This window comes from Burkholderia sp. Bp8994 (assembly GCF_003853805.1).
Taxonomy (GTDB): Bacteria; Pseudomonadota; Gammaproteobacteria; order Burkholderiales; family Burkholderiaceae; genus Burkholderia.
Genome location: NZ_QTQH01000023.1, coordinates 1 through 57,057 on the forward strand (window position 1 = coordinate 1; position 57,057 = coordinate 57,057).

At 66.5% G+C, this 57,057-nt stretch carries 52 protein-coding genes, 3 tRNA genes and 1 pseudogene (1 of these 56 only partly in view); 16 read left to right on the forward strand and 40 right to left on the reverse strand.

The annotated features are described in order from the left end of the window. Position 1: 1 nt before the first annotated feature. The 3 genes from DIE04_RS23850 to gltX form a co-directional block, all read right to left on the reverse strand. Positions 2-77: transfer RNA gene (locus DIE04_RS23850), tRNA-Glu, on the reverse strand. A gap of 141 nt (positions 78-218) precedes the next feature. Next, positions 219-294, reverse strand: a tRNA-Ala gene (locus tag DIE04_RS23855). Positions 295-422: 128 nt separating this feature from the next. Continuing rightward, complete coding sequence (gene gltX / locus DIE04_RS23860; protein ID WP_124488272.1) at positions 423-1,832, reverse strand: glutamate--tRNA ligase; 1,410 nt, start codon at positions 1,830-1,832, stop codon at positions 423-425. Positions 1,833-2,112: 280 nt separating this feature from the next. Here gltX and DIE04_RS23865 point away from each other — a divergent pair, with 280 nt between their 5' ends. Continuing rightward, complete coding sequence (locus tag DIE04_RS23865) at positions 2,113-3,039, forward strand: patatin-like phospholipase family protein (protein ID WP_044847962.1); 927 nt, start codon at positions 2,113-2,115, stop codon at positions 3,037-3,039. A 151-nt stretch (positions 3,040-3,190) separates the two neighbouring features. On the opposite strand, the gene DIE04_RS23870 is transcribed toward DIE04_RS23865, so the two are convergent. The 14 genes from DIE04_RS23870 to DIE04_RS23945 all read right to left on the reverse strand — a co-directional run bounded on the left by DIE04_RS23870 (position 3,191) and on the right by DIE04_RS23945 (position 19,824). After that, the gene (locus DIE04_RS23870) at positions 3,191-3,865 is read right to left on the reverse strand and encodes a C40 family peptidase (protein ID WP_124522107.1); all 675 of its coding nucleotides are present in this window, start codon (positions 3,863-3,865) and stop codon (positions 3,191-3,193) included. A gap of 128 nt (positions 3,866-3,993) precedes the next feature. Next, positions 3,994-5,616: an ABC transporter ATP-binding protein gene (locus DIE04_RS23875; protein WP_124488273.1), complete on the reverse strand. Its 1,623-nt coding sequence runs from the start codon at positions 5,614-5,616 to the stop codon at positions 3,994-3,996. Next, on the reverse strand, positions 5,613-6,710 hold the full coding sequence (locus DIE04_RS23880; RefSeq protein WP_124488274.1) for an ABC transporter permease: 1,098 nt from the start codon (positions 6,708-6,710) through the stop codon (positions 5,613-5,615). The genes DIE04_RS23875 and DIE04_RS23880 overlap by 4 nt, the downstream gene beginning before the upstream one ends. A 75-nt stretch (positions 6,711-6,785) precedes the next feature. Next, on the reverse strand, positions 6,786-7,829 hold the full coding sequence (locus DIE04_RS23885) for a microcin C ABC transporter permease YejB (RefSeq protein WP_124488275.1): 1,044 nt from the start codon (positions 7,827-7,829) through the stop codon (positions 6,786-6,788). 52 nt (positions 7,830-7,881) lie between these two features. Further along, complete coding sequence (locus tag DIE04_RS23890) at positions 7,882-9,765, reverse strand: extracellular solute-binding protein (protein WP_124522834.1); 1,884 nt, start codon at positions 9,763-9,765, stop codon at positions 7,882-7,884. Between the two features lie 215 nt (positions 9,766-9,980). Beyond that, positions 9,981-10,337, reverse strand: coding sequence for a hypothetical protein (locus DIE04_RS23895; protein WP_044848002.1), 357 nt, complete (start codon positions 10,335-10,337; stop codon positions 9,981-9,983). Positions 10,338-10,658: 321 nt separating this feature from the next. Next, the gene (cyoD, locus tag DIE04_RS23900; protein WP_011352504.1) at positions 10,659-10,991 is read right to left on the reverse strand and encodes a cytochrome o ubiquinol oxidase subunit IV; all 333 of its coding nucleotides are present in this window, start codon (positions 10,989-10,991) and stop codon (positions 10,659-10,661) included. Then, positions 10,992-11,600, reverse strand: a complete 609-nt coding sequence (cyoC, locus tag DIE04_RS23905; protein ID WP_124488277.1) for a cytochrome o ubiquinol oxidase subunit III — start codon at positions 11,598-11,600, stop codon at positions 10,992-10,994. Then, on the reverse strand, positions 11,600-13,606 hold the full coding sequence (cyoB, locus tag DIE04_RS23910; protein ID WP_044847969.1) for a cytochrome o ubiquinol oxidase subunit I: 2,007 nt from the start codon (positions 13,604-13,606) through the stop codon (positions 11,600-11,602). The genes cyoC and cyoB overlap by 1 nt, the downstream gene beginning before the upstream one ends. Before the next feature lie 3 nt (positions 13,607-13,609). Next, on the reverse strand, positions 13,610-14,497 hold the full coding sequence (gene cyoA / locus DIE04_RS23915) for a ubiquinol oxidase subunit II (protein ID WP_044847970.1): 888 nt from the start codon (positions 14,495-14,497) through the stop codon (positions 13,610-13,612). A gap of 329 nt (positions 14,498-14,826) precedes the next feature. Then, positions 14,827-16,356: a NuoM family protein gene (locus tag DIE04_RS23925; RefSeq protein ID WP_124488279.1), complete on the reverse strand. Its 1,530-nt coding sequence runs from the start codon at positions 16,354-16,356 to the stop codon at positions 14,827-14,829. Between the two features lie 450 nt (positions 16,357-16,806). Then, positions 16,807-18,180 (reverse strand): hypothetical protein, encoded by a 1,374-nt coding sequence (locus tag DIE04_RS23935; RefSeq protein ID WP_124522111.1) that lies wholly within the window; start codon positions 18,178-18,180, stop codon positions 16,807-16,809. Positions 18,181-18,365: 185 nt separating this feature from the next. After that, a tRNA-Ser gene (locus DIE04_RS23940) sits at positions 18,366-18,459 on the reverse strand. 111 nt (positions 18,460-18,570) lie between these two features. Continuing rightward, on the reverse strand, positions 18,571-19,824 hold the full coding sequence (locus DIE04_RS23945) for an aspartate kinase (protein ID WP_040144529.1): 1,254 nt from the start codon (positions 19,822-19,824) through the stop codon (positions 18,571-18,573). Between DIE04_RS23945 and DIE04_RS30410 the strand changes: the two are divergent. Further along, a pseudogene (locus tag DIE04_RS30410) lies at positions 19,807-20,044 on the forward strand (hypothetical protein); the annotation flags it as partial. The gene DIE04_RS23945 and the pseudogene DIE04_RS30410 overlap by 18 nt on opposite strands. 122 nt (positions 20,045-20,166) lie before the next feature. Here the strand turns inward: DIE04_RS30410 and tilS are convergent. The 4 genes from tilS to cysS all read right to left on the reverse strand — a co-directional run bounded on the left by tilS (position 20,167) and on the right by cysS (position 24,998). Then, on the reverse strand, positions 20,167-21,573 hold the full coding sequence (gene tilS / locus DIE04_RS23950) for a tRNA lysidine(34) synthetase TilS (RefSeq protein ID WP_124522113.1): 1,407 nt from the start codon (positions 21,571-21,573) through the stop codon (positions 20,167-20,169). Between the two features lie 43 nt (positions 21,574-21,616). Then, positions 21,617-22,588, reverse strand: coding sequence for an acetyl-CoA carboxylase carboxyltransferase subunit alpha (locus tag DIE04_RS23955; protein ID WP_006478433.1), 972 nt, complete (start codon positions 22,586-22,588; stop codon positions 21,617-21,619). A gap of 99 nt (positions 22,589-22,687) precedes the next feature. Further along, positions 22,688-23,557: a DNA-3-methyladenine glycosylase gene (locus DIE04_RS23960; protein WP_124488283.1), complete on the reverse strand. Its 870-nt coding sequence runs from the start codon at positions 23,555-23,557 to the stop codon at positions 22,688-22,690. A gap of 43 nt (positions 23,558-23,600) precedes the next feature. Beyond that, positions 23,601-24,998: a cysteine--tRNA ligase gene (gene cysS / locus DIE04_RS23965; protein WP_044847975.1), complete on the reverse strand. Its 1,398-nt coding sequence runs from the start codon at positions 24,996-24,998 to the stop codon at positions 23,601-23,603. Between the two features lie 234 nt (positions 24,999-25,232). On the opposite strand from cysS, the gene DIE04_RS23975 reads away from it, so the two are divergent. From DIE04_RS23975 to DIE04_RS23990, 4 genes are all read left to right on the forward strand, one after another. Beyond that, on the forward strand, positions 25,233-25,955 hold the full coding sequence (locus DIE04_RS23975) for a tetratricopeptide repeat protein (RefSeq protein WP_185500418.1): 723 nt from the start codon (positions 25,233-25,235) through the stop codon (positions 25,953-25,955). Between the two features lie 39 nt (positions 25,956-25,994). Further along, positions 25,995-26,570 carry a peptidylprolyl isomerase gene (locus DIE04_RS23980; RefSeq protein WP_012364186.1) on the forward strand — a complete coding sequence of 192 codons (576 nt, stop codon included), beginning with the start codon at positions 25,995-25,997 and terminating at the stop codon, positions 26,568-26,570. A gap of 88 nt (positions 26,571-26,658) precedes the next feature. Then, on the forward strand, positions 26,659-27,150 hold the full coding sequence (locus DIE04_RS23985) for a peptidylprolyl isomerase (RefSeq protein WP_006483987.1): 492 nt from the start codon (positions 26,659-26,661) through the stop codon (positions 27,148-27,150). Positions 27,151-27,176: 26 nt separating this feature from the next. Then, positions 27,177-27,977, forward strand: coding sequence for a UDP-2,3-diacylglucosamine diphosphatase (locus tag DIE04_RS23990; protein ID WP_044847977.1), 801 nt, complete (start codon positions 27,177-27,179; stop codon positions 27,975-27,977). A 48-nt stretch (positions 27,978-28,025) separates the two neighbouring features. Here the strand turns inward: DIE04_RS23990 and cysE are convergent, their stop codons facing one another. Together cysE and DIE04_RS24000 are read right to left on the reverse strand one after the other, a co-directional pair. After that, complete coding sequence (cysE, locus tag DIE04_RS23995) at positions 28,026-28,799, reverse strand: serine O-acetyltransferase (RefSeq protein ID WP_044847978.1); 774 nt, start codon at positions 28,797-28,799, stop codon at positions 28,026-28,028. Between the two features lie 328 nt (positions 28,800-29,127). Then, positions 29,128-29,952, reverse strand: coding sequence for an RNA methyltransferase (locus tag DIE04_RS24000; RefSeq protein ID WP_124522115.1), 825 nt, complete (start codon positions 29,950-29,952; stop codon positions 29,128-29,130). A gap of 280 nt (positions 29,953-30,232) precedes the next feature. Between DIE04_RS24000 and DIE04_RS24010 the strand changes: the two genes are divergently transcribed. The 5 genes from DIE04_RS24010 to DIE04_RS24030 all read left to right on the forward strand — a co-directional run bounded on the left by DIE04_RS24010 (position 30,233) and on the right by DIE04_RS24030 (position 38,089). Continuing rightward, the gene (locus DIE04_RS24010) at positions 30,233-31,036 is read left to right on the forward strand and encodes an inositol monophosphatase family protein (protein ID WP_044847980.1); all 804 of its coding nucleotides are present in this window, start codon (positions 30,233-30,235) and stop codon (positions 31,034-31,036) included. A 66-nt stretch (positions 31,037-31,102) separates the two neighbouring features. Further along, on the forward strand, positions 31,103-32,725 hold the full coding sequence (locus DIE04_RS24015) for an NAD(P)/FAD-dependent oxidoreductase (protein WP_124522119.1): 1,623 nt from the start codon (positions 31,103-31,105) through the stop codon (positions 32,723-32,725). Between the two features lie 211 nt (positions 32,726-32,936). Further along, the gene (locus tag DIE04_RS24020; protein WP_124522121.1) at positions 32,937-33,842 is read left to right on the forward strand and encodes an AraC family transcriptional regulator; all 906 of its coding nucleotides are present in this window, start codon (positions 32,937-32,939) and stop codon (positions 33,840-33,842) included. Positions 33,843-34,176: 334 nt separating this feature from the next. Continuing rightward, a complete protein-coding gene (gene mutS, locus DIE04_RS24025) occupies positions 34,177-36,834 on the forward strand; it encodes a DNA mismatch repair protein MutS (RefSeq protein WP_124522123.1) in 2,658 nt (885 codons plus the stop codon). Beyond that, positions 36,815-38,089 (forward strand): hypothetical protein, encoded by a 1,275-nt coding sequence (locus DIE04_RS24030; RefSeq protein ID WP_124522125.1) that lies wholly within the window; start codon positions 36,815-36,817, stop codon positions 38,087-38,089. The genes mutS and DIE04_RS24030 overlap by 20 nt, the downstream gene beginning before the upstream one ends. On the opposite strand, the gene DIE04_RS24035 is transcribed toward DIE04_RS24030, so the two are convergent. After that, complete coding sequence (locus DIE04_RS24035) at positions 38,069-38,611, reverse strand: peptidylprolyl isomerase (RefSeq protein WP_044847987.1); 543 nt, start codon at positions 38,609-38,611, stop codon at positions 38,069-38,071. The genes DIE04_RS24030 and DIE04_RS24035 overlap by 21 nt on opposite strands. Positions 38,612-38,643: 32 nt before the next feature. Between DIE04_RS24035 and DIE04_RS24040 the strand changes: the two genes are divergently transcribed. Then, positions 38,644-39,864: a cupin domain-containing protein gene (locus DIE04_RS24040; protein ID WP_124488292.1), complete on the forward strand. Its 1,221-nt coding sequence runs from the start codon at positions 38,644-38,646 to the stop codon at positions 39,862-39,864. Positions 39,865-39,918: 54 nt separating this feature from the next. After that, positions 39,919-40,164 (forward strand): hypothetical protein, encoded by a 246-nt coding sequence (locus DIE04_RS30415; protein WP_011657350.1) that lies wholly within the window; start codon positions 39,919-39,921, stop codon positions 40,162-40,164. A 20-nt stretch (positions 40,165-40,184) separates the two neighbouring features. Here DIE04_RS30415 and DIE04_RS29885 read toward each other — a convergent pair whose 3' ends face one another. The 11 genes from DIE04_RS29885 to DIE04_RS24100 all read right to left on the reverse strand — a co-directional run bounded on the left by DIE04_RS29885 (position 40,185) and on the right by DIE04_RS24100 (position 49,594). Further along, the gene (locus DIE04_RS29885; protein WP_185500420.1) at positions 40,185-40,367 is read right to left on the reverse strand and encodes a hypothetical protein; all 183 of its coding nucleotides are present in this window, start codon (positions 40,365-40,367) and stop codon (positions 40,185-40,187) included. 122 nt (positions 40,368-40,489) lie between these two features. Next, positions 40,490-41,266: an MBL fold metallo-hydrolase gene (locus DIE04_RS24055; RefSeq protein WP_124488293.1), complete on the reverse strand. Its 777-nt coding sequence runs from the start codon at positions 41,264-41,266 to the stop codon at positions 40,490-40,492. 4 nt (positions 41,267-41,270) lie between these two features. Next, complete coding sequence (gene bamC, locus DIE04_RS24060; RefSeq protein WP_044847990.1) at positions 41,271-42,416, reverse strand: outer membrane protein assembly factor BamC; 1,146 nt, start codon at positions 42,414-42,416, stop codon at positions 41,271-41,273. Between the two features lie 111 nt (positions 42,417-42,527). After that, on the reverse strand, positions 42,528-43,433 hold the full coding sequence (dapA, locus tag DIE04_RS24065; protein WP_044847991.1) for a 4-hydroxy-tetrahydrodipicolinate synthase: 906 nt from the start codon (positions 43,431-43,433) through the stop codon (positions 42,528-42,530). A gap of 47 nt (positions 43,434-43,480) precedes the next feature. After that, entirely contained in the window at positions 43,481-44,083 is a 603-nt protein-coding gene (locus tag DIE04_RS24070; RefSeq protein WP_124522129.1) for a bifunctional 2-polyprenyl-6-hydroxyphenol methylase/3-demethylubiquinol 3-O-methyltransferase UbiG, read from the reverse strand. Positions 44,084-44,092: 9 nt separating this feature from the next. Next, on the reverse strand, positions 44,093-45,295 hold the full coding sequence (locus DIE04_RS24075; RefSeq protein ID WP_044847993.1) for a tryptophan--tRNA ligase: 1,203 nt from the start codon (positions 45,293-45,295) through the stop codon (positions 44,093-44,095). Positions 45,296-45,303: 8 nt separating this feature from the next. Then, positions 45,304-45,966, reverse strand: a complete 663-nt coding sequence (locus DIE04_RS24080; RefSeq protein ID WP_044847994.1) for a site-2 protease family protein — start codon at positions 45,964-45,966, stop codon at positions 45,304-45,306. A gap of 45 nt (positions 45,967-46,011) precedes the next feature. Further along, positions 46,012-46,644: an L-threonylcarbamoyladenylate synthase gene (locus DIE04_RS24085; protein ID WP_124522131.1), complete on the reverse strand. Its 633-nt coding sequence runs from the start codon at positions 46,642-46,644 to the stop codon at positions 46,012-46,014. Positions 46,645-46,723: 79 nt separating this feature from the next. Continuing rightward, complete coding sequence (locus DIE04_RS24090) at positions 46,724-47,554, reverse strand: 3',5'-nucleoside bisphosphate phosphatase (protein WP_124488296.1); 831 nt, start codon at positions 47,552-47,554, stop codon at positions 46,724-46,726. An 82-nt stretch (positions 47,555-47,636) separates the two neighbouring features. After that, positions 47,637-48,527: an alpha/beta fold hydrolase gene (locus DIE04_RS24095; RefSeq protein WP_124522133.1), complete on the reverse strand. Its 891-nt coding sequence runs from the start codon at positions 48,525-48,527 to the stop codon at positions 47,637-47,639. A gap of 209 nt (positions 48,528-48,736) precedes the next feature. After that, positions 48,737-49,594: a ferritin-like domain-containing protein gene (locus DIE04_RS24100; RefSeq protein WP_124488298.1), complete on the reverse strand. Its 858-nt coding sequence runs from the start codon at positions 49,592-49,594 to the stop codon at positions 48,737-48,739. A gap of 144 nt (positions 49,595-49,738) precedes the next feature. Here DIE04_RS24100 and DIE04_RS24105 point away from each other — a divergent pair, with 144 nt between their 5' ends. The 3 genes from DIE04_RS24105 to DIE04_RS24115 all read left to right on the forward strand — a co-directional run bounded on the left by DIE04_RS24105 (position 49,739) and on the right by DIE04_RS24115 (position 51,736). Continuing rightward, positions 49,739-50,263 (forward strand): gamma carbonic anhydrase family protein, encoded by a 525-nt coding sequence (locus tag DIE04_RS24105; protein WP_057925213.1) that lies wholly within the window; start codon positions 49,739-49,741, stop codon positions 50,261-50,263. Between the two features lie 25 nt (positions 50,264-50,288). After that, positions 50,289-51,239: an Hsp33 family molecular chaperone HslO gene (gene hslO / locus DIE04_RS24110; RefSeq protein WP_124488299.1), complete on the forward strand. Its 951-nt coding sequence runs from the start codon at positions 50,289-50,291 to the stop codon at positions 51,237-51,239. Between the two features lie 137 nt (positions 51,240-51,376). After that, positions 51,377-51,736 carry a hypothetical protein gene (locus DIE04_RS24115; RefSeq protein ID WP_124522135.1) on the forward strand — a complete coding sequence of 120 codons (360 nt, stop codon included), beginning with the start codon at positions 51,377-51,379 and terminating at the stop codon, positions 51,734-51,736. Between the two features lie 94 nt (positions 51,737-51,830). Here DIE04_RS24115 and ftsB read toward each other — a convergent pair whose 3' ends face one another. From ftsB to DIE04_RS24140, 5 genes are all read right to left on the reverse strand, one after another. Then, positions 51,831-52,256, reverse strand: coding sequence for a cell division protein FtsB (ftsB, locus tag DIE04_RS24120; protein ID WP_044848176.1), 426 nt, complete (start codon positions 52,254-52,256; stop codon positions 51,831-51,833). 82 nt (positions 52,257-52,338) lie between these two features. Beyond that, a complete protein-coding gene (eno, locus tag DIE04_RS24125) occupies positions 52,339-53,622 on the reverse strand; it encodes a phosphopyruvate hydratase (protein ID WP_011885396.1) in 1,284 nt (427 codons plus the stop codon). 106 nt (positions 53,623-53,728) lie between these two features. Continuing rightward, positions 53,729-54,583 (reverse strand): 3-deoxy-8-phosphooctulonate synthase, encoded by an 855-nt coding sequence (gene kdsA / locus DIE04_RS24130; protein ID WP_124522137.1) that lies wholly within the window; start codon positions 54,581-54,583, stop codon positions 53,729-53,731. A gap of 3 nt (positions 54,584-54,586) precedes the next feature. Next, entirely contained in the window at positions 54,587-56,239 is a 1,653-nt protein-coding gene (locus DIE04_RS24135) for a CTP synthase (RefSeq protein ID WP_124488302.1), read from the reverse strand. Positions 56,240-56,414: 175 nt separating this feature from the next. Next, positions 56,415-57,057: the 3' portion of an alpha/beta fold hydrolase gene (locus DIE04_RS24140; RefSeq protein WP_124522139.1), read on the reverse strand. 203 nt of this gene lie beyond the right edge of the window; the window shows 643 of its 846 coding nt (coding positions 204-846); its start codon lies beyond the right edge, outside the window — the gene reads right to left on this strand; its stop codon occupies positions 56,415-56,417.

Genomic DNA, 57,057 nt, shown 5'->3' on the forward strand with positions numbered 1-57,057 from the left:
CTGGCGTCCCCTAGGGGATTCGAACCCCTGTACTCACCGTGAAAGGGTGATGTCCTAGGCCTCTAGACGAAGGGGACATGATCTTTTCAGATCTGTCTGACTTTCGCTATTCACTCATCATCAACAGCGAAGGCCGAAATTCTAACTGCTTTAAATCATTTTGTGAAGCATTTATTACTTACTACCGCTGCTTCGCAAATCAATTCGTTCTGCTCTGATGGTGGAGGTAAGCGGGATCGAACCGCTGACCTCTTGCATGCCATGCAAGCGCTCTCCCAGCTGAGCTATACCCCCTTGCAGAACAGAAATGAGATTATATGGACCGAATTTGAACTTGTAAATACCCTTTTTGCGATTCGAGCGAAATTTTTTGCGAAGCCGCCGTGACACCCTGCGCGAGCGGCTTCGCATCCGCTCAAACCTCAGGCCAGCGCGGCCTCGATACGCGACACCACGACGTCACGACCGAACAGCACGAGCACCGCGTCGATCGACGGCGTATGCGTCGTGCCCGCCACCAGCAGGCGCACCGGCATCGCGAGCTGCGGCATCTTCAGCTTGTGCGCGCCGAGCGTCGCCTTCAGCGCGGCGGACACCGCTTCCTTCGTCCAGTCGGCCGCCTTCAGCGCGGCGACGAGATCGGCCAGTGCCGGGCGCACCGCATCGGTCACGTGCTGCGCGAGCGCATCGGCATCCGGCGCCGGCACGCGGTAGAACATCGCGGCGCCTTCGGCGATCTCCTTGACCGTCGTCGCGCGGTCCTTCATCAGGCCGACCACCGCATCGAGCGCGGGGCCCGTCGCGATCGCCGCGTCGTCGATCCCGAGCGCGTCGAGGAACGGCTTCGCCAGCGCGGCGAGGCGCGCGTTGTCCGCTTCCTTGATGTAATGGGCGTTCAGCCAGCTCAGCTTGCTGTGGTCGTACTGCGCGGGCGACTTGCCGAGATGCTCGAGGTCGAACCATTCGACGAACTGCTCGCGCGAGAAGATCTCCGCGTCGCCGTGCGACCAGCCGAGGCGCGCCAGGTAGTTGACGACGGCCTCCGGCAGGAAGCCGGCGTCGCGGTACGCCATCACGCTCATCGCACCATGCCGCTTGCTCATCTTCTCGCCCTGCTCGTTCAGCACGGTCGGCAGGTGCGCGTAGACGGGCGGCTCGCCGCCGAGCGCGCGCAGGATGTTGATCTGGCGCGGCGTGTTGTTCACGTGGTCGTCGCCACGGATCACGTGCGTGATGTTCATGTCCATGTCGTCCACGACCACGCAGAAGTTGTAGATCGGCGTGCCGTCCGGACGCGCGATCACGAGGTCGTCGAGCTCCTCGTTCGAGATCTCGACCCGGCCCTTCACCGCGTCGTCCCACACGACCGTGCCGGTCAGCGGGTTGCGGAACCGCAGCACCGGCTTCACGCCGGCCGGCGGCTCGGGCAGCACCTTGCCCGGCTCCGGACGCCACGTGCCGTCGTAGCGCGGCTTGAGGCCGGCCTCGCGCTGGCGTTCGCGCAGCGCGTCGAGCTCCTCGGCCGACATGTAGCACGGGTACGCGAGGCCCTGCTCGAGCATCTGCGCGAGCACCGCGCGGTAGCGGTCCATCCGCTGCATCTGGTAGATCGGGCCTTCGTCGAAATCCAGGCCGAGCCACTGCATCCCCTCGAGGATCGCGTCGACGGCTTCCTGCGACGAACGCTCGACGTCGGTATCCTCGATACGCAGCACGAACGTGCCTTTCATCTTGCGCGCGAACGCCCACGGATAGAGCGCGGAGCGGATGTTGCCGAGGTGGATGAAGCCGGTGGGACTCGGCGCGAAGCGGGTACGGACAGGACGGGTCATAAACGGTAACTCGAACGCCTGGGGCGCATGAATGATTCGACGCGGGATCGACGGCGACAGCCCGGACAGCACTGGGGCCGGCCGCGCCCGGAACGGGAAAGAAGCCGGAATTATACTCGCGCCGCCCTTCGCGCCAAGCGCGCCGCTTGCTTTATGATGTGCGCGCCGCGGCCGCCAGCCGGCGCCGCGCCGGCCGCGCGGTTTGTGCCGCGCGGCCGCTCGGAACCTATCGCCGCCGCGGGCCGCACGGCCCGCCGCCAAGCCGCCGGAGAACCATTCGATGTCGTCCCCTCGCCTGTCGCGCCGTCACTTCACGATCGCTTGCGCATCCGCCAGCCTCGCCGCCTGCACGTCGTTCGGCGACAAGTCCCGCCCCGACAACGCCGCGAATCCCGCGCAGTCGCGCGAGAAACCCGTGAAGATCGGCATCGCGCTCGGCGGCGGCGCCGCCCGCGGCTTTTCGCACATCGGCGTGCTGAAGGCGCTCGAGGCGCGCGGCATCCCGGTCGAGATCGTCGCGGGCACGAGCGCGGGCTCGGTGGTCGGGGCGCTCTATGCCGCCGGGATGAGCGGGCTGCAGATCAACAAGATCGCACTCGACATGGATCAGGCGGCGATCAGCGACTGGGCGCTGCCGTTCCGCTCGCGCGGGCTGCTGCAGGGCGTGGCGCTGCAGAACTTCCTGAACAAGACGCTCAACAACCGGCCGATCGAAAAGATGGCGAAGCCGCTCGGCATCGTCGCGACGGACCTGCAGAACGGCCAGCCGATCCTGTTCCAGCAGGGCAATACGGGGCTCGCGGTGCGCGCGTCGTGCAGCGTGCCGTCGGTGTTCGAGCCCGTGAAGATCGGCAACCGCGAATATGTCGACGGCGGCCTCGTGAGCCCGGTGCCCGCGTCGTTCGCGCGCAAGATGGGCGCGAGCTTCGTGATCGCGGTCGACATCTCGTCGCGGCCGGACGGCGCGGCGACCAACAACCCGATCGAGATGCTGCTGCAGACCTTCACGATCATGGGCCAGACGATCAAGACCTACGAGCTCGACAAATACGCGGATGTCGTGATCCGCCCGAACCTCGCAGCGATGGGCGGCAGCGACTTCAACCAGCGCAACGCGGCGATCCTCGCGGGCGAGGAAGCCGTCGCGCGCGTCATGCCCGAGCTGCAGCGCAAGCTCGCGGCGGCCCGCGGCGTCGCGGCGGCATAAGCGGCGCATCGCGGCGCGCGGCGCACGACAGCGAGCGCGCCACCGACGATGGCACCGCCACCAGCCGCTTGCGCACGCCCCAAAACAAAAAACCCTGCCGCCTTCCAGTGACAGGGTTTTTTGGATCCGGCGGTTCGCCGGCGAGCGTCGGTCAGTTGCTGCCGTTCGCCGCGTCGTCGCCGATCGTGGCACGCACGCGCTGGCGCAGGTCGTCGGCCTTCATCGGGAACTCCGACTCGAGCCGGCGCGCACCGGTGAAACGCTTTTCCCAGTAGCCGCTATCGAGATCGTCGACGCGAATCGTGCTGCCCGTCGACGGCGAATGCACGAACTTGTTGTCGCCGATATAGATGCCGACGTGCGAGAACGTACGGCGCATCGTGTTGAAGAACACGAGGTCGCCCGGCTTCAGGTTGCTCATGCTGACCTTCTCGCCGACGCGGCTCATCTCTTCGGCGCGACGCGGCAGCGACATGCCGAGCGTGTCCTGGAACACGTAGCGCACGAACCCGCTGCAGTCGAGGCCGGAATCCGGCGAGTTGCCGCCCCAGCGGTAACGCACGCCGATCATGTTCAGCGCACCGACGACGACGTCGCCTGCCTTGCCCGCCATGCCGGCAAGAAACGACTTCGCGCCGCCGCTCGACGACTGGGCACTGGTCTGCTGGAGGGAGGAGCTCGACCCGATTTGAGTCGAATTCGTGACATTCTGGTTAAAACTGCTGACTTCGTCGGCGAACGCGCCGGGAGCTGCTGCGAACAGGGCGCCGATGAACAGCCCGGCGAGGGTACGCGCGCATGCCTGGGTCAGGGATCGATGCTGCATTGGTCGATGGAATGTGCTTAAAAATCAGCTGATTGGCGGAAAATTTCGGTCGATACTAGCCAGCGCGTAATCGTTTGTCAAAACAAATTAAAAAATACAATCGAGATAGTCAGACCATTGGACGCCTATCACGCTTTCCAGACCGCTTTCAACAGCTTTTGTGTGTAAGGATGTGACGGTTTCGTGAAGATATCGGCCACGTCGCCGGACTCGACGATCGCCCCGTCCTGCATCACCGCGACCCGGTGCGCCATCGCGCCGATCACCTCCAGGTCGTGGCTGATGAATACATAGCCGAGGTTGTATTTCTGTTGCAAATTCGCGAGCAGCTTCAGCACCTGCTGCTGGATCGACACGTCGAGCGCGGACGTCGGTTCGTCGAGGATCAGGATGCGCGGCTCCAGCACGAGCGCACGCGCGATCGCGATCCGCTGGCGCTGCCCGCCCGAGAATTCGTGCGGATAGCGATGCAGCACCGTGCGGTCGAGGCCGACTTCGCGCAGCACGGCCAGCGACTTCGCGCGCCGCGCGTCCGGTGTGAGTTCCGGGCGATGCAGTTCGAGCCCCTCGCCGACGATCCGCTCGATCGTGTGACGCGGCGACAGTGAACTGAAGGGATCCTGAAAGACGACCTGCATGTTCGAGCGCAGCGCGGTCTGTTCGCGGCCGCGATAGGTCGAGAGCGCACGCCCCTGGAATTCGATCTCGCCGTGGGCCGTCCTTTGCAGCCCGAGCAGCGCCATCGCGAGGGTCGACTTCCCGGAGCCGGATTCGCCGACGATCCCGAGCGTCTCGCCCTGCCGCACCGACACGGACACGTCCGCGACCGCCGTCACGGGCGTCGTGCCGAACCAGCCTGCGAAGCCCGGCCGCTTGCGCGCGAACTGCACGCTGACGTGGCGCGCATCGAGCACGACGGGCGCGATCGGCATCACCGGCGCGACCGCGCGCTGCGGCCGGCTGTTCAGCAGCCGCTGCGTATACGGATGCTCCGGCTCCGCGAAGATCCGCTCGACCGGCCCGCTTTCGACCAGCTTGCCGCGCTCCATCACCGCGACCCGCTCGGCGAAGTGCCGTACGAGGTTCAGGTCGTGCGTGATCAGCAGGATCGCCATCCCGCGCTTTTCCGCCTCCTCGCGCTGCAGCTCGAGCAGCAGGTCGACGATCTGCGCGCGGATCGTCACGTCGAGCGCCGTGGTCGGTTCGTCCGCGAGCAGGAGGCGCGGCCGGCAGGCGAGCGCCATCGCGATCATCGCGCGCTGCCGCTGGCCGCCCGACAACTGGTGCGGGTAACTGTCGACGCGCCGCTCCGGCTCCGCGATGCCGGTACGCGCAAGCAGCGCGATCGCGCGCTTGCGCGCCTCCACCGCCGTCACGCCGTCGTGCAGCACGATCGTCTCGCCGATCTGCGTGCCGATCGTGTACAGCGGGTTGAGCGCCGTCATCGGCTCCTGGAAGATCATCGCGATGTCCGAGCCGCGCAGCCCGCGCATCTCGCGTTCGCTCTTGCCGGCGAGGTCATGCCCGGCGAAGCGGATCGTGCCGCTCACGTCGGCGTCGCGCAGCAGCCGCAGGATCGACAGCGCGGTCACGCTCTTGCCCGATCCCGACTCCCCGACGAGCGCGACGCGCTCGCCGCGGCCGATCGCGAGCGTCACGTCGTCGACGGCCACCGTGTCGCCGAAGCGCACCTGCAGATGTTCGAGCGACAGCAGCGGCTCGCCCGCGTTCGATACGACCGTGCTGCTCATCGCTGGCCTCCTGCCGCGCGCACCGAGTCGGCGATCCGCGTGTCGAGCGCGTTGCGCAGCGCGTCGCCCATGAAGGTCAGCAGCAGCAGCGTCGCGACCAGCACGCCGAACGTCGACAGCGAGATCCACCATGCGTCGAGGTTGCCCTTGCCCTGCGCGAGCAGCTCGCCGAGGCTCGGCGTCGGCGGCGGCACGCCGAGCCCGAGGAAGTCGAGGCTCGTGAGCGCGAGGATCGCGCCGCTCATCCGGAACGGCAGGAACGTGATCACGGGCGTCATGCTGTTCGGCAGCACGTGGCGCCAGATGATCTGCCAGTTCGTGAGCCCCATCGCGCGGGCCGCGCGCACGTAGTCCTGCGTGCGGTTGCGCAGGAATTCGGCACGCACGTAGTCGGCCAGGCCGATCCAGCCGAACAGCGACAGCAGCACGATCAGCAGCAGGAAGCTCGGCTCGAAGATCGACGCGAAGATGATCAGCAGGTACAGCTCGGGCAGCGAACTCCAGATCTCGATCAGCCGCTGCCCGACGATGTCGATGCGCCCGCCGAAGAAGCCCTGCACGGCGCCCGCGGCGATCCCGAGCAGCGTGCCGATCGCGGTCAGGACCAGCCCGAACTCGACCGACACGCGGAACCCGTACACGAGCCGCGCGAGCAGGTCGCGCCCCTGCGCGTCGGTGCCGAGCCAGTTCGCACGCGACGGCGGCGCCGGGTTCGGCACGCTCGAGAAATAGTTCAGCGTGTCGTAGTAATAGCGGTTCGGCGGATACACGACGAAGTTGCCCGGCGCCTCGAGCCGCTTGCGGACGTACGGATCGAGATAGTCGGCCGGCGTCGGGAAGTCGCCGCCGAAGGTCGTCTCCGGATACGCATGGAACATCGGGAAATAGGTCTGGCCGTCGTAGCGCACGACGAGCGGCTTGTCGTTCGACCACAGCGGCGCCGCGAGGCTCGCGGCGAACGCGACGACGAAGATCACGAAGCTCCAGTAGCCGAGGCGCTGCTGGCGAAAGCGCTGCCAGACGCGGCGCGCGGGCGACGGCGACACGCGCGCACGGGCCGCGTCGATGCGGGACGACACGACGGCCCGGTTCATCGCGCACCTCGCCCGGCGAGCGCGGGCAGGCGGACAGGCGCGCCGGCGAGCGGCGTGCTGGCGGACGGTTTCATGTCAGCGCTCCAGGTTGTCGAATTGAATGCGCGGGTCGACCCACACATAGCAGAGGTCCGAGATCAGCTTGGTCGCGAGCCCGATCAGCGTGAACAGGTACAGCGTGCCGAGCACGACCGGATAGTCGCGCCGCACGACCGACTCGTACGACAAGAGCCCGAGGCCGTCGAGCGAGAACAGCGTCTCGATCAGCAGGCTGCCCGTGAAGAACGCGCCGATGAACGCGGCCGGAAACCCGACGATCAGCGGCAGCATCGCGTTGCGGAACACGTGCTTCCACAGCACGGTGCGCTCGGCGAGCCCTTTCGCGCGCGCGGTCAGCACGTATTGCTTGCGGATTTCGTCGAGGAACGCGTTCTTCGTGAGCATCGTGATGACCGCGAAGCTGCCGACGACCGACGCCGTGATCGGCAGCGCGATGTGCCACAGATAATCGAGCACCTTGCCGGCGAGCGACAGCTGGGAAAAGTTGTCCGACGTGAGCCCGCGCAGCGGGAACAGCTGCCAGAACGAGCCGCCGCCGAACAGCACGAGCAGCAGCACGCCGAGCACGAAGCCCGGAATCGCATAGCCGACCAGCACGACGAGGCTCGTCGCGACATCGAACGGCGAGCCGTTGCGCACGGCCTTCGCGATGCCGAGCGGCACGGAGATCAGGTAGGTGACGAAGAACGTCCACAGCCCGATGCTGATCGACACCGGCAGCTTCTGCACGACCAGCGACCACACGCTCTGGTGGCGGAAGTAGCTGTCGCCGAGATCGAAGCGCGCGAAACGCTTCAGCATCAGCCAGTAACGCTCGAGCGGCGGCTTGTCGAAGCCGTACAGCGCCTTGAGCTGTGCGAGCTGCTGTGCGTCGACGCCGGTGTGCGCGCGCATTCCGAACGGCGCCGCGCCCTGCTCCGTCGCGCCCTTGCGCAGTTCCTGCACGGCCTGTTCGACCGGGCCGCCCGGCACGAACTGGATCACCGCGAACGTGAGCGTGAGCACGCCGACGAGCGTCGGGATCATCAGCAGCAGGCGTTTGAGGATGTAGCTCCACATAGGGCGTCGACTCGCGATCGATAGGCTGGGTTGAACGAAGGGCCGGCAGGCTTCAGTGATCGGGCTTGGCCCACCAGGTCGATACGACCCAGCCCTCGGCCGAATAGTACAGCGGCAGCGTTTGCGGATAGCCGAGCGTGCGCTTGTATGCGATCCGGTGCGTGGTGCTGTACCACTGCGGAACGGCGTAATAGCCGTGCATCAGCACGCGGTCGAGCGCATGCGTCGCGTCGAGCAGGTCCTCGCGCGTCTGCGCGGTGCCGAGCGCATGCAGCAGCGCGTCGACGGCCGGCGACTTCAGGCCGATGATGTTGTCGGAGCCCGGCTCGTCCGCGAACTTGCTGCCGTAACGCGAGAACTGCTCGGCGCCCGGTACCTGCACACCCGGCAGGCGAACCGTCGTCATGTCGTAGTCGAACGCGTCGAGGCGCTTCTGCAGCAGCGCGTAATCGGCCGTGCGAAAACGCGCGTCGATGCCGAGCTTCGCGAGATTGCGCTGGTAGGCTGTCACGACGCCTTCCATCGCCGCGCCCGAATCGTCGAGGATCTCGAACGTGAACGGCTCGCCCTGCGCGTTGCGCAACGCGCCGTCGCGGTAGGTCCAGCCGGCCTGCGCGAGCAGCGCGCGCGCCTTCAGCAGGTTCGCGCGCAGCGAGCCCGGCGGGTTCGTGTTCGGCTGCGTGACCATCGGGCCGAACACGGCCGGGTCGAGTTGCGTGCGCAACGGCTCCAGCAGCTTCAGTTCGCCCGGGCCCGGCGTACCGGTCGCCTGCAGGTCGGTATCGGCGAAATAGCTGTCGAGGCGCGTGTACGCGCTATAGAACAACTGGCGGTTCAGCCATTCGAAGTCGAACGCGAGATCGAGCGCCTGGCGCACGCGCACGTCGCGAAATAGCGGCCGGCGCAGGTTCATGAAGAAGCCCTGCATGCCCGCGCCGTTGTGCTGGCGGAACTCGCGCTTGACGAGCTCGCCGCTGTCGAAGCGCTTGCCGACGTCGCGCCGCGTCCAGTTGCGCGCGATGTATTCGACCAGCACGTCGTACTCGCCGGCCTTGAACGCCTCGAGCCGCGCGACGCCGTCGCCATAGAGCTTGTAGACGATCCGCTCGAAGTTGTCGGTGCCGACCCGCACCGGCAGGTCGGCGCCCCAGTACGCGGGATTGCGCCGATAGGTAATCGTGCGGCCGTTGTCGTAGCGCTCGATCAGGTACGGGCCGCTGCCGATCGGCTGCTCGAACGCGAGTTGGTCGAACGGAATCCGCGAACCGTCCGCGCGCAGCCCCCACTTGCGCGAGAACACCGGCACGCCGCCGGCGATCAGCGGCAGCTCGCGGTTCGTGCTGCGGAACTCGAAACGCACGGTCGCGGGATCGACCACCACCGCCTTCGCGATCTCGGCGAAATACGCGCCGAACTGCGGTGCGGCCTGCTTGCTCTTCAGCGTGTCGAACGAAAACCTGACGTCGTCGGCCGTGACCGGATCGCCGTTCGAAAAGCGCGCGCGCGGGTTCAGGTGAAACGTGACCGAGCGGCGGTCCGGCGCGATCGCGATGTCGTCGGCGAGCAGCCCGTAGGCGGATGCCGGTTCGTCCATGCTGCCGGTCGCGAGGCTCTCGAACAGCAGGTCGATGCCCGGTGCGGGGTTGCCGCGCATCGTGAACGGATTGAACTTGTCGAACGACGTGAGCCGGCTCGGGTTCGCGAGCACGAGCGTGCCGCCCTTCGGCGCGTCGGGGTTCACATAGTCGAAATGCCTGAAGCCCGGCGGATATTTCGGCTCGCCGTACTGCGCGATTGCATAGGCCGCGTGCGCGGCGCTTGCAGCCAGTACCGCCTGTAGCGTCCATACTGCCGCCGTGCGGCCGGCGGCCCGTGCCGCATGCGCGGCGCCGAAGCGGATGCGGGTGGCGGCGGTCCGGGGCGAACCCTTCGTCATAGAGGCCCTGTCGGTCGATTGAGGGATGGAACGTGGGTCGATTCTACCCATTCAATTCGACGTCGAGCCAACTTGCGGGTTTTCGCGCATGGCACCGGCACGTTGCGGCTGCCGCGTGCGACTCGCACAGGCAAAGAAAAACCGCCCGGTGTTCAGTTCACACGGGCGGTTTTCCTTCGAGGGCGCGCACGCATCGCGCGTGCGCCGCAGATCGATCAGCGCCAGCCGTTGTGACGGCCGTTGTCCCAGTGACCGCGATCGCCGTGCCAGCCGCGGCCATGATGGCGATACCACTCGTCGCGGCCCCAGTAGCGGCGGCCGTCCCAGTAGCGATCGCCGTGCCAGCCGATCACGATCGCCGGGGCCGGCGCGTAGACGGGCGCCGGCGCATACACGGGCGCCGGCTGGTAGACGACCGGCGGAGGCGGCGGCGCATACACGGGCGCGGGTGCGACGTAGACCGGAGCCGGCACGCCGACGTTGATCCCGACATTGACTCCCGCCATTGCTGCGCCCGACACGAGCAAGGCCGTCATACCGGTCAAGAGCGAGGCAATACGCAAAGTCTTCATGGATTCCTCTTCGAGTTGTTTCATGTGTGATTCGACTATAACGGCACGCACAGTCTCCGCATATTTCAAGTTTGTAAGAACTGATGCGCTGCATCGCACGTGGAGGCGTCCGCTAACGTCTTGTAACAATTGACGCGCTGCCGCGATGTCCGTTCCGCCGTTTCCTGAAACATCTTTCATCCTGGCCCGCGTCCGCGCCGAGCGACGCCACGCACACCGCGCGGCCACAATGACAAAGGCGGCACTCGCGTGCCGCCTTTGATGCATGAATGCGCATGGAGATCGTCCGCTGCGCCGCGATGCCGCTCAGCCGCTCTGGGCTCAGCGCGACATCATGTTCATGCTGACGTTGTGCATCACCCACAGCGTGCCGACGATCAGGATCGCCGCCGTCAGCACGGTGTAGCTGAACGCCATCACGTTCCAGCGTTGGCCGGACGAACCGTTCATGTGCAGGAAGTACACGAGGTGCACGACGATCTGCACGAATGCGAGCACGGCGAGCGCGATCAGCGATGCGTGCGGCGACAGCACGCCGCCCATCACGAGGCCGAACGACGCGGCCGTGAGCAGCACCGACAGGATGAAACCGGCGACATAGCCGCCGACGCTGCCGTGCCCTTCTTCGAGTTGCGACGAATGCGAATGGGCCATTTAGATCACGCTCGCGAGATAGACAAAGGAAAACACGCAGATCCACACGATGTCGAGGAAATGCCAGAAGAGGCTCAGGCACGTCAGACGCCGCAGGTCGCGATCGGTCAGGTCGCCGCCGCGCAGCACGACCTGCCCGGCGAGCACGATCATCCACACGAGGCCGGCCGTCACGTGCAGCCCGTGCGTGCCGACCAGCGTGAAGAACGCCGACAGGAACGCGCTGCGCTGCGGGCCCGCGCCTTCCGCGATCAGGTGCGAGAACTCGCGCAGCTCCATCGCGAGGAACGCCGCGCCGAGCACGAATGTCACCGCGAGCCACGCGAGCAGCGCGCCGCGCCGCTGCTTGTACGCGGCCAGCATCGCGAAGCCGTAGGTGATGCTCGACAGCAGCAGCGCGGCGGTTTCCACCGCGACGCCCGGAATGTCGAACAGGTCCTTCGCGGTCGGACCGCCCGCGTACTGGTTGCCGAGCACCGCGAACGTCGCGAACAGCGCCGCGAAGATCACGCAGTCGGTCATCAGGTACAGCCAGAAGCCGAACACCGAGTGCGACGGCGGATGGTCGTCGTGCTCGAGCAGGGTTGCGCTCAGGGTTTTCTGCAACATCAGTTGGCCTCCAGTTCCACGTCGTCGACACGCGTGGCCACGCGCGCCGCCGGTTGCTTCTCTTCGATCCTGCGCACCTTCGACGCCGGGATGTAGTAGCCGTCGTTGTCACGCGAGCTGTAGACCACGAGCGTCGCGACGATGCCGACCAGGCCGCCGATCGCCATCCACCAGATGTGCCACACCAGCGCGAAGCCCAGCACCAGGCTGAAGACCGCGACCACGAGACCCGCGCACGTATTCGACGGCATGTGGATGTCGCGGATCGCCGCCGGGTTCGGCCGGCCGTCGCCGCGTGCCTTCATGTCGGCGTACGCGTCGAGCGTGCGCACCTGCGGGATCACCGCGAAGTTGTACTCGGCCGGCGGCGACGAGGTCGCCCATTCCAGCGTGCGGCCGCCCCACGGGTCGCCCGTGGTGTCGCGATATGCCGGCAGGTTGCGGTTGCGGATGCTGACCACCAGTTGCAGCAGCTGGCACGCGATGCCGATCGCGATCAGCACGGCGCCGAACGCGGCGACCAGCAGCCACGGATGCCACGCCGGATTGTCGTAGTGGTTCAGGCGCCGCGTCATGCCCATGAAGCCGAGCACGTAGAGCGGCACGAACGCGACGTAGAAGCCGACCTGCCAGAACCAGAACGCAGCCTTGCCGAGCTTCTCGTTCAGCTTGAAGCCGAACGCCTTCGGGAACCAGTAGTTGAAGCCCGCGAGATAGCCGAACAGCACGCCGCCGATGATCACGTTGTGGAAGTGCGCGATCAGGAACAGGCTGTTGTGCAGCACGAAGTCCGCGCCCGGGATCGCCATCATCACGCCGGTCATGCCGCCGAGCGTGAACGTGACCATGAAGCCGATCGTCCACAGCACCGGCGTCGTGAATTCGATCCGGCCGCGGTACATCGTAAACAGCCAGTTGAACACCTTCACGCCGGTCGGGATCGCGATGATCATCGTCATGATGCCGAAGAACGCGTTCACGTTCGCACCGGAGCCCATCGTGAAGAAGTGATGCAGCCACACGAGGAACGACAGCACCATGATCGCGCAGGTCGCATACACCATCGTCTTGTAGCCGAACAGCGGCTTCTTCGAGAACGTCGCGATGACTTCCGAGAAGATGCCGAACGCCGGCAGGATCAGGATGTACACCTCCGGATGGCCCCACGCCCAGATCAGGTTCAGGTACAGCATCGCGTTGCCGCCGGCTTCGTTCGTGAAGAAGTGCATGCCGAGGTAGCGGTCGAGGCCGAGCAGCGCGAGCGTCGCGGTCAGGATCGGGAACGACGCCATGATCAGCACGTTCGTGCAGAGGGCCGTCCACGTGAACACCGGCATCTTCATCAGCGTCATGCCCGGCGCGCGCATCTTGATGATCGTCACGAAGAAGTTCACGCCGGTCAGCAGCGTGCCGACACCCGAAATCTGCAGCGCCCACAGGTAATAGTCGACCCCTACCCCCGGGCTGAACTGCAGCTCCGACAGCGGCGGATACGCGAGCCAGCCGGTCTGCGCGAACTCGCCGATCACGAGCGAGATGTTGATCAGGATCGCGCTGACCGCCGTCATCCAGAACGAGAGCGAGTTGATGAACGGGAACGCGACGTCGCGCGCGCCGATCTGCAGCGGCACGACGAGGTTCATCAGGCCGACCATGAACACCATCGCCATGAAGAAGATCATGATCACGCCGTGTGCCGTGAAGATCTGGTCATAGTGGTGCGGCGGCAAGTAGCCGGGCGCGTTGTACGCGAGCGCAAGCTGCATGCGCATCATGATCGCGTCGGCGAAGCCGCGCAGCAGCATGATCAGCGCGACGATGATGTACATCACGCCGAGTTTCTTGTGGTCGACCGTCGTCAGCCATTCCGTCCACAGCCACTTCCAGCGGCCGGTGATCGTCAGTGCGGCGAGAATGCCCAGCACGACCAGCCCCATGAAGGCGCCTGCCACCATGATGATGGGCTGATCGAACGGGATCGCCGCCAGTGTGAGTTTGCCGAACATGCGTTACCCCTTCGTGCCGCAGGCGGCGTCCTTCAGATCGAGGACGTGGCCATCGTTGTATTTCGCGATGATGTTGTGGAAGAGCCGCGGATCGACCGACGAGAAGTAGCGCACGGGCGCCTTCTCGCTCGGCTGCGCGACGGTGCCGTACACGGTCGCATCGAGCCGGTCGGGCGAGGCCTTGACCTTCTGCACCCACGCGTCGAACTGTTCGCGCGGCTCGGCGAGCGTGCGGAACTTCATGTCGGAGAAGCCGCGGCCGCTGAAGTTGGCGGACGTGCCCGCGTAGTCGCCGGCTTCATCGGCGATCAGGTGCAGGCGCGTCTGCATGCCGGCCATCGCATAGACCTGGCCGCCGAGCTGCGGAATGAAGAACGAGTTCATCACCGAATCCGACGTGATGCGGAAATTCACCGGCGTGCCGACCGGAATCGCGAGCTGGTTCACCGACGCGATGCCGAGTTCCGGATAGATGAACAGCCACTTCCAGTCGAGCGCGACGACCTCGACGTCGATCGGCTTCACCGACGACTCGAGCGGCTTGTACGGATCGAGCTCGTGCGTGGTTTTCCACGTGAGCACGCCGAGGAACAGGATGATCAGCGTCGGCACCGTCCAGATCACGACCTCGATCGCGGTCGAGTGCGACCAGTTCGGCGCATAGGCGGCGTTGCGGTTCGATGCGCGGTAACGCCACGCGAACCACAGCGTGAGCAGGATCACCGGCACGACGACGATCAGCATCGCCCATGTCGAGGTCGCGATCAGCGCCTTTTCGGCGGCCCCGACGCTTCCTTTCGGATTTAGTACATCTAAATTACAGCCTGACAGGCTCAGCGCCGCGCCGATCGATATCAGCGCCGTCCAGCCTTTTGAAGCTCTTCTTTTCATCACACAGCCCGAGGGTCATTGAATCCGTTGCGTTTGCCCGATGCGCATTCGATCCACGAAAGTGGCCGAATCATACGTCGCGCGGGCGCGGCGAAAAACCGGTGGGTGCGACAAATCATCATTGCAGAATCCGCAGTGAGACAGATTGTCGCGGGGCAATTTCACGCAGCCGGGAGGCGGCCGCGGGCCTCGGGTCTCACGCCGAGGGCCTTGAGACGGCCGAAATCGGCGAAAAACCGCGGGCTCGTGTCCGCCCTGCCCCGATGAATGCGCGCGCAACGATGTCCGCATCGGCACGCGATGCGGACATCGTGCGCGGCGTCACGCGCTCAGCCGTGCGCCGCGGCCATGTACGCCGGCTGCGCCGGTGCGCCGCCGTCCCCGGCCGGCAGCTTCGAACGGCTCGCTTCCTCGATCAGCCGTGCGACGGTCGGATCGATCGCGTCGGTGAACGGCTTCGGATCGACGCCCACCATCAACACGATCAGCGCGAGCGACGCGAACATCACGATCTCGCGACGACTCAGGTCGGCGAGCTTCGCGATACGCGGACCCGCGATCTTGCCGAACACGACGCGCTTGACCATCCACAGCGTGTACGACGCGCTGAGGATCAGCGTGAGTGCCGCGATCGCGCCGATCCAGAAGTTGACGCGGATCGCGCCCATGATGACCATGAACTCGCCGACGAAGCCCGACGTGCCCGGCAGGCCGACGTTGGCCATCGCGAACAGCAGCGCGAACGTCGCGAAGCGCGGCATCACGCCCGCCACGCCGCCGTACGCGGCGATCTCGCGCTGCTTCGTGCGATCGACCAGCACGCTCACGCACAGCAGCATCGCGCCCGCGACGAAGCCGTACGACACGAGCTGCACGATCGCGCCTTCGACGCCGATCTGGTTGAACAGGAACAGCCCGAGCGTGACGATCCCCATGTGCGCAACCGTCGAATACGCGAGCAGCTTGCCGAGATCGGTCTGGGCGAGCGCGATCAGGCTCGCGTAGACGATCGCGAACAGCGACAGCGCGATCACGGCCGGCGCGAAGAAGTGGCTCGCGTCCGGCGTGATCGGCAGCGCGAAGCGCAGGAAGCCGTAGCCGCCGAGCTTGAGCATCGCGAGCATCAGCGCGGCACCCGTCGGGCCGTCGGTGTAGACGTCGCGCAGCCACGTATGAACCGGCCACATCGGCACCTTGACCGCGAACGCGGCGAAGAAACCGAGGAACACCAGGAGCTGCGGCGCGAAGCCGAGCTGCAGCGTGCGCCATGCGTTCATGTCGAACGTATGCGACTTCGCGTACAGGTACAGCATCGCCATCAACAGCAGCAGCGAACCCGCGAACGAGATGAAGAAGAACTTCACGGCCGCGTAGACGCGATGCTCCCTGCCCCACGTGCCGATCAGCAGGTACAGCGGAATCAGCGTCGCCTCGAAGAAGATGAAGAACAGCAGCCCGTCCTGCGCGACGAACACGCCGACCATCAGCCCCGACAGGATCAGGAACGACGCGTAGTACTGCGCGACCCGCACCGTCACCGCTTCCCACGACGCGATCACGACGACGAGCGTCGTGAAGGCGGTCAGCACGACGAGCCACAGCGACGCGCCGTCGATCCCGACACGCCAGCCGGCGTTGAAAGCCGCCAGCCAGTTGCGGGTTTCGGCGAACTGCATCGCGGCCGAGTGCGAATCGAAACCGGTGACGAGCGGCACGACGGCGGCCAGCCCCGCGAGTGCGCCGACCAGCGCGATCAGCCTCGTGCGATGCGGATGACGGTCGGAACCGGCGCGCAGCAGGCACGCGCCGAACAGGATCGGAACCCAGATCGCCAGGCTCAGAAAGGGGAAATCATGCATGTCAACAGGCCTTGAGAGGGTCGCGCGCTGCATCGGAAACAGGCGTGACGAAGGAAACGAAATCAAATCGACAGATAGATTTCGCGGACCGCCAATGTTGGCAAAATGTAAAGCGGAATCAGGGCAAAGCTTGACGCCGCTCAAGCGCAATCGGGTTAACCAGCATAAGGCGAATGATTATTTTTTGCATCGCAGCAGAGGAGCTTTTCACGACGCCCGGATAGATCGCTGATTTTTATGTGTAATTTTTCGTATTGTGATGCGACGCCGATCGCACGAATCGGTGCGATGCCGCATTTTTGGCCGGAAGACCGATTCTTCGGGGCGCAAGCGTGGAATGCGGGGAAGGATGAATGAGAGCGATTCAAACCTTACACGGATACTTTCATTTTTATTTCACCGGCCGCCGATCGCCGCGATCCGGAACACCGGAAATCGCGGCGCATTCCGTCAGCGCTGATGGCTCAGCCTGTCCCATACGCGCATCGTCACCGCGCGATAGTGGTTGTGTTGCGCGGGGAAATGGACGAAGCGGCTGTCGCGCGTCGCATAGACCGGCGATGACGCGAGCGACATCGCATCGACGATGTAGCGCGCGTCGATCATGCCCGCCTCCAGCAGTTCGACATAGATCGCCTGCTGGTCGCCGCCGCTCGCATAGACCGACGACCGATCGCCGATGCGCTCGATCCGCGCACATATGCGTTCGACCAGTTCGCGCATTGGCGCGACGTTACGCACGCCGATCATGCACGAGTTGATCGCCCAGGCCGTGTGGTCGGTGCCGATCACGAAATCGCGGCCGTCGACCACGCCGTCGACCGTCTGGCGCTGGTCGATCGCGAGGATGTCGGCGTCGACCCAGAACACGAACGCGTGATCCGGCAGATGTTCGCGAATCAGGTGCAGCTTCGCCCAGTTCGCATCGACGCCGGCCGGCAGGAGCGCGGGCGGTTCGCGATACGCGTGGTACGCATAGCCGTGTCGCGTGCAGTAGCGAACGAAGTTCTCTTCGTGAAGATCGCCGTAACCGGCGATGTGCGACGTGTGCAGGCTCACGAACGCAATGCTTGCATGCGGGTTCAGGTGTCGCGCCGGTTCGCGCGGGCGTTGCTGCGCGGTGCGCCAGTCGTCCATCGCGCTCGGCTGCTCGCCCCGCTGGACACGCGCCGCGTCGTCGACGAGCGCGAGCACGTAGCGAAAGTCGTAGTCGGGCGTCGGCGCCCATACGCCATCGATCTGCTGCCATTCGGGCGCCTGGTGCGCCACGAGCGGATGCGCGCCGACGACCGCGTCGATCGCTAGCCCGTCGCGCCATACCGTCTGGGCCGACGCGAAATGGCCGGTCGCGAGCGGCTGATCGAACGGCAGCGGCGGGAAGTGCTCGGCAAGCAGCGTCGCCTCGCATGCGTGTTGCCGCTCGGGCAGGCGCATCGCCCACTTGCCGAGCTCGACCACCAGCTTGCGCAAGCACTCGCGCACGTCGGGCACGTTGCGAAAGATCATGCCGCTCGCGGCGGGCAACGACGACTTCGAGGTCTGCGTCGTGACGATCGCGTCATAACCGTCCGCGACGGCCGGCAACGCATGCTGGCCGAACACGACCGAGAACGAATCGAGCACGAGCAGCAACGCGCCCTGCTCCATCGCGACGAGCTGCGCGATGATCGCGTGGTACTTGTGCAGCACCTGCTGGCGCTCGCCGTACACGTGCGTGCCGTCGACGATCGCGTGCCGGTAGCCGTGGGCCCGCGCGTAACGTTCGTGATTGTCGACGAGCCCGTCGACGGGACGGTGCGAAAGGATGGTCAGTACGGAATGCATGCGTGCCGGAACTCCCGATTGAGCCGCGCGAGGCGATACGCCTATTTAGCGCATGAGCGCCGCTCGAGTCGAGCATTGATTGGCTGTCCGGACGAAGCGTGGCGCCGGGCGGTGCGTGCGGAAACGACGCCGGAAAAGAAAAAGCCCCGCAAGTCCGAGAACTTGCGGGGCTTTGTCACCGCTTTTGGCGGAGACGGAGGGATTCGAACCCTCGATCCAGGTTTTGGCCCAGATGCTCCCTTAGCAGGGGAGTGCCTTCGACCTCTCGGCCACGTCTCCCAAACTTTCGCTCGCACCAGGGAGGCAGTGCGACGAGAACGAGATAATATAGGGTTTCGAACCGTGCGTCAATTTCCGTGATGCATTTTCTTCAATGCATCACGAAAAAATTCACGCGGCCTGGTCGAGTTCGAATGCCTTGTGCAGCGCGCGGACGGCCAGCTCCATGTATTTCTCGTCGATCAGCACCGAAATCTTGATTTCGGACGTCGAGATCATCTGGATGTTGATGCCCTCTTCCGACAGCGTGCGGAACATCTTGCTCGCGACGCCCACGTGCGAACGCATGCCGACGCCGACGACCGACACCTTCGACACCTTCGGGTCGCCCTGCACGCGCTCGGCGCTCACATGGCCCTGCACCTGGTTGGTGAGGATGTCCATCGCCTTCTGGTAGTCGCCGCGGCCGACCGTGAACGTGAAGTCCGTCTTCCCTTCGACGCTCTGGTTCTGGATGATCATGTCGACGTCGACGTTCGCGTCGGCGACCGGGCCGAGGATCTGATACGCGATGCCCGGCTTGTCGGGCACGCCCATCACCGCAATGCGTGCTTCGTCGCGCTGGAACGCGATGCCGGAAATGACTGCCTTTTCCATGGTCTCGTCTTCTTCAAAAGTAATCAGGGTGCCCGAGCGCATTTCTTCGTCGAGCGCAATCAGCGGATCGGTCAGGCTCGACAGCACGCGCGTCTTCACCTGGTATTTGCCGGCGAATTCGACCGAGCGGATCTGCAGGACCTTCGAGCCGAGGCTGGCCATTTCCAGCATTTCCTCGAACGTCACGCGATCGAGGCGTCGCGCCTCTTCGACCACGCGCGGGTCGGTCGTGTAGACGCCGTCGACGTCCGTATAGATCAGGCACTCTTCGGCATCCAGCGCGGCCGCGACCGCCACCGCCGACGTGTCCGAGCCGCCGCGGCCCAGCGTCGTGATGTGGCCGTCCGGATCGACGCCCTGGAAGCCCGTGATGATCACGACCTTGCCGGCGTTCAGATCGGCCTTCACGCGCTCGTCGTCGATCGAGTGGATGCGCGCCTTCGTGAACGCGCTGTCCGTCTTGATCGGCACTTGCCAGCCGGCATAGCTCACGGCCTCGACGCCGATTTCCTGCAGCGCGATCGACAGCAGGCCGACGCTGACCTGCTCGCCGGTCGACGCGATCATGTCGAGCTCACGCGGGCTCGGCTGGCTCGAAATCTCTTTCGCGAGACCGAGCAGACGGTTGGTTTCGCCGGACATCGCGGACGGCACGACCACCATCTGGTGCCCGGCCTGATGCCATTTTGCGACGCGTTTCGCGACGTTCTTGATGCGCTCGACCGAGCCCATCGAAGTGCCGCCGTATTTGTGTACGATGAGTGCCATTGTCGTTCTGAACTGGAGGAGAAGCCGCACGGGCGCGCTGGGCAGGCCGCGTTGCCGTTCGGTCACGCGGCTTGTGGCTGTGGACGGACGACGAGGGGGACGGCTGGGACGCAACACGCAAGCGTGACGGATTTTGCCCGGAAGGCCGATCAGGCCGCGCAAACCGGGTACGTCACGCGGAAAACCTGCACAAATCGCTCAAAAATCGAGCCGAGCAAACGACCGAGCGTACCCGATAGAGGCCCGCTTGACAAGCCGCTCGCCGGTTCGGCAAGCGTTCCGGCGCTGTTTACCAAATGGTGAAAACCGGCGCGCGATCGCGCGGCGGCAAGCGTGTCGCCGCTATGCGATCAGCAGGTCGGGACGCCATTCGATCCGGCGCCACGCGCCGGCATCGGCCAGCCCGTCGCCGTGATTCACGCCGAGCCGCGGCACGTAGACGAGCCGCTCGCCCGCAAACAACAGCGGCACGTCGCGCTGCCAGGCCGGCACGCCGCGCTCCTGGAACAGATTCTTCAGCGTGCGGCCCGGGCCGCCGGGCGACGTACGCAGCCGCTCGCCGCCCGCGCGGGCGCGCGCGGCGAGCGTCGCGCCGCGCAGCAGCGCCTCCGGCACCGCGCCGTCGCTGCCGGCCTCGGCCGGCGCGAACACGAACGTGCCGCGCCATGCCGGCACGCGCCAGACTTCCTGGCCGTCCCACGCGAGCGAGGATTCGGGATGCGGCGTTCCGGTGCCGTCGTCGGCCGGCTCGGCGCTGTCGCCCGCCTCCCAGTACACGGTGTCGCGATAGAGCCGCAGGCACTGCCCCGCGTGATCGACCCGCAGCGCATGCGCGTCGTGCGCGGCGCGCAGCTGCCGCATCATGTTCGCCAGCCGCCCCGCCGACGCACCGGGCAGCCCGAGCCGGCGCATCCAGAAACGCAGCAGGTTGGCGCCGCGCGTATCGTCGAACGCGACCAGCGCATCGCGCGACAGCGCGCGGCCGTCGTCGCGCGCGGCGCCGGCGAAATCCAGTTCAGCGAGATCGTCGAGCAGCCGCTGCGCGGCGGCCGCATGCTGGGCCGCGCGGCCCAGCGCATCGCGAAAACCCGGGAAATGCACGGCGAGCGCCGGCAGCACGTCGATGCGCAGCGCATTGCGCGCGTAGCGCGTGTCGCCGTTCGATTCGTCGTCGATCCACGTCAGCGCGCGCTGCGCCGCATAGCGCTCCAGTTGCGCGCGCAACAATCGCAACAGCGGCCGCACGCGCTCGACGCTTGCGCCGTCAGGCCGATAACGCGGTGCCATCGCGGCCAGGCCCGCGATCCCCGCGCCGCGCAACAGCTGAAGCAGCACGGTCTCCGCCTGGTCGTCCGCATGCTGCGCGACCCAGAGCGCGGCCACGCCGTGGCGCTCGCACATCGCGTCGAGCGCCGCATAGCGGCGCTCGCGCGCGGTCGCCTCGATGCCGAGGCCGCTGTCGCGCGGCACATCGACACGCTCCGACTCGAACGCGACGCCAAGTTGCCCGGCCGTCGCCTGCGCATGCGCGACCCATGCGTCAGCGTTCGCGCTAAGGCCGTGGTGCACGTGCAGCGCGACGCAACGCGCGGCGCCCGCCACACGCACGGCCGCGTCGAGCAGCACCGTCGAGTCGAGGCCGCCGCTGTACGCGATCGCGATGCGCGCATCGGCCGGCAGATCGGCAAGCGCAACGCCGACCGCGTCGAGGACGACACGGTCGGCGGAGAATTCGGTCGGGGGGATCACGAGCGAGACGCGCGCCGGACGGCGCGCGATGCGAACACGCCGGTCATGCGCCGGGCGTGGTTTCCTTGAACTTGCCGTAGGCCATCAGGCGCTCGAAGCGGCGCTCGCGCAGCGCATCGATGCTCATGCCCTGGAACTGGCGCAGCGAATCGGCGAGCGCACGGCGCAGCAACGCTGCCATGCCCTTCGGATCGCGGTGCGCGCCGCCGAGCGGCTCGTTGATGATCTTGTCGATCAGGCCCAGCGCCTTCAGGCGATGCGCGGTCAGGCCCAGCGCTTCCGCGGCCTCGGGCGCCTTCGCGGCGCTCTTCCACAGGATCGACGCGCAGCCTTCCGGCGAGATCACCGAGTAGGTCGAGAACTGCAGCATCATCACGGTGTCGGCCACGGCGATCGCGAGCGCACCGCCCGAACCGCCCTCGCCGATCACGGTCGTGATGATCGGCGTCTTCAGTTCGGCCATCACGTACAGGTTGCGGCCGATCGCCTCCGACTGGCCGCGCTCTTCCGCGCCGATGCCCGGGTATGCGCCCGGCGTGTCGACGAACGTGAAGATCGGCAGCCCGAATTTCTCGGCGAGACGCATCAGCCGTTCGGCCTTGCGATAGCCTTCCGGACGCGGCATCCCGAAGTTGCGCGCGGCGCGCTCCTTCGTGTCGCGGCCCTTCTGATGGCCGATCACCATGCACGGATGGCCGCCGAAGCGCGCGAGGCCGCCGACGATCGACAGGTCGTCCGCGAACGCGCGGTCGCCATGCAGTTCGTGAAAATCGGTAAACAGTTCCGCAACGTAATCGAGCGTGTACGGACGCTGCGGATGCCGCGCGATCTGCGAGACCTGCCACGGCGACAGGTTCGCGTAGAGGTCCTTCGTCAGTTGCTGGCTTTTCTTCGACAGCCGCTCGATTTCTTCCGAAATATCGACAGCCGAGTCGTCCTGCACGAATCGCAGCTCTTCGATCTTGGCCTCGAGTTCGGCGATCGGCTGTTCGAAATCCAGAAACGTGGTCTTCATGTGTTCGAATCCTTGGGTCTTGCGGCAGCGCGTATTCTACCCGCGCGGGCGACGTGCAAAACCGGCTCTCAACTATTGATGTTTAAAACCCGATAGCCGTCAATCGGCGTCGGCGTCCGGTGCGTCGAGGCTGCGCCACATGTACCAGGTCGCGACGGTACGCCACGGCTCCCAGTTGGCGGCCACTTCACGCGCCTCGCTGCGCGTTACGGGCTCCCCGCTGAAGTAATTGACGCTGATCGCGCGGATCAGACCCGGATCGTCGAGCGGCAGCACGTCCGGCCGCGACAGGTTGAAGATCAGGAACATCTCGGCCGTCCAGCGGCTGATGCCGCGGATCTGCGTGAGTTCCGCGATCACGTCCTCGTCGTCCATCGACGTCCATTTGTCGACGTGCAGCGCGCCCGACACGAAGTGTTGCGCGAGATCGAGAATATATTCCGTCTTGCGCTTCGACAGCCCGCACGCGATCAGCTTGTCCGCGCCGAGCCGGATGACCGGCTGCGGTGCGAGTTTCGGACACGCATCCTCGATGCGCGCCCACAGCGCCTGCGCGGACGGAACCGAGATCTGCTGGCCGACGACCGAACGCGCGAGCGTGACGAACGGGTCGCCGCGCTTCACGAGATGCGCGGGGCCGAACTTCGGGATCAGCTTCTTCAGGATGCGGTCGCGCTTGACGAGATCGGCGCTCGCTTTATCCCAGTACGCGGGACGCACGACGCCATCGGCGCCGTCGACTGCCGCATCGGCTGCCCGCACCTTGCGGGCCGCGTCGGCGGCCGCCATCGCGACCTCCGGCTGCGCCGCGTCCACGCCCTTCGCGCGCGCGGGCTTTGCATGACCGTTGAGCGCGCCGTTCGGCACGGCGCGCGTCGCGTCCGCCTTCGCCGCTGGCGCGCGCTTGGCTGCCGGACGCGCGGCGAGCGGAGTCGCACGCCTGACCGGCGCTTTTCTGGCCGTTGCCATCCTGCCTCCTACCTGACGGATCGGTCAGTGGAACGCATCGCGCTCATACGCGACGCCATTCGGTCGATCCGCCCGGTTTGTCTTCAAGTGCGATACCGGCGTCGAGCAGTTCCGCCCGAATCCGGTCCGCTTCGGCATAGTCCTTCGCTTGCTTCGCCGCGACACGCGCGGCGATCTTCGCTTCGATTTCGTCGGCTGCGAGCCCGCCCGCCTGCGCGGCACCGGTGCCCTGCTGCAGGAACGCGCGCGGTTCGCGGCCGAGCAGGCCCAGGAGGCCCGCCAGTTGTTTCAGTTGCCGCGCGAGCGATGCATCGCGCGTGCGATTGACTTCACCCGCCAGTTCGAACAGCGTCGCCACCGCGACCGGCGTGTTGATGTCGTCGTTCATCGCAGCCGCGAAACGCTGCGCGTGCGGCTCGTTCCAGTCGAGCGCGAGCGTGTCGGGCTCGACATCCTTCAGCGCCGTGTACAGGCGCGTGAGCGACGCGCGCGCGTCGTCGAGATGCACGTCGCTGTAGTTGAGCGGCGACCGGTAGTGCGTGCGCACGATGAAGAAGCGCATGACCTCGGCGTCGTACCGTTCGAGCACTTCGCGGATCGTGAAGAAGTTGCCGAGCGATTTCGACATCTTCTCGTTGTCGACCTGCACGAAGCCGTTGTGCATCCAGTAGTTGACGAACGTCTGGCCGGTCGCGCCTTCGCTCTGCGCGATCTCGTTCTCGTGGTGCGGGAATTGCAGATCCTGCCCGCCGCCGTGGATGTCGAAATGCTCGCCGAGCAGCGTGCAGCCCATCGCCGAGCATTCGATGTGCCAGCCCGGCCGGCCCATCCCGTACTTCGATGCCCACGACGCACCGTCGGGCTCGTCCTCCTTCGCGCGCTTCCACAGCACGAAGTCGAGCGGATCCTGCTTCGCATCGTTTGCGGCAACGCGCTCGCCCGCGCGCAGGTCGTCGAGCGACTTGCCCGACAGCTTCCCGTAGTTCGCGAACTTGCGCACCGAATAGTTGACGTCGCCGTCGCTCGCCTGGTACGCGTAGCCGTTCGCCTCGAGCTTCTCGATCATCCCGAGCATCTGCGGAATGAACTGCGTCGCGCGCGGCTCGATGTCCGGACGCTGGATGCCGAGCGCCGCCTCATCCTCGTGCATCGCGCCGATGAACCGGTCGGTCAGCGACTTGATCGTCTCGCCGTTCTCGACCGCGCGGCGGATGATCTTGTCCTCGATGTCGGTGATGTTGCGCACGTACGTGACCCGATAGCCGATCGCACGCAGCCAGCGCTGGACGAGGTCGAATACGACCAGCATGCGCGCGTGGCCCACGTGACAATAGTCGTAGACGGTAATCCCGCATACGTACATCCGCACTTCGCCTGACTGGCGCGGCACGAAAACTTGCTTGTCACGCGCGAGCGTGTTGTAGATGCGCAGTGATTCCATAGAGATGAACCGTGAGCCGAAGGAAACCGCCCTGGCGAAGCTCGCCCAGCATGCGAAACGGACGGACCACCTGCTGCGGCTCGCCGCCGCGCGTCCTCGATATCACATGGGGCGGTCAGGCTGCAAGCACAGCGGTGACGGCCACGAGAGGCAAAGAAAGACTGTCTGCCGCTCGCCGGAACGCGCAGACGTTTTGTTAGAATGGCTCGGAGTATAACATTCCGATTTACGCCTATGAAACCTCATCGCGGCCGCGCGCCGAGCGCTGCGACCCTCGTTGCGACCGCCGTCATGGGCGTCGCACTGACGCTGTTCGCGGCCCCCGCGGCGCATGCGCAGAAGGCCCCGGCCACCGCCGACGGCACGCCCGAAATCGACGCGTCGATCTCCGGCAAGCAATGGAAACAGGCGCTCGCGCAACTCGACGCGCGCATCGCGGCGAATCCGCACGACGTGCAGGCGCAGTTCAAGCGCGGCACCGTGCTCGCCCGCCTGAACCGCGACGACGACGCGATCCAGCAGTTCGTCGCGATCACGCAGGCCTACCCCGAACTGCCCGAACCGTACAACAACCTCGCGGCGCTCTACGCGAAGCACGGCCGCTACGACGAAGCGCGCAGCGCGCTCGTCACCGCGACGCAATCGAACCCGAGCTACTCGCTCGCGTACGAGAACCTCGGCGACCTCTATCTGCGCCTCGCAGCCGAATCGTACAAGCGCGCGCAAGCGCTCGGCCGCACGAGCGGCGCGACCGCACAGCGCCTCGCCGACCTGCAGAAGATCGTGTCGCCGCCGAAGCCGGCCGCCAACGCGCGCGGCGTCACGCCGGCCACGCGCGCATACACCGATCGCGCCGCCGCAAACGTGAGCACCACCACGCTGCCGATGTCGCCGACGTTCCAGTTCAACGGTCCGTCCGGTGCGCTGGCAGCGCCGTACGTCGCGCCGTCGCAGTAAGCGGCGCAACCTCCCCTCCCTCCCAACCTGAGGATCGCAATGAAACGTCTGTTGCTGGCGCTTGGCGGCGCCGCCCTTCTCGCGACCGCGCCCGCGTTCGCGCAATCGGCCACCGCGCACCCCGTCGTGCAGCTGAAGACCTCCCAGGGCGACATCCGTGTCGAGCTCTACCCGGAGAAGGCGCCGAAGACGGTCGCCAACTTCCTCGACTACGTGAAGGCCGGCCAGTACAACGGCACGATCTTCCATCGCGTGATCAAGGGCTTCATGATCCAGGGCGGCGGCTACAAGACCAACTTCGAGGAGAAGCCGACCCGCGCGCCGATCCCGCTGGAAAGCCGCAATGGTCTGAAGAACCTGACGGGCACGATCGCGATGGCGCGTACCAGCGATCCGAACTCGGCCACCGCGCAGTTCTTCATCAACACGGTCGACAACAGCGGCCTCGACTACCCGAACCCGGACGGCAACGGCTATGCGGTGTTCGGCAAGGTCGTGTCGGGCCTCGACGTCGTGAAGAAGATCGAAGGCGTGGCGACGACCTCGCGCGGCCCGATGCAGGACGTGCCGGCCCAGCCGGTCCTGATCGAATCGGCCAGCATCGTTTCGAAATAAGCACCTGCCGGCACGTCCGGCGCCACACGCGGCCGCGTCGCACGACCGGCCGCGTGCCATTTAAACCGCCTCACCGAAGGAATTCATCATGGTTGAACTGCACACGAACCACGGCGTGATCAAGCTCGAGCTGGACGCCGCGAAGGCACCGAAGACGGTCGAGAACTTCCTCAACTACGTGAAGAAGGGCCACTATGACGGCACGGTGTTCCACCGTGTGATCAACGGCTTCATGATTCAAGGCGGCGGCTTCGAGCCGGGCCTGAAGCAGAAGCCGACCGACGCGCCGATCGACAACGAAGCGAACAACGGCCTGAAGAACGACAACTACACGATCGCGATGGCGCGCACGAACGATCCGCACTCGGCGACCGCCCAGTTCTTCATCAACGTGAACGACAACGATTTCCTGAACCACTCGTCGCCGACGCCGCAGGGCTGGGGTTACGCTGTGTTCGGCAAGGTTGTCGAAGGCCAGGATGTGGTCGACAAGATCAAGGGCGTCAAGACGGGCAACGCGGGCTTCCACCAGGACGTCCCGACCGACGACGTCGTGATCGAAAAGGCCGTGGTGGTCTGACCCACAGCCGTTACGGAGGCACTTCGATGTTGCAGGAGAGTCCGCCGCGAAGCGTCTCCGCGGGCGTGCCGGGCGAGCGCGAATACGCGCAAGCCGCACGCCCGTTCCTGTTTCTCTCCGATCTGCACCTGAGCGAGGCGATTCCGAAGACGGTCGCCGCGTTCGAGCATTTCGTGAAATACACGGCCGACAGCGCCGACTCGGTGTTCATCCTCGGCGACCTGTTCGAATACTGGATCGGCGACGACGTGCTCGACCACGATCCGTTCGCGGCACGCATGGCCGCGCTGATGCATACGTTCTCGGAGCGCGGGATCGCGCTTTACGTGATGCACGGCAATCGCGATTTCCTGCTCGGCCGGCGCTTCATGAAGGCGGCCGGCGCGATGCTGCTGCGCGACCCGGCGCTGATCACGTCGTTCGGCCAGCGCATCGTGCTCACCCACGGCGACGCGCAATGCACGGCCGATCGCGGCTATCAGATATTTCGGCGGTTTGCCCGCAATGGCGTCGCGCAGGCGCTGTTTCTCGCGTGGCCGTTCCGCTGGCGCCGCGCGCTCGCGCAACGGATGCGTTCGAACAGCGAAGCGGGCCGGATGCGCCCCGCTTCGGCGATCTACGATGTCACGCGTGAAGGCATCGCCGCGCTGTTCCGGAAGAGCCGTGCGAGCGTGATCATTCACGGCCACACGCATCGCCCCGCGCGCCACCTCGAACCGGGCGGGATTCGCTGGGTACTGCCCGACTGGGATCTCGACCACGGCATGCCGCGCGGCGGCTATCTGCGCGTCGACGCCGAAGGCATCCACGCGATGCCGCTCGACTGACGCGAGCGACACGGCCGCAGCTGCCGGCGGCCGCCGGCACGCGCCGCGTTACGCCTGGCGCTCGACCGCCTTGCCTTCCAGCACCGCCGACAGCCTGCGCAGATCGAGACGCGCCGCGTCCGCGCCCTGCAGCGTTTCCAGATGCGTGCCGAGCTGCTCGAGCGCCGCGACGATTTCGTCGACGCGCCGGCTTTCCTTCGCCGCGTGGTCGATCAGGCCGTGAATCGCGAGCGACATCGGGTCGTCCGCGTTCGGCGTGATCCCGTACGCGCAGAACGCGGCGCGCTCGGGCTGCGGCTTCGGTTGCGCCGGCATCACGATGCGCGCCGGATTGCCGACCGCGGTGCCGCCTGCCGGCACCGGCTTCACGACGACCGCGTTCGAACCGATCTTCGCGCCCGCGCCGACGGTGAAACCGCCGAGCACTTTCGCGCCCGCACCGACGATCACGCCGGCCTCGAGCGTCGGATGGCGCTTCGCGCCGCGCGTGAGCGACGTGCCGCCGAGCGTCACGCCCTGATAGATCGTGCAGTCGTCGCCGACGATCGCGGTTTCGCCGATCACGACACCCATCCCGTGATCGATGAACACGCGCCGGCCGATCGTCGCGCCCGGGTGGATCTCGATACCCGTCAGGAAACGCCCGGCCTGCGACGCGAAGCGTGCGAGCCAGTAGCGCTTCGCGCGCCAGCACGCATGCGCGAAGCGATGCAGCACGAGCGCGTGCAGCCCCGGATAACAGGTCAGCACTTCCCAGGCACTGCGAGCGGCGGGATCCCGCTCGCGAATCGTCGCAACGTCTTCGCGCAGTCTGGTGAACATGATCGGGTCTGGGCTGGGGAAAAGGCCGGCACGCCCGCCGGCAACGGCCGGTCGTTATCGCGCCGGGTAATTTGCTTATGATGTCCGGCGATTGTAGGGCCACTCGCCCGCGGCCGCACAGCGTCGCGCGTTCACCCCGTCAGCGGCGCGGGTATTCGCGCGGGACGCCCATCGTGGCCAGGTAACGCGGTTATGCGCGTCATGCGGTCATCCGGTGGCCGGGCACGGACCGGGCACCCCCGTCGCGGCGGCCGATGCGACACGCCGGCTGCAGGCGGAGCGCATCCGCCGAACGCATGAGCGCCCGGCCGCGGCGTACTTCGGCCGCTTACGCGTCGCCTTCGGGCGTGCCGGACTTCAGCAGGATGTGCTTCGCGATGCCGCGCAGGATGTTGACCTCCTCGCGCTCGAGGCCGGTGCGCGCGAACAGGCGCCGCAGCCGCGGCATCAGCTTCTTCGGGTTGCGCGGGTCGAGAAAATCGAGCGCGACCAGCGCATTCTCGAGGTGCGCGTACATCCGCTCGATCTCGTCGCTCTGCGCGAGCGTGCCGACCTCGGGCTGCGCGTCGCGCGGCGACTCGCTCCCCTGCTCCAGGAACGCGACACGCAGTTCATACGCGAGCACCTGCACGGCCTGCGCGAGGTTCAGCGAACTGTAGGCCGGATTCGCCGGGATATGCGCGAGCGCGCTGCACTGCTCGACGTGCTCGTTCGCGAGGCCCGTGCGTTCGTTGCCGAACACGAGCGCGATGTCGCCGGTGCCGACCTGCGTGTGCGCCTGTTCGGCGGCCGCGCGCGGCGCAAGGCGCGGCGGTCCGTATTCGCGCGTGCGCGCGGTCAGCGCGATCGACCAGTGGACGCCGGACAGCGCGTCGCCGAGCGTGGGCACGACGTGCGCGGACGCGAGGACGTCGTCCGCGCCGCTCGCCATCGCGATCGCCTCGGGGTCGCTCTGCACGTGCGGCACGCGCGGCGCGACCAGGACGAGCCTGGAGAAACCCATCGTTTTCAGCGCGCGGGCGGCCGCCCCGACATTGCCGGGATGGCTCGGCTCGACGAGCACGAAACGGGTGGAAGTGAAGCCGCCGGACAGCGGCGGGGACGAAGCCGCGCCCGATTCGGACGGCACGGCGGGGTTCTGCGGGGTTTCCACTACATACGACTCGGTTCGTCAGAATGGCAGTATGGTATCGCCATCGCCCCGGCAAACCCACTCGTCCGGACGGCCAGTGGGGTTTCCCCGCATCCCGGTCACCTGAAACTCCCGAAAATCGGCTAAAATCATGCGTTTACGCGCCGCGCCCCGTGCGACGCGGGTCGTACCCTGCTCTTTGTCAATTCGCGTCTCATCTCGCCCGGCACGTTTTGCGCCGTTCCGGGCGGTGTGTTCCACTTCGTGGCGGCCCGTGCCGCCGGCTACAGGATCCAGGCTCATGCATCCCATGCTCAACATCGCTGTCAAGGCTGCGCGCCGCGCCGGACAGATCATCAACCGTGCCTCCCTCGACCTCGACCTGATCGAGATCCGCAAGAAGCAGCAGAACGACTTCGTCACCGAAGTGGACAAGGCCGCCGAAGAGGCGATCATCGAGACGCTGAAGACCGCCTACCCCGACCACGCGATCCTCGCGGAAGAATCGGGCGAATCGGAGAACGAATCCGAATTCAAGTGGATCATCGATCCGCTCGACGGCACGACCAACTTCATCCACGGCTTCCCTTATTACTGCGTATCGATTGCGCTCGAGCACAAGGGCGTCGTCACGCAGGCCGTCGTCTACGATCCGAACAAGAACGACCTGTTCACGGCCACCCGCGGCCGCGGCGCGTACCTGAACGACCGCCGCATCCGCGTCGGCCGCCGCGACCGCCTGGCGGACGCGCTGGTCGGCACGGGCTTCCCGTTCCGCGAGAAGGACGGCCTCGACGCCTACGCGCGCCTGTTCACCGAAATGACGCAGGCCTGCACGGGGCTGCGCCGCCCGGGCGCGGCCGCACTCGATCTCGCGAACGTCGCGGCCGGCCGTCTCGACGCGTTCTTCGAGCAAGGCATCAACGTGTGGGACATGGCGGCGGGCAGCCTGCTGATCACCGAAGCCGGCGGCCTCGTCGGCAACTACACGGGCGACGCCGATTTCCTGCATCGTCATGAGATCGTCGCGGCGAATCCGAAGATCTACGCGCAGATGATCCCGATCCTGAACCGCTACAGCTACATGCATCCGGCAGCGGAGTAAATCCGCGCCGCGCCCGCGCCCGTCTCAACACCGCCACGACTTCGTGGCGACCGTATCCGAATATTCATGTTACGGCTAAGCGAACTTAAACTCCCGCTCGACCACCCCGAGAGCGCCCTCGAAGCCGCGATTCGCGCGCGCCTCGCGGAGCTTGGCGTGGCGGCAGACGGGCTCCTCCGTTACACGGTGTTCCGCCGTGCGCACGATGCGCGCAAGCGCTCCGACATCAAGCTCACGTACATCGTCGATGTCGAGGTCAAGGACGAAGCGGCCGTGCTTCCGCGACTCGCCGGCACGCCGCATTGCGGCGTGACGCCCGACATGGCGTACCACTTCGTCACGAAGGCGCCCGAGCACGGCAACTTCCTGCGCCCGGTCGTCATCGGCATGGGGCCGTGCGGCCTGTTTGCGGGGCTGATCCTCGCGCAGATGGGTTTCCGCCCCATCATCCTCGAACGCGGCAAGGCCGTGCGCGAGCGCACCAAGGACACCTTCGGCCTGTGGCGCAAGAGCGTCCTCAATCCCGAGTCCAACGTGCAGTTCGGCGAAGGCGGGGCCGGGACGTTTTCCGACGGCAAGCTGTACAGCCAGATCAAGGATCCCCATCACTACGGCCGCAAGGTGCTCGACGAATTCGTCAAGGCCGGCGCGCCGGAGGACATCCTCTATCTGAGCCGGCCGCACATCGGCACGTTCCGCCTCGTCAGCATGGTGGAAAAGATGCGCGCGACCATCCACGAACTGGGCGGTGAAGTGCGCTTCGAAACCCGGGTCGAGGACATCGAGATCGATCAGGGCAAGGTGCGCTCGCTGACGCTGTCGAACGGCGAAACGCTCCGGTGCGATCACGTGGTGCTGGCCGTGGGCCACAGCGCACGCGACACGTTCCAGATGCTGCACGATCGCGGTGTGTATGTCGAAGCGAAGCCGTTCTCGCTGGGTTTCCGGATCGAACATCCGCAGGGGCTGATCGATCGCAGCCGCTTCGGCAAGTTCGCGGGCCACAAGCAGCTCGGCGCGGCCGACTACAAGGTGGTTCATCACTGCAGCAACGGACGCGCGGTCTACAGCTTCTGCATGTGCCCCGGCGGCACGGTGGTCGCGGCGACCTCCGAGCCGGGCCGCGTGGTCACCAACGGCATGAGCCAGTATTCGCGCGCCGAGCGCAACGCGAACGCGGGCATCGTCGTCGGCATCACGCCGGAGGACTATCCGGGCGGCCCGCTCGCGGGCATCGCGTTCCAGCGCAAGTGGGAAGAACGCGCGTTCGAACTCGGCGGCGGCGATTACAGCGCGCCGGGCCAGCTGGTCGGCGATTTCATCGCAGGACGGCCGTCGACGTCGCTCGGTTCCGTGGTGCCGTCGTACAAGCCGGGCGTGCGCCCGACCGACCTCAGCACCGCGCTGCCCGACTACGTGATCGAAGCCATTCGTGAAGCGCTGCCGCAGATCGACAAGAAGATCGCCGGCTTCGCGATGCACGACGCGGTGCTCACCGGCGTGGAAACGCGCACGTCGTCGCCGATCCGGATCCGGCGCAAGGACAATTACCAGAGCGTGAACGTCGAAGGGTTGTATCCGGCCGGTGAAGGCGCCGGGTATGCCGGCGGCATCTATTCGGCAGCCATCGACGGTATCGAGGTCGCGCAGGCGGTGGCGCTCGATCTGATGTCGGCGCACGCGTCCTGATATTGCCCGTCAGGCCCGGCGCACGAAGGTCCGTGCGCCGGGTGATCCAGCAGTATCTGCGCCCTGCCTGACAAGGTTCGCCACGCGAAGCTACCCCCTCTTTGCGATGCGCCGCGGCCATTAGTGGTCAATGTGCCGAACACGGCCGATGCCAGGCCAAATTTCGCTTTGGTATACTCCGCGGCCGAATTCTCCACGTTTCCACGAATCCATGACCGCCGCACAGTCGGACAACGTGTCATCTGATTTCATGCCGGCCGACCTCAGGCAAAGCGTGGTCACGCAGACGCTGCCGCACGCCCAGGTCGGCATCAGCCGACTGCAGACATCTCGTAGAAATATTGGCCGAACCGCGCCATACGAACTTGAAGACGCCGATCTCATCGTGTTGCAATTGCGCGCGTTCGGCGAACAGGAATTGTGGCTTGACGGACGTGTTGCTTGTTTCGTCCCCTATGACGCAGGGACCGTCACGATTCACGACCTCGATCGCAGCTGGGTTTCCGACCTGAAGGGGGCGTTCGACTGCATCCATTTTCACCTCCCGCGCCGAACGCTGGAGGAGACAGTCGATGAAATCGGTGGCAGGCAGCGGCCCCAGCTTTACTTGCCGCCGCATTTGAGTGCGACGGATCCGGTCATCCATCGCCTGGGCCAAGCCCTGCTCCCCGCCCTGGCGCGGCCCGAGCACGCATCCCAGCTGTTCGTCGACCACGTCGCGCTCGCCTTCCAGACGCATGTCGCGCGTCTGTACGGCGGCATCGGCGAGCGGCGGGAGAAGTCGACCGGCAAACTCACGGCGTGGCAGGAGCGCGTGGCGAAAGGCTTTCTGCTCGAACACCTTACCGGCAACATCTCGATCGCCGATGTGGCGAAAGCGTGCGGCCTGTCTCGTGGCCACTTCGTCAAGGCCTTTCATCAGACCACCGGGTTACCGCCCCATCGCTGGCTGATCAATCAGCGCATCGAACGCGCAATGATGTACATGCGCACATCGTCGATGCCGCTGCAAATGATCTCGGATGCATGCGGCTTCGCCGACCAGAGCCACTTCACGAGAACATTCACGCGCGTGACCGGTATTACGCCGCGTCGTTGGCGCATGGACAACGTTTGAGGAGGGTGGCCGACGCGGCTCTTGCGAGTCACATGAGCATCCGACCGACGGCCGCACCTGCAAAGTGACGGCAGTCAGCTGCACCGCACGAGATCGAATGACCGATATCGGCCATCAATCCGGTCGGTGCATGGACGACCGACGTCCCGCTTACGGTCAACGGCCCCGTATTGAGATGATCCACAATCTCGATGCCGACGCCGAGAAGCGGAAATTGCCTGCGCGGAACTACCCCCCTCGTCGCCGGCAACTAGCCGAACGGCGAACTTCGCGCGTGCACATGGAAGCGACTGGTAAACTCGGGCAACCAAAGCAACAACTTCCTGCCTGACCTATGACCACGCTGTCGCCCGAAGCCTTCGCCGGCCATACTCCGATGATGCAGCAGTACCTGCGCATCAAGGCCGATCACCCCGACACGCTCGTCTTCTACCGGATGGGCGACTTCTACGAGCTGTTCTTCGAGGATGCGGAGAAAGCCGCGCGCCTGCTCGACCTGACCCTCACGCAACGCGGCGCCTCGGCCGGGACGCCGATCAAGATGGCCGGCGTCCCGCATCACGCGGTCGAACAGTATCTGGCGAAGCTCGTGAAGATGGGCGAATCGGTCGCAATCTGCGAGCAGATCGGCGACCCCGCCACGTCGAAGGGGCCAGTCGAGCGCAAGGTCGTGCGCGTCGTCACGCCCGGCACGCTGACCGACGCGGCACTGCTGTCCGACAAGAACGACGTCTACCTGCTCGCGATGTGCACGGGCCACAACAAGCGCGGCGTCGCGGTCAACATCGGCCTCGCGTGGCTGAACCTCGCGAGCGGCGCACTGCGGCTCGCCGAGATCGAACCCGACCAGCTCGGCGCCGCGCTCGAACGCATCCGGCCAGCCGAAATCCTGACGGCGGACGGCGCGACCGACGCCGTGCCCGCGGGCGCCGGCGCGATCAAACGCGTGCCGGCATGGCACTTCGATATCGCATCGGGCACGCAGCGCCTGTGCGACCAGCTCGACGTCGCGGGCCTCGACGGCTTCGGCGCGCATTCGCTGACGAGCGCATGCGGAGCCGCCGGCGCACTGCTGCTGTACGCGGCCGCCACACAGGGTCAGCAATTGCGTCACGTGCGCAGCCTGAAGGTCGAGAACGAAACCGAATACATCGGGCTCGATCCGGCGACGCGCCGCAACCTCGAGTTGACCGAAACGCTGCGCGGCACCGAATCGCCGACGCTGTACTCGCTGCTGGACACCTGCTGCACGACGATGGGCAGCCGCCTGCTGCGTCACTGGCTGCATCATCCGCCGCGCGCGTCGGTCGCCGCGCAATCGCGCCAGCAAGCGATCGGCGCACTGCTCGACGCACCGGCGAACGCGAGCCTCGACGCACTGCGCAGCGCGCTGCGCCAGATCGCCGACGTCGAACGGATCACCGGGCGGCTCGCGCTGCTGTCCGCGCGGCCGCGCGACCTGTCGAGCCTGCGCGACACGTTCGCCGCGCTGCCCGCGCTGCGCGAGCGCATCAGCGCGATCGTCGCGAACGCGGATGCGCTTGCCCGCGTCGACGCGGCGCTCGCGCCGCCCGCCGAATGCCTCGACCTGCTGACCAGCGCGATCGCCCCCGAGCCGGCCGCGATGGTGCGCGACGGCGGCGTGATCGCGCGCGGCTACGACGCGGAGCTCGACGAACTGCGCGACATCTCCGAGAACTGCGGGCAGTTCCTGATCGATCTCGAGGCGCGCGAGCGCACCCGCACGGGCATCGCGAACCTTCGCGTCGAATACAACAAGGTGCACGGCTTCTACATCGAGGTCACGCGCGGCCAGACTGACAAGGTGCCCGACGACTATCGCCGCCGCCAGACGCTGAAGAACGCCGAGCGCTACATCACACCCGAACTGAAGACCTTCGAGGACAAGGCGCTGTCCGCGCAGGAACGCGCGCTGGCCCGCGAGCGCGCGCTGTACGACGGCGTGCTGCAGGCGCTGCTGCCGTTCATTCCGGAGTGCCAGCGCGTCGCGTCGGCGCTCGCGGAGCTCGACGTGCTCGCCGCGTTCGCCGAGCGCGCCCGCACGCTCGACTGGGTCGCGCCTGCCTTCACCGACGAAATCGGCATCGAGATCGAACAGGGTCGCCACCCGGTCGTGGAAGCGCAGGTCGAGCAGTTCATCGCGAACGACTGCCGGTTCGGCGCCGAGCGCAAGCTGCTGCTGATCACCGGCCCGAACATGGGCGGTAAGTCGACCTTCATGCGGCAGACGGCGCTGATTGCGCTGATGGCGTACGTCGGCAGCTACGTGCCCGCGAAATCGGCCTGCTTCGGCCCGATCGACCGGATCTTCACACGGATCGGCGCGGCCGACGATCTCGCCGGCGGACGCTCCACCTTCATGGTCGAGATGACCGAAGCCGCGGCGATCCTGAACGACGCGACACCGCAGAGCCTCGTGCTGATGGACGAAATCGGCCGCGGCACGTCGACGTTCGACGGCCTCGCGCTCGCATGGGCCATCGCGCGTCACCTGCTCGCGCAAAACGGCTGCTACACGCTGTTCGCGACGCACTACTTCGAGCTGACGCAGCTGCCGGCCGAATTCCCGCAAGCGGCCAACGTCCATCTGTCGGCCGTCGAGCACGGCCACGGCATCGTGTTCCTGCACGCGGTCAACGAAGGCCCGGCGAACCAGAGCTACGGGCTGCAGGTCGCGCAACTCGCGGGCGTACCGGCGCCGGTGATCCGCGCCGCGCGCAAGCATCTCGCGTATCTCGAACAGCAGTCGGCCGCCCAGCACACGCCGCAGCTCGACCTGTTCAGCGCGCCGCCCGCCGCGGCCGAGGAGCTCGCGTGCGCGGATGCGCCGGCGCCGGCCGACGCCCCGCATCCGGCACTCGAAAAGCTGCGCGACATCGATCCCGACGACCTCAAGCCGCGCGAGGCGCTCGACCTGCTGTACGAACTGCGCACGCTCGTCCGCTCGCACGATGTCGACGGGCACGCGTAAACGCCTCCCGTCGGGCCGGCCGGCCCGCGCCGCCGCAGCCGCACTGATCGCGGCGACGCTCGCGCTCGTGCAGGTGAGCACGCTCGCGGCGCCGCCCAAGCGTGCCGCCGCCCCCTACTCGTTCGCGATCGTGTCGGGCGTCATCAACGCGCCGGCCGACGAGCCGGCCGCGCAGCGGCTGTTCGAATCGATCGCGCGCGAGCGCAATCTGGCCTTCGTCGTCTATGCGGGCGACCTCAAGGGTGCGAAGGAAGCGTGCCGCGACACGCTGTACACGCAGCGCGGCGCGATCCTGGACGCATCGCGCGTGCCGCTCGTGTTCATTCCCGGCCACGACGACTGGGCAACGTGCAACACGGCGGCCGGCGGCAGCTACGATCCGGTCGAACGCCTGGACTTCCTGCGCCAGACGCTGCTGGCGGACGCCGCGCTGCCCGACGCCGGCGCGCTGCAGATCACCCGCGAAAGTGAAGTCGCGCGGTTCCGGCCGTATCGCGAAAACGCGCGCTGGATGCATGACGACGTCGTCTACGTCGCGCTGAACGCACCGGCGCCGAACAACCACTATCTGACGGCCGGCGGCCGCAACGGCGAATTCGAGGACCGCATCGTCGCGAACGGCTTCTGGATCGACCACGCGGCCGAATACGCGAAGCGGCGCGAAGCGCGCGCCATGGTGGTGATGTTCGAAGGCGATCCGCAGTTCGATCGCTACGAGCGGACCGAACGCTTTGCGTGGTTGCGTTTCAACCGGCCGCGCGTGCGCGACGGCTTCCGTGAACTGAAACGAACGCTGGTGAAGGCGGCGGCGACATTCCGCGGCCCGATTCTGGTGATGCACGCGAGCAGCGAGCCGCTTGCGAATGGTTTCCTGATCGATCGCCCGCTGCATGCGGACGACGGTGTGCTGGTGGGAAATGTGACGCGTGTCGCGATCGGACCGCGTCAGCCGGCGAATCAGTGGGTGAAGGTCAACGTGTCGCCGGCACGGCAGACGATCTTCAACGTGAGCCTGCAGGACGTGCCGAAGAATCTGCCAACCCCGCCCGCGCTGCCGGTCGTGCCGCGCGACGAGGTCCCGCTGCCGCAGATGCCGGAGATCCCGGCCTTGCCGGCCCTGCCCGACTCGTCGTCGGTCGCGCCGCCGCTGCAGGGCGACGGCACGACGCCGGGCGGCGCCTCGTGGCCCGCGCCGCCCCCTGCCTCGGGGCCGGCGCCCGGCCTGCCCGCCAGTTCAGTGCAGGGTGCGCCCTGACGGTGCGTCGCCGTCCTCGTCTTCGTCCTCGTCGACGATTTCGAGGCCTTCCGCGCCGTGCGCGTGCTCATGCTCGATCTCGTCCTCGGTCGCTTCGCGAACGTCCTTGACCGTGAGCGCGAAACGCAGCGCCATGCCCGCGAGCGGGTGGTTGCCGTCGAGCACGACCTTGTCTTCGGCGATGTCGGTGACCGTGTAGATCAGCGAATCCACTTCCTCGTCGCCGTCTTCCGGCGTGCCTTCGAACTGCATGCCCACTTCGATCGGCTCGGGAAAACGATCGCGCGGCTCGATCTTCACGAGTTCGGGATCGTAGTCGCCGAACGCGTCCTGCGGCTCGAGCTGAACCTGCGCCTGGTAACCGGGCTCCTGGCCGTCGAGCTGTTCCTCGATCTTGGGGAACGTGCCATCATAGCCGCCGTGCAGATAAACCATCGGCTCGTCGCTTTCCTCGATCAGATTGCCTTGCGCATCCGACAGCTTGTAAGCGACCGACACGACGGTGTTTTTTGCGATTTTCATCCAATTCTCCCAAATACAAGTCTCATTATACGATGCGCAACCGGTCTCAAGCCGAACCGCGGGATGCCGCTGACGCCCCGCTCGGCGCGCCGCCTTCCGATCTTCCCACGCCGCTGCTCGGCGGCCTCTCGCCGGCGCAATTCATGCGCCGCTACTGGCAGAAAAAGCCGCTGCTGATCCGCCAGGCGATCCCCGGCGTGAAGCCGCCGGTCACGCGCGACGCATTGTTCGAGCTGGCAGCCGACTATGACGCCGAATCGCGGCTGATCACCCATTTTCGTAACAAGTGGCAACTTGCGCACGGCCCGTTCGAGCCGGGCGCGCTGCCGGCCATCTCGCGCAAATCCTGGTCCCTGCTCGTGCAGGGGCTCGACCTGCACGTCGACGCGGCGCGCGCGCTGCTCGACCGCTTCCGCTTCATCCCGGACGCGCGTCTCGACGACCTGATGATTTCGTACGCGACGGACGGCGGCGGCGTCGGCCCGCACTTCGACTCGTACGACGTATTCCTGCTGCAGGTCGAAGGCCGGCGCCGCTGGCGCATCGGTGCGCAGAAGGACCTGTCGCTGCAGCCGGACGTGCCGCTGAAGATCCTCGAGCATTTCGAGCCGAGCGACGAATGGGTGCTCGAGCCGGGCGACATGCTGTACCTGCCGCCGCACATCGCGCACGACGGCGTAGCGGAGGGCGAATGCATGACCTGCTCGATCGGCTTTCGGGCGCCGTCCGCCGGGGAGCTGGGCGCGCAATTCCTGTACTACCTCGCGGAACGCGGCGGCCTGCGCGACGAGCGCGGCGACGCGCTCTACCGCGACCCCAAGCAGCCGGCCGTCGACACCCCCGCGCAACTGCCGCCGGCGATGGTCGAGCGCGTCGCCGAGATCGTCGAGGCAATCCGCTGGCGCAAGCGCGACGTCGCCGAATTCCTCGGCTGCTACCTGAGCGAGCCCAAATCGAACGTCGTATTCGAGCCGCCGGCGCGGCCGCTGTCCGAGGCCGCGTTCGTCGCGCAGGCATCGCGCCGGGGCGTGCATCTCGACAGACGCGCCGCATTGATGTATAACGCGCGATCGTACTTCATTAATGGCGAGGAACAACCGCTCGAGCAAGCCGGCGAATGGCTGCCCGAACTGGCCAATCTCCGCCACATGGAGGCGAAACGGTTTGTAACACTATCCCGGGCTCCCTCGATGACAGCCTTGCTGCACGAATGGTATTGTGCGGGCTGGCTGCGGGTCGGATACCGGATTTAGTGGGCCGCCCCGTATGCCCGTGCAGATCAAATTCTGTATGGGAAAGACAACGTATTGACCCCGCATTTGTCGACGGTCGATAGGAAAGTGCATATAATTTCCGCCCAAGCCGTAGGGAAGATTCACGCTCTAGAAGTGCGTCTCCACCAGCGGCCCAGGTCGGTGTTGGAGCACATTACCGGTATTGTTTCGCGCTGTTGCTTACCTTTAACCATAAAAGGACGTGATCATGAAGAAATCCCTCCTCGTAGCTTCCCTGTTGGCTGCTGTTGCACTGGCTGCTTGCAACAAGAGCGCTGATCAAGCTGCTTCGTCGGCTGCTAGCGACGCATCGGCTGCTGCTTCGTCGGCTGCTTCGGCAGTTGCTGGTGCTGCGAGCGACGCTTCGGCTGCTGCTTCGTCGGCAACGGCTGCTGCGAGCGACGCAGCTGCTGCTGTGGCGTCGGCTGCTTCGGCAGCGACGGCTGCTCCGGCTTCGGGCGCAAGCCAGTAAGCCTCAGCATCAGCTGAAAAAAAACCGGCCCTTCGGGCCGGTTTTTTTACGTCTGTCGGTTTCGCGCATCGCACCCGGCAGGCAAGCAGGCCAAGCCGCCGCCCGCCCCTTCCCGCGCCGCTCTGCGCCCGCTCAACCGAGCGTCAGCCAGTCGAAGCCCGCGTCCTGCGTGGCCACGACCACGTCCTCCCCGTCCGTTCCCAGCACGCCGGCAAACGCCTGGCGGGCCAGCTCGGGCCGGTTGTTCTGCTGGCTCAGGTGCGCCGCGACCAGATGCTGGAGGCGACTGCGTTCGAGCGATGCGAGGATGCCGGCGGCGGCGTCGTTGCTCAGGTGACCATGATTGCCGCCGATCCGCGCCTTCAGCGACTGCGGATAGCGGCTCCCGGCGAGCATCGCGGTATCGTGGTTGGATTCGAGCACCAGCGCGTCACAGCCGCTCAGGACGGTCGTGATGTGCGGCGTGGCCATGCCGACGTCGGTCAGCACGCCGAGCCGGCGACAGCCATCCATGAAGACGAACTGGAGCGGTTCCCGCGCGTCGTGGGGCACCGTATAGGGCATCACGGCCAGATCGCGTATCGCGGCCGTCTCGTCGCCCCACAACACGTGGAGATCGACATCGGCCTCGTCCGCGCCTACTGCGCGCGCCGTGCCCCAGCTCATGTAGAGCGGCAGCGACCCGCGCCGCGCGAGCGTCAGCGCGCTGCCGACGTGGTCGCTGTGTTCGTGGGTGATGAGGATCGCATCGAGATCGTCGATGCCGAGATTCAGGCGGCCGAGGCGGCGCTCGACCTCCTTCGCAGAAAAACCGCAGTCGAGCAGCACGCGGGTGGTCGTCGTGCCGCTCGACACCTCGACGACCAGCGCGTTGCCTTCGCTGCCGCTACCAAGGCTGGCGAAGCGCACGCGGTCAGTTCAGCTGGGCCTGCAGCAGCGAAATGAGCCGCTGCGCATCCGACGAGTTGTCGACCTGGCCGTTCGCGTCGACCACCGCGACCTGCGTGCCGCCATTGCCCTGCGCGCGCACGTTGACCAGGTATTCCTTGCCCGGCTTGGCCGCCGACGGGCCGCCGTAGAACAGCTTGCCGAACAGCCCGTCGCGCTTCAGCTCTTCCATCGTGTTCGCGTAGCGGACGGTGTACAGGCCCTTCTCGCGGTCGCGATTGTCGACCGCGAAGTTGGTACGGTCGAGCGCGAGACCGACGCGCAGCCACGCGCGGTCGAACGATTCCGCCAGCTGCAGCGTCGCGGCGCCGCCGCTCGTGTCAGCGACCTTCGCCGGCGCCGTCGCGGGACGTGCATCGGTCAGCAGCTGCTTCGCCTGCGCGTCGCTCAGGCCGAACTTCTGCATCAGCTTCGACAGGAACACGGCCTCGAGCACCGGGTTGCGCGGACGCTCTTCCCAGCGCGACGACGTGCCGCCCTGCGGACCGACCATCATTTCTTCCATCGCGCTGTGCGTGATCGAGATGTCGGTGTTGCCGTCCGGCGTGCGGTTCACGAGCGTGCGGAAACGGTCGCGCGTGCCCGACGAATACGCGAAGTCGATGACCTTGCCGATCGTGCGGCGGAACCAGTCGTCAGGAATGTTCGCGCGGTTCTCGGCCCAGTCGGTGGCCATGATGCCGGTCGACGGCGCGTCGGTCTTCAGCGAGAAGCCGTTTTCCTGCCAGAACTCCTTCAGGATCGGCCACAGCTGCTCGGGCGTGCGCCCGTCCACGACGAGCCAGCGGCGATCGCCGTCGCGCTCGATATGCATGCCGAGCGGATCCTGCGCGCTCGGGACACCGTCGGTCGCGTTGCCGGAGGCCGTGGTCGCCCGCGGCGGCAGCGTGCCGAGACCGGCATTGCTCGGCGGCGCGACGAACTGCTGGGTCGTCGGCACCGGCTTCAGGTCGCTCGGCACCGCGAGCGGCGGCGCCGAACCCGTGTTCTTGTAGTTGACCCGGTCAGGAGCCAGATAATCGTTCAGCGTATCGCAGCCGGCGAGCGCGCCCAGCGCCAGCGCCACCACCGAAACCTGGATGGCGCGAGAGGAAAAGGCGAAACGTTTCATGAAATCCTTCGTCTTGCTAGAACGCTCGTCAGGAGCGGCGCCGGACGGAGCCGGCCGGTGCGGGTTGATGAGGGGTCGAGCCGGCGGCCGCAGGACGCGGCCGCCTGAGCCTCAGGCGAGGACGCCGGCCTCGACGAGGGCCGAACGTACGACATCGTGGCAGCGCTCGTCGAGCGGCGTAAGCGGCAGGCGGATGCCGCCCTGCATCTTGCCCATCGCCTGCAGCGCCCACTTCACCGGAATCGGGTTTGCCTCGATGAACAGGTTCTTGTGCAGCGACAGCAGCTTCATGTGCAGCTCGCGCGCCGTTGCGACGTCGCCAGCCAGCGCCGCACGGCACAGGTCGCTCATCGCGCGCGGCGCGACGTTCGCCGTCACCGAGATGTTGCCGTGGCCGCCGAGCAGCATCAGCGCGATCGCGGTCGGATCGTCGCCGCTGTAGATCGCGAAATGCTTCGGCGCGGCCTTGATCAGGTGCGCGGCGCGATCGATGTTGCCGGTCGCTTCCTTCACGCCGATGATGCCCGGCACCTGCGCGAGGCGCAGCGTCGTCTCGTGCGCCATGTCCGCGACGGTGCGGCCCGGCACGTTGTACAGGATCACCGGCAGGTCGACCGCTTCGGCGATCGCCTTGAAGTGCCGGTACATCCCTTCCTGCGTGGGCTTGTTGTAGTACGGCACGACCTGCAGCGTCGCGTCGGCGCCGACGGCCTTCGCGTGCTTCGTCAGTTCGATCGCCTCGGCGGTCGAATTGCCGCCTGCGCCCGCGATGATCGGGATGCGCTTCGCCGCATGCTCGACCGCCGTGCGGATCATCAGGATGTGCTCTTCGACGTTGAGCGTTGCCGACTCGCCGCTCGTGCCGACCACGACGAGTGCGTCGGTGCCTTCCGCGATGTGCCAGTCGATCAGTTTGCGAAACGCCGGCAGGTCGAGACTGCCGTCTTCGAGCATCGGGGTGACGATCGCGGGGATGCTGCCGCGGATTTGAATGCCGTCTTGGGTGCCGTTAGCCATGAAACGCGATTGATTGATGTACCGGTAAACGTTGAGATTGTAGCGGATTAGCCGGGCAGTTCGTAACGTGGAATTCCCGCCCCCGCCGTCGGGGTCGCGCCCTCGCGTACCGCGCAGATGCGCTGCACGAACGCCTCGCGCGGCGCGGCGACGAATCCGTCCTCGTACGCGACCACCCGCAGGCGGCCGCGCACCGCGTCCAGCAGCTCGCCCGGGGCGAGCAGGAACGCGGGATTGGACGGTTTGCCGACCGTTTCGTTTCCTTGCGCGAAGGTTTCGTAGATCAGCACGCCGCCCGGCGCCACCGCATCAAGCAGATGGGGCCAGAGCGGACGATGCAAATAATGGGTGACGATCACCGCCGCGAACGACGCGCCGGCCGGCAGCGGCCAGGGCGCGCCCTCGAGATCGGCGTCGCGCGCGTCGACGCCGGGAATCGCGCGCAATGCGGCCAGCGCGGCCGGATCGCGGTCGAGCGCGACGACCGGATGCCCGTGCGACGCAAACCAGCGCGCATGGCGGCCGCCGCCCGCGGCGACATCGAGCACCGCGCCGCCCGCCGGGACGAGCCGCGACCACCGGCTGACCCAGCGCGACGGCTCGGTCTGGGCGACGTGGCCGCCCGCGGCGGCAATGACGGGTTCGCGCATGCCGTCAGGTCAGGTGTACGACAGGCCCATCGCCTCGCGCACGTCGCGCATCGTCTCGACCGCGTGCTTGCGCGCCTTGTCGCAGCCGTCCGCGACGATCGCGCGCAGCAGCGACGGATCGTCCATGTACTTCTGTGCGCGCTCGAGCATCGGCTGCTGTTCGCGCAGGATCCCTTCGACGACCGGCTGCTTGCAGTCGAGGCAGCCGATACCCGCCGAGCGGCAGCCGCTCTGCACCCACTGGTGCGTCGCTTCGTCCGTATAGACCTGATGCAGCTGCCACACCGGGCACTTGTCGGGATCACCCGGATCGGTGCGGCGCACGCGCGCCGGATCGGTCGGCATCGTGCGGACCTTCTTCGTGATCGTCTCCGCGTCCTCGCGCAGGCCGATCGTGTTGCCGTACGACTTCGACATCTTCTGGCCGTCGAGGCCCGGCATCCGCGACGCTTCGGTCAAAAGCGCCTGCGGCTCGACCAGGATGATCTTGCGCGCGCCTTCGAGATAGCCGAACAGGCGCTCGCGGTCGCTCATCGACAGGCTTTGCGACTCCTGCAGCATCGCACGCGCCTGTTCGAGCGCCTCGTCGTCGCCCTCCTGCTGGTACGCGTTGCGCAGTTCGTGATAGAGCTTCGCGCGCTTGCCGCCGAGCTTCTTCGCGGCCTCGAGCGCCTTCTCCTCGAAGCCCGGCTCGCGGCCGTACAGGTAGTTGAAGCGGCGCGCGATCTCGCGCGTCATCTCGACGTGCGGCACCTGGTCTTCACCGACCGGCACGAGCGAGCCGCGATACAGCAGGATATCGGCCGCCATCAGCACCGGGTAGCCGAGGAAGCCGTAGGTCGACAGGTCCTTGTCCTTCAGCTTCTCCATCTGCTCCTTGTAGGTCGGCACGCGTTCGAGCCAGCCGAGCGGCGTGCTCATGCCGAGCAGCAGCGCGAGCTCCGCATGCTCGGGCACCTTGCTCTGGATGAACAGCGTCGCCTGCGCCGGATCGATGCCGGACGCGAGCCAGTCGATCAGCACGTCCCACACGTTCTTCTCGATGACCTCGGGCGTTTCGTAGTGCGTCGTCAGCGCATGCCAGTCGACCACGCAGAAGAAGCACGGGTACTCGGACTGCAGCTTCACCCAGTTTTTCAGCACGCCGTGGTAGTGGCCGAGGTGCAGCGACCCGGTGGGTCGCATGCCGGAGAAAATACGATCTGGGAACATGATTGTCGTTAGAAAAGCGAGGCGAAGGGAGACAGGATGGCGCTCAGCACGCCGGCCGCGGCGTTCACGAGCGGGCGCAGCCAGAAATTCGTCAGCACGCCCGTCGTGACCAGCACGAGGACGATGATGAAACCGTACGGCTCGATGCGCGACAGCGCGATCGATTGCTTCGGCGGCAGCAGTGCCGCAAGGATACGGCCGCCGTCAAGCGGCGGCAGCGGAAACAGGTTCAGCACGCCGAGCACCAGGTTCGCGCTGACGCCCGCATAGGCCATCCGCGTGAAGAACGGCTCGTCGATGCCGGCCGCGGGCAGCACGATGGTCAGCACGCCCCAGACCAGCGCCTGCACGAAGTTGCAGGCCGGACCCGCGAGCGCAACCCACAGGCTGCCCCAGCGCGGATCGCGCAGGTTGCCGAACGATACCGGTACCGGCTTCGCATAGCCGAACAGGAAAGCGCCGCCGGTCAGGAAATACATCACGAGCGGAATCGCGATCGTGCCGAGCGGATCGATGTGGCGCATCGGGTTGAACGACACGCGCCCCATCATGTAGGCGGTGTTGTCGCCGAGCAGGCGCGCGGCATAGCCGTGCGCAGCCTCGTGCAGCGTGATCGCGAAGATCACGGGCAGCGCGTAGACGGCGATGGTCTGAATCAGGGAAGCGTCCATATCGCGTTATTGTAACAAGCGCACTCGCGCAAAAATGAATGGCGCTTACGCGGCCGACAGCCCGAACGGTTCGAGCGCGCCGCGCCCCGCGCGCACGAGCTGCGGCGCGTCGCCCGTCAGGTCGATCACCGTCGACGGCTCGCGCGGACACGCGCCGCCGTCGATCACGAGATCGACCTGCTTCTCGAGCCGCGCGCGGATGTCGTCGGGATCGTTCAGCGGCTCGTCGTCCGGCGGCAGGATCAGCGTCGTGCCGAGCAGCGGCTGGCCCAGCGACTCGAGCAGCGCGAGCGTGATCGCGTGATCGGGCACGCGCAGCCCGATCGTCTTGCGCGACGGATGCGACAGCCGGCGCGGCACTTCCTTGGTTGCCTGCAGGATGAACACGTACGGGCCCGGCGTCACCGACTTGATCTGCCGGTACTGACGGTTGTCCACCATCGCGAAGTTGGCCAGTTCCGACAGGTCGCGCACGAGCAGCGACAGGTGCTGCTTCTCGTCGAGGCCGCGGATGCGGCGCACGCGCTCGACCGCGTCCTTGTCGTCGAGGTGGCACGCGAGCGCGTAGCTCGAATCGGTCGGCATTGCGATCACGCCGCCCTTGCTGACGATGTCCGCGGCCTGCTTGATCAGGCGCGGCTGCGGATTATCCGGATGAATCCTGAAGAACTGGGACATGGGGACACGTAAAGAGGGAGAAGTCGGATGCGCGCCTCGCCGGCAGCGCGAACGGCGAACGGCAAGCGGCCGCGACGCGTCAGAGCCAGCGCTCCCAGACCGGTTTCAGGTCGGGCGGCAACGGCGGCAGGCTGCCGAGTTCGACGCGGCCCTCGCCCGGCGCATGGAAATCCGAACCGCGCGACACCTCGAAGCCGAAGCGGCGCGCGACGTCCGCGTATTCGCGGTATTGGTCGGGCGTGTGGCTGCCCGTGATGACCTCGATCGCCCGGCCGCCGAGATCGATGAATTCGCCGAAGAATGCGTCGAATTCGACCGGCGTATAGCGGTAGCGGCCCGGGTGTGCGACCACGGCCTCCCCGCCCGCCGCGCGAATCCATGCGACGGCGTCGGACAGCGTCGCCCAGCGGTGCGGAACGAACCCCGGCTTGCCGTCGCCGAGCAGGCGGTCGAACACGTCGGACGTCGATGCGGCATGGCCGTTCTCGACCAGGAAACGCGCGAAGTGGGTGCGCGAGATCAGGTCGGGATTCGACACGTACTTCAGCGCGCCTTCGTACGCGCCGGGGATGCCGAGCGTCTCGAGCTGCGCGGCGATCGCCCGCGCACGGGCCGCACGGCCGTGGCGCGTGCGGTACAGGCCGTCGACGAGCGCCGGGTTCGACGGATCGATGTGCAGCCCGACGATGTGCACGGTGCGCGACGCCCACGTGACCGAAATCTCGACGCCGCTCAGGTAGCGCATGCCGAGCGCTTCCGCCTCGCTGCGCGCCGCCGCCTGGCCGCCGATCTCGTCGTGGTCGGTCAGCGCCCACAGGGTCACGCCGCCGGCATGGGCGCGGCGCGCGACGTCGGCAGGCGACAGCAACCCGTCGGAAACATTCGAATGGCAGTGGAGATCAGCGTTCATTGTCGGTATGGCAGGTGAAGCTTCATTCTACTGCAATGCGGCAAATGCGCCGCCCGCCTGCCCCGCCGCTGCCGCCGCCGGCCTATGCGCAGAACGCCTCGATCAGCGCCGCGACCTGCTCCGGCTGGTCGTGATGGACCATGTGGCCGGCATCCTCGACGAGCTTTTCGCGCCAGTCGGGGAACGCGCCGAAGCGCGCCTTGAACTCGGGCAGCGGGATGTCGCCCGCGATGTAGGCGAGCGTCGGCGAATTGATGGCCTCGACGTGCAGCACCTTCGCGCGCACCTGCTTCCAGACGGCCATCACCTCGTCGAGCCGGTACAACTGCGGGCCCGCCATCTTGTGCGCGGGGTCCGCCAGCAGGTGATACAGGCCGTCGTCGTCGCGCTTCGACCAGTGCGCGGCGAGGAACGCCGCGCGGCGCGGATCGAGCCGCGGATTGGTCTTGGTCAGCCGGGCCGCCACGTCGTCGAGCGACGCGTACGGGCGCAGCGCCGGGGGCTCGCGCAGCTCGTCGAGCCAGCCGCGCAGCCGGCGCGGCGCCTGCTCGGCCCGTGCGGGGGCGAGCCCGAACCCTTCGAGGTCGACCACGCGCCGCACGCGCTCCGGCCGCGCGCCCGCGTACAGGCACACGACGTTCGCCCCCATGCTGTGCCCGACCAGGTTGACTTCGCCGGTCGGCGCATAGTGATCGACCAGCGCGTCGAGATCGCCCAGGTACTCGTGGAACCAGTAATGACCGCCGCCCTGCCGCGCGACCGGCCAGTCGGACAGGCCGAAGCCGCGCGCATCCGGCGCGATCACCTGCCAGTCGCCCGCGAGCGCGTCGACGACGAACTGGAACGATGCCGCGACGTCCATCCAGCCGTGCAGCATGAACAGCGTCGGCGCATCGGGCCGGCCCCAGCGCCGCACATGCAGCTTGACGCCGCGGACGGTGACGAAATCGGAAACAGAACTCGAGGCATTCATTGCAGTCGCCAAAAAAAAGAATGGTCGTTCGATTATAGCGATGGCACTTCCGTTCCGGCGCCCGGCAGTCGAGGCTGCGCTCTAGCGACGGTGAGCCGACGGTACGTGTCCGGCGCATCGGCTGCCACGGAAATGCCGCCGAGCGGCCCGTGTGGCCAGCCGGCGGCAGCGTTCGCCCGCCCGTCTGGAGCCGGCGGCGCCCGCTCGCCCTAACCCGCCGCCGGGCCGTCCGGCACGTCCTGCGCGGCGAGTTCGTCCAGCTCCGCCTGCTCGAATCCCGCGGTGCGGCGCGCGTCGAAATTGAACGGGCCGCGCAGCCGCGGCGCATGGTACTGCTCGGCAAGCTCGCGGTAGGTGGGAACCGGATCGCGGCCGGCGGCGTCGCACAAGTGCCGGAACCAGCGGTTCCCGATCGCGACATGGCCGATCTCGTCGCGCAGGATCACGTCGAGGATCGCCGCGGACGCGTCGTCGCCCGCCTGCACGAGCCGCGCACGGATCGGCGGCGACGCGTCGAGCCCGCGCGCCTCGAGGGTGCGCGGCACGAGCGCCATCCGCGCGAGCACATCGGCCTTGGTCCGCTCGCACATCTCCCACAGCCCGTTGTGCGCGGGGAAATCGCCGTACGCATGCCCGAACCCGGCCAGCCGGTCGGACAGCAGCGTGAAGTGATAGGCCTCCTCGGCCGCGACCTTCAGCCAGTCCGCGTAGAACGCGTCGGGCATGCCGGCGAAGCGCCACACGGCGTCGAGTGCGAGGTTGATCGCGTTGAATTCGATATGCGCGAGCGCGTGCAGCAACACCGCGCGCCCCGCGGGCGAGCGCATGCTGCGGCGCTCGAGCTGGCGCGGCTCGACGAGCGGCGGGCGCGCCGGACGGCCGGGCAGGTCGGCCGGCTCGTCCAGGCCGAGCGCCGGCGCGATCGCGGCCCGTCCGGCCAGCAGCGCGTCATACAGCGCACGGACCTGCGAGGCCTTCGCGGCCGGCTCGGAGATCCGCAGCGCGTCGAGTGCGGCGCGGCGCACGCAACGCGGCGCCGCGGTAAGGGAAGAAGGCTGCATGCTCATCAAACGGGGGCACCATCCGCGCGCATCGCGGGAGCGCAGGCACGCGACGGTTTACAATAAGCGTTTGTGCCGTCACGCAACGCGCCCGGCACGCCAGACGCGCCATTCTACCGGCGCCCATCATCGAAGAGACCAGGAGACTCCGTGACGATCTACAAACTGGGCGAGACGGCCCCGACGATCCACGAAAGCGTATTCGTCGCCGATACGGCGGCCATCATCGGCAAGGTCGTGCTGGAGGAAAACGCGAGCGTCTGGTTCGGCGCGACGATTCGCGGCGACAACGAGACGATCACGGTCGGCACCGGCAGCAATGTCCAGGAAGGCGCGGTCCTGCATACGGACCCCGGCTTTCCGCTGACGATTGCCGAAAACGTGACGATCGGGCACCAGGCGATGCTGCACGGGTGCACGATCGGCGAGGGTTCGCTGATCGGGATTCAGGCGGTGGTCTTGAATGGAGCGGTGATCGGCCGCAACTGTCTGGTCGGTGCCGGCGCGGTCGTGACGGAAGGCAAGACGTTCCCGGACAATTCGCTGATTCTCGGCGCCCCGGCGAAAGTCGTGCGCGAGCTGTCGGCAGACGACATCGCGCGGCTGCGCGCAAATGCGAAGACGTACGTCGAGCGGCGTGCGCATTTCAAGGAGCAACTCGTGCGGATCGGCTGATTCGCGCGGATTTCAAGGAAGAAGAGTGAGCGACCAGTTACAGAAATTCATGTTCAATTCGGCACCCGTGCGCGGCGAGATCGTGTCGCTGCGCAACACGTGGCAAGAGGTGCTTTCCCGCCGTGACTACCCTGCCCCGGTGCGCACGGTGCTCGGCGAGATGATGGCCGCGTGTGCGCTGCTGTCGGCGAACCTGAAATTTCACGGCACCCTGATCATGCAGATCTTCGGCGACGGGCCGGTCCAGATGCTGGTCGTCCAGTGCGGCTCGGACCTGTCGATGCGCGCCACGGCCAAGTTCGCCGGCGACGCGGCGCAGACGATCGGCGACGACATGCACTTCGCGTCGCTCGTCAACGCCAGCGGTCACGGCCGCTGCGTGATCACGCTCGACCCGGCCGAGAAGCTGCCGGGCCAGCAGCCGTACCAGGGCATCGTGCCGCTGAACGGCGTCGACGGCCCGCTCGAATCGGTGTCGCAGGTGCTCGAGCACTACATGCACCACTCGGAGCAGCTCGACACGCGGCTGTGGCTCGCGGCCGATCGCGACCGCGCGGTCGGCATGCTGCTGCAGAAGCTGCCGGGCGACGGCGGCATCGTGCCGCGCAACGCCGAGACCGACGCCGACACCTGGGAGCGCGTCTGCACGCTCGGCGGCACGCTGTCCGCCAAGGAGTTGCTCGAGGTCGAACCGGAAGTCGTGTTCCGCCGGCTGTTCTGGCAGGAAAACGTGCAGCACTTCGACCCGGCCGGGACGCGTTTCCAGTGCTCGTGCTCGCGCGAGAAGGTCGGCGCGATGCTGCGCATGCTCGGCCGCGACGAAGTCGACAGCGTGATCGTCGAGCGCGGTCACGTCGAGATCCACTGCGAGTTCTGCAACCAGCGCTACGAATTCGATCCCGTCGACGTCGCGCAGTTGTTCGCCGCGCCGGAACTCGCGACCGGCATCACGCCCGCGACCGACCAGCGTCACTGAGCGAGCCGCGCGTCCGTGCCCGCGATGCGGGCGCGGGCGCATAATGACGCACGAGCGTCGCCCGTACGGCTCACGCGCCGCAGGTTCCGCCTTCGGCGCAAGCCGCTTTGCACTGCGGCGCGCTGCTGGAGAAACTCATGAATCGCCCGTTCCGCACTCTCGTCCTGGCCAGTGTCGCAGCCGGCACGCTGGCCCTCGCCGGCTGCGCGGTGCAGCCGCCTACGTCGACGATCCTGAGCCGCCTGCCCGAGCCAGGCGCGTCGGGCGGCCGGCCGCCCGCCCTGTCGAGCGCGGAGCGCAAACGCTACGACGAGATCGACCGGCAGGTGCTGCGCGAGCAGAACGACGCGATGGCGGCCGAGGCCGCCGCGCGCGCGTGGTCCTATTACTCGCCGCCACCCGTGACCGTCTACGGCGGCTATTACGGCGGTGGTTGGGGCAACCGGTGGGGCACCGGCATCGGCTATGGCTACGGTTACCCGGGCTGGTGGTGGTGACGCGACATCGCGTCGACCGACCCGATTGACGACTGACAGGAAATAAAAAAGCGCGGCATTTCCCGCGCTTTTTCAATGGTTCGGACTCCCGCGCTCAGTGATGCGCGGCCTTGCCCTTCTCGCCGCCGTGATGCCGCGACGGTTTCGCGATCGACTGCGGGTTCGGCACGACACGCACGGGTGCCGCGGACACGGTACCGCGCGTCGACGTGCTCGACGGCGTGTTGTTCAGCGGGCTGGCCGGCGCGTTCGGCGATACGAACTGCACGAACACTTCGCCATCCTTCACCATGCCCATCTCGTAGCGCGCGCGCTCCTCGATGGCCGCAGTACCGCCCTGCAGATCCTGCACTTCGCCCGCGATCCGTTCATTGCGCAGCTTCTCGTCCGCGTTCTTCTGCAGCTGATCGCCGAGCTGCTGGCGCAATTCGTGCACCCGCAACCAGCCGCCGTGTCCCCACCATAGGGGGTACTGAATGAGCGCCAGCAAGGCAATCAGGACGACAGTGACAAGCCGCATGTAAGAGACGCAGATATAAGAAGCGCCGCTCCGCGCGACATGCACAGAGCGGCGTCGAGATGACGAACCCGATAGTAGCGCGTTAGCGCAGGTTATAGAAAGCCGATTTGCCCGGGTAGCTCGCGATGTCGCCGAGATCTTCCTCGATGCGCAGCAGCTGGTTGTACTTCGAGATGCGGTCGCTGCGCGACAGCGAACCCGTCTTGATCTGACCGGCGTTCAGGCCGACCGCGATGTCCGCGATCGTCGAATCTTCCGTTTCGCCCGAGCGGTGCGAGATCACGGCCGTGTAGCCCGCGCGCTTCGCCATTTCGATTGCCGCGAACGTTTCGGTCAGCGTACCGATCTGGTTGATCTTGATGAGGATCGAGTTCGCGATGCCCTTCTCGATGCCTTCCTTCAGGATGCGCGTGTTCGTGACGAACAGGTCGTCGCCGACGAGCTGCACCTTCTTGCCGAGGCGCTCGGTCAGCAGCTTCCAGCCGTCCCAGTCGCCTTCGTGCATGCCGTCTTCGATCGACACGATCGGGAACTTGTCGGCGAGCGTCGCGAGGTAGTCGGTGAATTCGGCCGACGACAGTTGCAGGCCTTCGCCCGCGAGCTGGTACTTGCCGTCGTGGTAGAACTCGGAGGCCGCGCAGTCGAGCGCGAGCAGCACGTCTTCGCCCGCACGGTAGCCGGCCTTCTCGATCGCCTGCAGGATCGTCGACAGGCACTCGTCGTTGCTGCCGAAGTTCGGCGCGAAGCCGCCTTCGTCGCCGACTGCCGTGCTCATGCCGCGGTCGCTCAGGATCTTCTTCAGTGCGTGGAACACTTCCGCGCCGCAACGCAGGGCTTCACGGAACGTCGGCTGGCTCACCGGGACGATCATGAATTCCTGGATGTCGAGGCTGTTGTTCGCGTGCGCGCCGCCGTTGACGATGTTCATCATCGGGACCGGCAGCTGCATCGCACCCGAGCCGCCGAAGTAGCGGTACAGCGGCAGGCCGGCTTCTTCAGCCGCTGCCTTCGCGACGGCCATCGACACGGCCAGCATCGCGTTCGCGCCGAGGCGCGACTTGTTGTCGGTGCCGTCCAGCTCGAGCAGCGTCTTGTCGAGGAACGCCTGTTCCGACGCGTCGAGGCCCATGATGGCTTCGGAGATTTCGGTGTTGATGTGCTCGACCGCTTTCAGCACGCCCTTGCCGTTGTAGCGGCCGGCTTCGCCGTCGCGCAGTTCGATCGCTTCACGCGAGCCGGTGGACGCGCCCGACGGCACCGCCGCGCGGCCCATCGTGCCCGATTCGAGCAGCACGTCGCATTCGACGGTGGGGTTGCCGCGCGAATCCAGAATCTCGCGGCCGATGATATCTACGATTGCACTCATGGGTTTCCTCTGAGAATGACGATGGATTCTTCAAACTGCGACGGCATGCGCGCCGACATTGCTTACGCTACTGACGCGCGAAGCCGTCGCATGGTTCATTCGATCTTTAGTTGAAATCGTTTTCCAGGAACGGATTGCGCTTCACCGCCTGGTCGAGCGTGACGAGGGTCTCCAGCAGCGCGCCCATCCGGTTCAGCGGCACCGCGTTCGGGCCGTCCGACTTCGCTTCGGCCGGATTCGGATGCGTTTCCATGAAGAGGCCCGCGACACCCGTCGCGACCGCCGCACGCGCGAGCACCGGAACGAATTCGCGCTGGCCGCCCGAGCTCGTGCCCTGCCCGCCCGGCAGCTGCACCGAGTGGGTCGCATCGAACACGACCGGCGCGTGCGTCTCGCGCATGATCGCGAGCGAGCGCATGTCCGACACGAGGTTGTTGTAGCCGAACGAGACGCCGCGCTCGCACGCCATGAAGCGGTCTTCCGACAGCCCCGCTTCACGCGCCGCGTCGCGCGCCTTGTCGATCACGTTCTTCATGTCGTGCGGCGCGAGGAACTGGCCCTTCTTGATGTTGACGGGCTTGCCCGAGCGTGCGCACGCGTGGATGAAGTCGGTCTGGCGGCACAGGAACGCGGGCGTCTGCAGCACGTCGACGACCGACGCGACCTGCTCGATCTCCTCGATCGAATGCACGTCGGTCAGCACCGGCAGGCTGAGCTGGCGCTTCACCTCGCCGAGGATCCGCAGGCCCTCGTCCATTCCGAGGCCGCGAAACGACTTGCCCGAGCTGCGATTCGCCTTGTCGTAGGACGACTTGTAGATGAACGGGACGTTCAGCTTCTCGCAGATCTCCTTCAGGCGGCCCGCCGTGTCGATCGTCATCTGCTCCGATTCGACGACGCAGGTACCCGCGATCAGGAAGAAAGGCTGGTCGAGACCGACCTCGAAATCGCACAGCTTCATGCTTTACACTCCGCGCGCTTGCTTGTTGGCGAGCGCGGCTTCGACGAACGACTTGAAGAGGGGATGACCGTCACGCGGCGTGGACGTGAATTCCGGGTGGAACTGGACGCCGACGAACCACGGGTGCATCGAGCGCGGCAGCTCCATCATTTCCGGCAGATCCTCGCTCGGGGTACGGGCGCTGATGATAAGGCCGCCGGCTTCGAGCTGGGGCACGAAGCGGTTATTGACTTCATAACGGTGGCGATGGCGCTCGTTCACGTCCTTGCCATAGATCTCTTCGGCCATCGTGCCGGGCTTGATCGGGCAGCGTTGCGAGCCGAGGCGCATCGTGCCGCCGAGATCGGATTCCTCGGTGCGCGTCTCGACCTTGCCTTCGCGGTCGTGCCACTCGGTGATCAGCGCGACCACGCGTTCCGGCGTTTCCGGATCGAATTCCGTGCTGTTCGCCTGCTTCAGGCCGACGACGTCGCGCGCGAATTCGATCACCGCGAGCTGCATGCCGAGACAGATGCCGAGGTACGGCACCTTTGCCTCGCGCGCATAGCGGATCGCCGCGATCTTGCCTTCCGTGCCGCGACGGCCGAAACCGCCCGGCACCAGCACGGCGTCGAGATGCTTCAGGCTGTCGACACCGTTCGTCTCGATCTCTTCCGAGTCGATGTACTCGATGTTGACCTTGGTCGACGTGTGCAGCGATGCGTGGCGCAGCGCCTCGATCAGCGACTTGTACGACTCGGTCAGATCGACGTACTTGCCGACCATGCCGATCGTCACTTCGTGTTTCGGGTTTTCCAGCTTCTCGACGAGTTCCGACCACATGCTCAGGTCGGCGTCCTTCGGCGACAGCTTCAGCTCTTCGCAGATGATCCGGTCGAGGCCCTGGTCGTGCAGCATCTGCGGAATCTTGTAGATGCTGTCGGCGTCCCACACCGAGATCACGGCGTCTTCCGGCACGTTCGAGAACATCGAGATCTTCTTCGATTCGTCGTCCGGGATGCGGCGGTCCGCACGGCACAGCAGCACGTGCGGCAGGATGCCGATCTCGCGCAGCTTCTGCACGCTGTGCTGGGTCGGCTTCGTCTTCAGTTCGCCGGCCGTCGCGACGTACGGCACGAGCGTCAGGTGCACGAAGCACGCGCTATTGCGGCCGAGGCGCAGGCTCATCTGGCGCGCGGCCTCGAGGAACGGCAGCGACTCGATGTCGCCGACCGTGCCGCCGATCTCGACGATCGCGACGTCCGGTTCGCCGCAGGTGGCCGATGCCGCCCCGCGCTCGATGAACGCCTGGATTTCGTTCGTGATGTGCGGAATCACCTGCACGGTCTTGCCGAGATAGTCGCCGCGGCGTTCCTTGCGGATCACCGATTCGTAGATCTGGCCGGTCGTGAAGTTGTTGGCCTTGCGCATCTTCGTGCTGATGAAGCGCTCGTAGTGGCCGAGGTCGAGGTCGGTCTCCGCTCCGTCTTCCGTCACGAACACTTCGCCGTGCTGGAACGGGCTCATCGTGCCGGGGTCGACGTTGATGTAGGGATCGAGTTTGAGGAGGGTGACTTTCAGACCGCGCGATTCGAGGATCGCGGCGAGAGAGGCGGCGGCAATACCCTTGCCGAGGGAAGAAACTACGCCGCCGGTGACGAAAACATATTTGGTCATCGCTGGATGCTCGCGGGAAAAACGGATTATACCGTAAAGCCCGCCCTTCTCTCAGCAATTGACGCGATGATCCCGCCCTTTCGTGCTGTGCCGCGCCAGCCGTGCGCGCCGGGGCGAACCGGCCGGCCGGACGGTGCAACCGCGCACGCCGGACGCGGAGCACCGGACCAAGGCGTCAGGCGCTGTTCGCGAGCGCTGCGCTGTCGCGCGGCACGCCGCCCTCCGCCGTTTTCAGCGAATTCAGCATCCGCTGCAATGCGCGGGCCGTCTCGATCGGCCGCTCCATCGGGAACAGGTGGCTGCCCTCGATCCATTCGATGCGCCCGCGCGTGGCGCGGCGCGTCGCCTCGAGCCCGACCTGCCGCACCTCGCGCGAGCGCGTGCCGGCGAGAAAGCCGAGCGGCACCGGCGCGCCGTGCGCGAGCCGCGGGCCGAGCGTGTGCGGCAGCGTCCGGTAGATCAGGTATTCGACCTGCCGGTCGAATGCGAGCGCGCGTTCGCCGTCGGCGCCCGCCTGCGGGATGCCGTGGTCGATGTAGTCCGACAGCATCCGCTCGTCCCAGCGCGCGAACGCGGGTTTCTCGTGAAAGTGCCGCCAGGCTTCGTCGCGGCTCGCCCAGCGCGTGCGCCGGTTGCGCGTCGCGGCCGCCGGCGACAGCCGCTCGTCGAGCCCGGCCCACTGGCTCGCCCGCAGCGCGCCGGCGCGCCATCCCGCGATGATCGGTGAATCGATCATCACCACGCCGCGCACCCAGTGCGGTTTTTTCAGCGCGGCCATCAGCGACAGGTAGCCGCCGAGCGAATGGCCGACGAGCCAG

Coding starts and splice junctions, on each gene's coding strand:
- cysE (WP_044847978.1), bottom strand. CDS start 28,799: ATGTTCACCAGACTGCGCGAAGACGTTGCGACGATTCGCGAGCGGGAT.
- DIE04_RS23890 (WP_124522834.1), bottom strand. CDS start 9,765: ATGACGAAGGGTTCGCCCCGGACCGCCGCCACCCGCATCCGCTTCGGC.
- mutS (WP_124522123.1), top strand. CDS start 34,177: ATGACCACGCTGTCGCCCGAAGCCTTCGCCGGCCATACTCCGATGATG.
- DIE04_RS29885 (WP_185500420.1), bottom strand. CDS start 40,367: ATGCTGAGGCTTACTGGCTTGCGCCCGAAGCCGGAGCAGCCGTCGCTG.
- ftsB (WP_044848176.1), bottom strand. CDS start 52,256: ATGCGGCTTGTCACTGTCGTCCTGATTGCCTTGCTGGCGCTCATTCAG.
- DIE04_RS24070 (WP_124522129.1), bottom strand. CDS start 44,083: ATGCGCGAACCCGTCATTGCCGCCGCGGGCGGCCACGTCGCCCAGACC.
- DIE04_RS24010 (WP_044847980.1), top strand. CDS start 30,233: ATGCATCCCATGCTCAACATCGCTGTCAAGGCTGCGCGCCGCGCCGGA.
- DIE04_RS23885 (WP_124488275.1), bottom strand. CDS start 7,829: ATGTGGAGCTACATCCTCAAACGCCTGCTGCTGATGATCCCGACGCTC.
- DIE04_RS24100 (WP_124488298.1), bottom strand. CDS start 49,594: ATGAGCATGCAGCCTTCTTCCCTTACCGCGGCGCCGCGTTGCGTGCGC.
- DIE04_RS24075 (WP_044847993.1), bottom strand. CDS start 45,295: ATGTTCCCAGATCGTATTTTCTCCGGCATGCGACCCACCGGGTCGCTG.
- DIE04_RS24015 (WP_124522119.1), top strand. CDS start 31,103: ATGTTACGGCTAAGCGAACTTAAACTCCCGCTCGACCACCCCGAGAGC.
- DIE04_RS23945 (WP_040144529.1), bottom strand. CDS start 19,824: ATGGCACTCATCGTACACAAATACGGCGGCACTTCGATGGGCTCGGTC.
- DIE04_RS24020 (WP_124522121.1), top strand. CDS start 32,937: ATGACCGCCGCACAGTCGGACAACGTGTCATCTGATTTCATGCCGGCC.
- DIE04_RS23980 (WP_012364186.1), top strand. CDS start 25,995: ATGAAACGTCTGTTGCTGGCGCTTGGCGGCGCCGCCCTTCTCGCGACC.
- DIE04_RS23875 (WP_124488273.1), bottom strand. CDS start 5,616: ATGAGCAGCACGGTCGTATCGAACGCGGGCGAGCCGCTGCTGTCGCTC.
- DIE04_RS24040 (WP_124488292.1), top strand. CDS start 38,644: ATGCGCAACCGGTCTCAAGCCGAACCGCGGGATGCCGCTGACGCCCCG.
- DIE04_RS23880 (WP_124488274.1), bottom strand. CDS start 6,710: ATGAACCGGGCCGTCGTGTCGTCCCGCATCGACGCGGCCCGTGCGCGC.
- DIE04_RS23955 (WP_006478433.1), bottom strand. CDS start 22,588: ATGAAGACCACGTTTCTGGATTTCGAACAGCCGATCGCCGAACTCGAG.
- bamC (WP_044847990.1), bottom strand. CDS start 42,416: ATGAAACGTTTCGCCTTTTCCTCTCGCGCCATCCAGGTTTCGGTGGTG.
- DIE04_RS23865 (WP_044847962.1), top strand. CDS start 2,113: ATGTCGTCCCCTCGCCTGTCGCGCCGTCACTTCACGATCGCTTGCGCA.
- DIE04_RS23975 (WP_185500418.1), top strand. CDS start 25,233: ATGAAACCTCATCGCGGCCGCGCGCCGAGCGCTGCGACCCTCGTTGCG.
- DIE04_RS23870 (WP_124522107.1), bottom strand. CDS start 3,865: ATGCAGCATCGATCCCTGACCCAGGCATGCGCGCGTACCCTCGCCGGG.
- gltX (WP_124488272.1), bottom strand. CDS start 1,832: ATGACCCGTCCTGTCCGTACCCGCTTCGCGCCGAGTCCCACCGGCTTC.
- DIE04_RS23925 (WP_124488279.1), bottom strand. CDS start 16,356: ATGCATGATTTCCCCTTTCTGAGCCTGGCGATCTGGGTTCCGATCCTG.
- DIE04_RS24095 (WP_124522133.1), bottom strand. CDS start 48,527: ATGAATGCCTCGAGTTCTGTTTCCGATTTCGTCACCGTCCGCGGCGTC.
- DIE04_RS24090 (WP_124488296.1), bottom strand. CDS start 47,554: ATGAACGCTGATCTCCACTGCCATTCGAATGTTTCCGACGGGTTGCTG.
- DIE04_RS23985 (WP_006483987.1), top strand. CDS start 26,659: ATGGTTGAACTGCACACGAACCACGGCGTGATCAAGCTCGAGCTGGAC.
- DIE04_RS23990 (WP_044847977.1), top strand. CDS start 27,177: ATGTTGCAGGAGAGTCCGCCGCGAAGCGTCTCCGCGGGCGTGCCGGGC.
- cyoC (WP_124488277.1), bottom strand. CDS start 11,600: ATGTTGCAGAAAACCCTGAGCGCAACCCTGCTCGAGCACGACGACCAT.
- DIE04_RS24035 (WP_044847987.1), bottom strand. CDS start 38,611: ATGAAAATCGCAAAAAACACCGTCGTGTCGGTCGCTTACAAGCTGTCG.
- dapA (WP_044847991.1), bottom strand. CDS start 43,433: ATGGCTAACGGCACCCAAGACGGCATTCAAATCCGCGGCAGCATCCCC.
- DIE04_RS23935 (WP_124522111.1), bottom strand. CDS start 18,180: ATGCATTCCGTACTGACCATCCTTTCGCACCGTCCCGTCGACGGGCTC.
- eno (WP_011885396.1), bottom strand. CDS start 53,622: ATGAGTGCAATCGTAGATATCATCGGCCGCGAGATTCTGGATTCGCGC.
- DIE04_RS24030 (WP_124522125.1), top strand. CDS start 36,815: ATGTCGACGGGCACGCGTAAACGCCTCCCGTCGGGCCGGCCGGCCCGC.
- cysS (WP_044847975.1), bottom strand. CDS start 24,998: ATGGAATCACTGCGCATCTACAACACGCTCGCGCGTGACAAGCAAGTT.
- cyoB (WP_044847969.1), bottom strand. CDS start 13,606: ATGTTCGGCAAACTCACACTGGCGGCGATCCCGTTCGATCAGCCCATC.
- kdsA (WP_124522137.1), bottom strand. CDS start 54,583: ATGAAGCTGTGCGATTTCGAGGTCGGTCTCGACCAGCCTTTCTTCCTG.
- DIE04_RS23895 (WP_044848002.1), bottom strand. CDS start 10,337: ATGAAGACTTTGCGTATTGCCTCGCTCTTGACCGGTATGACGGCCTTG.
- cyoA (WP_044847970.1), bottom strand. CDS start 14,497: ATGAAAAGAAGAGCTTCAAAAGGCTGGACGGCGCTGATATCGATCGGC.
- DIE04_RS24115 (WP_124522135.1), top strand. CDS start 51,377: ATGAATCGCCCGTTCCGCACTCTCGTCCTGGCCAGTGTCGCAGCCGGC.
- cyoD (WP_011352504.1), bottom strand. CDS start 10,991: ATGGCCCATTCGCATTCGTCGCAACTCGAAGAAGGGCACGGCAGCGTC.
- DIE04_RS23960 (WP_124488283.1), bottom strand. CDS start 23,557: ATGGCAACGGCCAGAAAAGCGCCGGTCAGGCGTGCGACTCCGCTCGCC.
- DIE04_RS24135 (WP_124488302.1), bottom strand. CDS start 56,239: ATGACCAAATATGTTTTCGTCACCGGCGGCGTAGTTTCTTCCCTCGGC.
- DIE04_RS24080 (WP_044847994.1), bottom strand. CDS start 45,966: ATGGACGCTTCCCTGATTCAGACCATCGCCGTCTACGCGCTGCCCGTG.
- DIE04_RS24085 (WP_124522131.1), bottom strand. CDS start 46,644: ATGTCCCAGTTCTTCAGGATTCATCCGGATAATCCGCAGCCGCGCCTG.